General features: G+C 58.2%; 50 protein-coding genes and 1 pseudogene (1 of these 51 running past the window's edge). 35 read left to right on the forward strand and 16 right to left on the reverse strand.

The window, feature by feature from the left end; translation table 11 throughout:
• From WA922_RS09995 to dnaE, 4 genes and pseudogenes are all read left to right on the forward strand, one after another.
• Positions 1-161, forward strand: a pseudogene (locus tag WA922_RS09995) (glutathione peroxidase); the annotation flags it as partial.
• Between the two features lie 52 nt (positions 162-213).
• Entirely contained in the window at positions 214-555 is a 342-nt protein-coding gene (locus WA922_RS10000) for a hypothetical protein (RefSeq protein WP_424771556.1), read from the forward strand.
• A 345-nt stretch (positions 556-900) separates the two neighbouring features.
• Positions 901-1,314, forward strand: a complete 414-nt coding sequence (locus WA922_RS10005; protein ID WP_424771557.1) for a hypothetical protein — start codon at positions 901-903, stop codon at positions 1,312-1,314.
• Between the two features lie 121 nt (positions 1,315-1,435).
• A complete protein-coding gene (gene dnaE, locus WA922_RS10010; protein ID WP_424771558.1) occupies positions 1,436-4,909 on the forward strand; it encodes a DNA polymerase III subunit alpha in 3,474 nt (1,157 codons plus the stop codon).
• Here the strand turns inward: dnaE and WA922_RS10015 are convergent.
• On the reverse strand, positions 4,906-5,310 hold the full coding sequence (locus WA922_RS10015; RefSeq protein ID WP_424771559.1) for a hypothetical protein: 405 nt from the start codon (positions 5,308-5,310) through the stop codon (positions 4,906-4,908). The two genes, dnaE and WA922_RS10015, sit on opposite strands and share 4 nt — an antisense overlap.
• A gap of 83 nt (positions 5,311-5,393) precedes the next feature.
• Between WA922_RS10015 and WA922_RS10020 the strand changes: the two genes are divergently transcribed.
• Together WA922_RS10020 and WA922_RS10025 are read left to right on the forward strand one after the other, a co-directional pair.
• Positions 5,394-7,013: a long-chain fatty acid--CoA ligase gene (locus tag WA922_RS10020; protein ID WP_424771560.1), complete on the forward strand. Its 1,620-nt coding sequence runs from the start codon at positions 5,394-5,396 to the stop codon at positions 7,011-7,013.
• A complete protein-coding gene (locus tag WA922_RS10025) occupies positions 7,010-7,444 on the forward strand; it encodes a DUF1330 domain-containing protein (RefSeq protein ID WP_424771781.1) in 435 nt (144 codons plus the stop codon). Before WA922_RS10020 ends, WA922_RS10025 begins: the two co-directional genes overlap by 4 nt.
• Here the strand turns inward: WA922_RS10025 and WA922_RS10030 are convergent, their stop codons facing one another.
• Genes WA922_RS10030 through WA922_RS10045 form a run of 4 tightly spaced genes read right to left on the reverse strand, consistent with a single transcriptional unit; the run spans position 7,445 to position 11,052 of the window.
• Positions 7,445-7,873: a YqaA family protein gene (locus WA922_RS10030; protein ID WP_424771561.1), complete on the reverse strand. Its 429-nt coding sequence runs from the start codon at positions 7,871-7,873 to the stop codon at positions 7,445-7,447.
• Positions 7,874-7,910: 37 nt separating this feature from the next.
• Positions 7,911-8,438, reverse strand: a complete 528-nt coding sequence (gene moaB, locus WA922_RS10035; protein WP_424771562.1) for a molybdenum cofactor biosynthesis protein B — start codon at positions 8,436-8,438, stop codon at positions 7,911-7,913.
• A 5-nt stretch (positions 8,439-8,443) separates the two neighbouring features.
• Positions 8,444-10,216, reverse strand: coding sequence for a lytic transglycosylase domain-containing protein (locus tag WA922_RS10040; protein WP_424771782.1), 1,773 nt, complete (start codon positions 10,214-10,216; stop codon positions 8,444-8,446).
• A gap of 23 nt (positions 10,217-10,239) precedes the next feature.
• A complete protein-coding gene (locus tag WA922_RS10045) occupies positions 10,240-11,052 on the reverse strand; it encodes a hypothetical protein (RefSeq protein ID WP_424771563.1) in 813 nt (270 codons plus the stop codon).
• A gap of 85 nt (positions 11,053-11,137) precedes the next feature.
• On the opposite strand from WA922_RS10045, the gene WA922_RS10050 reads away from it, so the two are divergent.
• From WA922_RS10050 to WA922_RS10075, 6 genes are all read left to right on the forward strand, one after another.
• Positions 11,138-12,808, forward strand: a complete 1,671-nt coding sequence (locus WA922_RS10050; protein ID WP_424771564.1) for an electron transfer flavoprotein-ubiquinone oxidoreductase — start codon at positions 11,138-11,140, stop codon at positions 12,806-12,808.
• Between the two features lie 342 nt (positions 12,809-13,150).
• Positions 13,151-13,963, forward strand: coding sequence for a 4-(cytidine 5'-diphospho)-2-C-methyl-D-erythritol kinase (locus tag WA922_RS10055; RefSeq protein ID WP_424771565.1), 813 nt, complete (start codon positions 13,151-13,153; stop codon positions 13,961-13,963).
• A gap of 12 nt (positions 13,964-13,975) precedes the next feature.
• On the forward strand, positions 13,976-14,707 hold the full coding sequence (locus WA922_RS10060) for an N-formylglutamate amidohydrolase (RefSeq protein ID WP_424771566.1): 732 nt from the start codon (positions 13,976-13,978) through the stop codon (positions 14,705-14,707).
• Between the two features lie 77 nt (positions 14,708-14,784).
• Complete coding sequence (gene ilvD, locus WA922_RS10065) at positions 14,785-16,506, forward strand: dihydroxy-acid dehydratase (RefSeq protein WP_424771567.1); 1,722 nt, start codon at positions 14,785-14,787, stop codon at positions 16,504-16,506.
• Entirely contained in the window at positions 16,493-16,936 is a 444-nt protein-coding gene (locus tag WA922_RS10070) for a hypothetical protein (protein ID WP_424771568.1), read from the forward strand. The genes ilvD and WA922_RS10070 overlap by 14 nt, the downstream gene beginning before the upstream one ends.
• A 63-nt stretch (positions 16,937-16,999) precedes the next feature.
• Complete coding sequence (locus WA922_RS10075) at positions 17,000-18,214, forward strand: class I SAM-dependent RNA methyltransferase (protein ID WP_424771569.1); 1,215 nt, start codon at positions 17,000-17,002, stop codon at positions 18,212-18,214.
• 43 nt (positions 18,215-18,257) lie between these two features.
• On the opposite strand, the gene WA922_RS10080 is transcribed toward WA922_RS10075, so the two are convergent.
• The 4 genes from WA922_RS10080 to WA922_RS10095 form a co-directional block, all read right to left on the reverse strand.
• A complete protein-coding gene (locus WA922_RS10080) occupies positions 18,258-19,046 on the reverse strand; it encodes a hydrolase 1, exosortase A system-associated (protein WP_424771570.1) in 789 nt (262 codons plus the stop codon).
• Positions 19,043-19,729, reverse strand: a complete 687-nt coding sequence (locus WA922_RS10085) for a hypothetical protein (RefSeq protein ID WP_424771571.1) — start codon at positions 19,727-19,729, stop codon at positions 19,043-19,045. The genes WA922_RS10080 and WA922_RS10085 overlap by 4 nt, the downstream gene beginning before the upstream one ends.
• Before the next feature lie 3 nt (positions 19,730-19,732).
• Complete coding sequence (locus WA922_RS10090; protein ID WP_424771572.1) at positions 19,733-20,098, reverse strand: phosphopantetheine-binding protein; 366 nt, start codon at positions 20,096-20,098, stop codon at positions 19,733-19,735.
• Positions 20,099-20,181: 83 nt separating this feature from the next.
• Complete coding sequence (locus tag WA922_RS10095) at positions 20,182-21,120, reverse strand: GNAT family N-acetyltransferase (protein ID WP_424771573.1); 939 nt, start codon at positions 21,118-21,120, stop codon at positions 20,182-20,184.
• Between the two features lie 73 nt (positions 21,121-21,193).
• Here WA922_RS10095 and WA922_RS10100 point away from each other — a divergent pair, with 73 nt between their 5' ends.
• The 13 genes from WA922_RS10100 to WA922_RS10160 all read left to right on the forward strand — a co-directional run bounded on the left by WA922_RS10100 (position 21,194) and on the right by WA922_RS10160 (position 38,188).
• Positions 21,194-22,756: an acyl-CoA ligase (AMP-forming), exosortase A system-associated gene (locus WA922_RS10100; protein WP_424771574.1), complete on the forward strand. Its 1,563-nt coding sequence runs from the start codon at positions 21,194-21,196 to the stop codon at positions 22,754-22,756.
• Positions 22,753-23,985, forward strand: a complete 1,233-nt coding sequence (locus WA922_RS10105; protein ID WP_424771575.1) for a pyridoxal-dependent decarboxylase, exosortase A system-associated — start codon at positions 22,753-22,755, stop codon at positions 23,983-23,985. The genes WA922_RS10100 and WA922_RS10105 overlap by 4 nt, the downstream gene beginning before the upstream one ends.
• A 203-nt stretch (positions 23,986-24,188) precedes the next feature.
• The gene (locus WA922_RS10110) at positions 24,189-24,833 is read left to right on the forward strand and encodes an XrtA/PEP-CTERM system exopolysaccharide export protein (RefSeq protein WP_424771576.1); all 645 of its coding nucleotides are present in this window, start codon (positions 24,189-24,191) and stop codon (positions 24,831-24,833) included.
• A 16-nt stretch (positions 24,834-24,849) separates the two neighbouring features.
• Positions 24,850-26,370, forward strand: coding sequence for an XrtA system polysaccharide chain length determinant (locus WA922_RS10115; protein WP_424771577.1), 1,521 nt, complete (start codon positions 24,850-24,852; stop codon positions 26,368-26,370).
• A 10-nt stretch (positions 26,371-26,380) separates the two neighbouring features.
• Positions 26,381-27,508, forward strand: a complete 1,128-nt coding sequence (locus WA922_RS10120; protein ID WP_424771578.1) for a capsular biosynthesis protein — start codon at positions 26,381-26,383, stop codon at positions 27,506-27,508.
• Between the two features lie 6 nt (positions 27,509-27,514).
• Positions 27,515-29,209: a preprotein translocase subunit YajC gene (locus WA922_RS10125; RefSeq protein WP_424771579.1), complete on the forward strand. Its 1,695-nt coding sequence runs from the start codon at positions 27,515-27,517 to the stop codon at positions 29,207-29,209.
• 18 nt (positions 29,210-29,227) lie between these two features.
• A complete protein-coding gene (locus WA922_RS10130) occupies positions 29,228-30,376 on the forward strand; it encodes an XrtA/PEP-CTERM system-associated ATPase (protein ID WP_424771580.1) in 1,149 nt (382 codons plus the stop codon).
• 11 nt (positions 30,377-30,387) lie between these two features.
• Positions 30,388-31,311, forward strand: coding sequence for an XrtA system polysaccharide deacetylase (locus WA922_RS10135; protein WP_424771581.1), 924 nt, complete (start codon positions 30,388-30,390; stop codon positions 31,309-31,311).
• A complete protein-coding gene (locus WA922_RS10140) occupies positions 31,308-32,372 on the forward strand; it encodes a FemAB family XrtA/PEP-CTERM system-associated protein (RefSeq protein WP_424771582.1) in 1,065 nt (354 codons plus the stop codon). The genes WA922_RS10135 and WA922_RS10140 overlap by 4 nt, the downstream gene beginning before the upstream one ends.
• Positions 32,369-33,604 (forward strand): TIGR03087 family PEP-CTERM/XrtA system glycosyltransferase, encoded by a 1,236-nt coding sequence (locus WA922_RS10145; protein ID WP_424771583.1) that lies wholly within the window; start codon positions 32,369-32,371, stop codon positions 33,602-33,604. The genes WA922_RS10140 and WA922_RS10145 overlap by 4 nt, the downstream gene beginning before the upstream one ends.
• On the forward strand, positions 33,594-35,156 hold the full coding sequence (xrtA, locus tag WA922_RS10150; protein WP_424771584.1) for an exosortase A: 1,563 nt from the start codon (positions 33,594-33,596) through the stop codon (positions 35,154-35,156). The genes WA922_RS10145 and xrtA overlap by 11 nt, the downstream gene beginning before the upstream one ends.
• A 10-nt stretch (positions 35,157-35,166) precedes the next feature.
• Positions 35,167-37,065, forward strand: a complete 1,899-nt coding sequence (locus WA922_RS10155) for an XrtA/PEP-CTERM system amidotransferase (RefSeq protein ID WP_424771585.1) — start codon at positions 35,167-35,169, stop codon at positions 37,063-37,065.
• 157 nt (positions 37,066-37,222) lie between these two features.
• Positions 37,223-38,188, forward strand: coding sequence for a crotonase/enoyl-CoA hydratase family protein (locus WA922_RS10160; RefSeq protein ID WP_424771586.1), 966 nt, complete (start codon positions 37,223-37,225; stop codon positions 38,186-38,188).
• An 11-nt stretch (positions 38,189-38,199) separates the two neighbouring features.
• Here the strand turns inward: WA922_RS10160 and zapE are convergent, their stop codons facing one another.
• From zapE to WA922_RS10175, 3 genes are read right to left on the reverse strand one after another with little or no spacing between them, the layout of a single operon-like run.
• Positions 38,200-39,330 carry a cell division protein ZapE gene (gene zapE / locus WA922_RS10165; protein WP_424771587.1) on the reverse strand — a complete coding sequence of 377 codons (1,131 nt, stop codon included), beginning with the start codon at positions 39,328-39,330 and terminating at the stop codon, positions 38,200-38,202.
• Positions 39,327-39,785 (reverse strand): PaaI family thioesterase, encoded by a 459-nt coding sequence (locus tag WA922_RS10170; protein WP_424771588.1) that lies wholly within the window; start codon positions 39,783-39,785, stop codon positions 39,327-39,329. The genes zapE and WA922_RS10170 overlap by 4 nt, the downstream gene beginning before the upstream one ends.
• 21 nt (positions 39,786-39,806) lie before the next feature.
• Positions 39,807-40,589, reverse strand: a complete 783-nt coding sequence (locus WA922_RS10175; protein WP_424771589.1) for a succinate dehydrogenase iron-sulfur subunit — start codon at positions 40,587-40,589, stop codon at positions 39,807-39,809.
• 189 nt (positions 40,590-40,778) lie between these two features.
• On the opposite strand from WA922_RS10175, the gene WA922_RS10180 reads away from it, so the two are divergent.
• Positions 40,779-41,519 (forward strand): SDR family NAD(P)-dependent oxidoreductase, encoded by a 741-nt coding sequence (locus WA922_RS10180; RefSeq protein WP_424771590.1) that lies wholly within the window; start codon positions 40,779-40,781, stop codon positions 41,517-41,519.
• A 52-nt stretch (positions 41,520-41,571) separates the two neighbouring features.
• On the opposite strand, the gene WA922_RS10185 is transcribed toward WA922_RS10180, so the two are convergent.
• Positions 41,572-42,591, reverse strand: a complete 1,020-nt coding sequence (locus WA922_RS10185) for a glycosyltransferase family 2 protein (RefSeq protein WP_424771591.1) — start codon at positions 42,589-42,591, stop codon at positions 41,572-41,574.
• Positions 42,592-42,636: 45 nt separating this feature from the next.
• Positions 42,637-43,803 carry a hypothetical protein gene (locus WA922_RS10190; RefSeq protein ID WP_424771592.1) on the reverse strand — a complete coding sequence of 389 codons (1,167 nt, stop codon included), beginning with the start codon at positions 43,801-43,803 and terminating at the stop codon, positions 42,637-42,639.
• Positions 43,804-44,022: 219 nt separating this feature from the next.
• Here WA922_RS10190 and WA922_RS10195 point away from each other — a divergent pair, with 219 nt between their 5' ends.
• Entirely contained in the window at positions 44,023-45,351 is a 1,329-nt protein-coding gene (locus WA922_RS10195) for a lipopolysaccharide biosynthesis protein (RefSeq protein ID WP_424771593.1), read from the forward strand.
• Positions 45,348-46,139, forward strand: coding sequence for a nucleotidyltransferase family protein (locus tag WA922_RS10200; RefSeq protein ID WP_424771594.1), 792 nt, complete (start codon positions 45,348-45,350; stop codon positions 46,137-46,139). The genes WA922_RS10195 and WA922_RS10200 overlap by 4 nt, the downstream gene beginning before the upstream one ends.
• 166 nt (positions 46,140-46,305) lie before the next feature.
• Here WA922_RS10200 and WA922_RS10205 read toward each other — a convergent pair whose 3' ends face one another.
• Entirely contained in the window at positions 46,306-47,199 is an 894-nt protein-coding gene (locus tag WA922_RS10205; RefSeq protein WP_424771595.1) for a haloalkane dehalogenase, read from the reverse strand.
• A 60-nt stretch (positions 47,200-47,259) separates the two neighbouring features.
• Between WA922_RS10205 and WA922_RS10210 the strand changes: the two genes are divergently transcribed.
• Positions 47,260-47,892: a class I SAM-dependent methyltransferase gene (locus WA922_RS10210; RefSeq protein WP_424771596.1), complete on the forward strand. Its 633-nt coding sequence runs from the start codon at positions 47,260-47,262 to the stop codon at positions 47,890-47,892.
• 101 nt (positions 47,893-47,993) lie between these two features.
• Here WA922_RS10210 and WA922_RS10215 read toward each other — a convergent pair whose 3' ends face one another.
• Entirely contained in the window at positions 47,994-50,768 is a 2,775-nt protein-coding gene (locus WA922_RS10215; protein ID WP_424771597.1) for an Rne/Rng family ribonuclease, read from the reverse strand.
• A gap of 473 nt (positions 50,769-51,241) precedes the next feature.
• Here WA922_RS10215 and WA922_RS10220 point away from each other — a divergent pair, with 473 nt between their 5' ends.
• The 6 genes from WA922_RS10220 to fabB form a co-directional block, all read left to right on the forward strand.
• Positions 51,242-52,111, forward strand: a complete 870-nt coding sequence (locus WA922_RS10220; protein ID WP_424771598.1) for an N-acetylmuramoyl-L-alanine amidase family protein — start codon at positions 51,242-51,244, stop codon at positions 52,109-52,111.
• A gap of 85 nt (positions 52,112-52,196) precedes the next feature.
• Complete coding sequence (locus WA922_RS10225; protein WP_424771599.1) at positions 52,197-54,704, forward strand: penicillin-binding protein 1A; 2,508 nt, start codon at positions 52,197-52,199, stop codon at positions 54,702-54,704.
• Positions 54,705-54,794: 90 nt separating this feature from the next.
• A complete protein-coding gene (gene prfB, locus WA922_RS10230; RefSeq protein ID WP_424771600.1) occupies positions 54,795-55,922 on the forward strand; it encodes a peptide chain release factor 2 in 1,128 nt (375 codons plus the stop codon).
• Positions 55,923-56,050: 128 nt separating this feature from the next.
• Positions 56,051-56,782, forward strand: a complete 732-nt coding sequence (locus tag WA922_RS10235) for a class I SAM-dependent methyltransferase (RefSeq protein ID WP_424771783.1) — start codon at positions 56,051-56,053, stop codon at positions 56,780-56,782.
• Positions 56,783-56,900: 118 nt separating this feature from the next.
• Positions 56,901-57,410 carry a bifunctional 3-hydroxydecanoyl-ACP dehydratase/trans-2-decenoyl-ACP isomerase gene (fabA, locus tag WA922_RS10240; protein WP_424771601.1) on the forward strand — a complete coding sequence of 170 codons (510 nt, stop codon included), beginning with the start codon at positions 56,901-56,903 and terminating at the stop codon, positions 57,408-57,410.
• 27 nt (positions 57,411-57,437) lie between these two features.
• Positions 57,438-57,671: the 5' portion of a beta-ketoacyl-ACP synthase I gene (gene fabB, locus WA922_RS10245; RefSeq protein ID WP_424771602.1), read on the forward strand. Its footprint extends 996 nt past the window's final position; 234 of the gene's 1,230 nt are visible here — the first part of the coding sequence; it begins with the start codon at positions 57,438-57,440; its stop codon lies beyond the right edge, outside the window.

Genomic DNA, 57,671 nt, shown 5'->3' on the forward strand with positions numbered 1-57,671 from the left:
ATGATTGGATGAAGGCGGAGGCACCCGGCCTGATGGGCAGCAAAGCGGTCAAATGGAATTTCACCAAATTCCTGATCGGCCGCGACGGCAAAGTCATCCGCCGTTATGCCCCGCAAGATACGCCCGCCAAAATCGAGAAGGATATTGCCGCGCTGCTGTAACATTCGGTTTTTCATGCCGAATGACAGACCAGAGTTTCAAAAGGGGGGCATTATGCTCGAATCGTTCAATAGCTGGTTTCTGTCCCTCGGTGCGGAGTACGGCGTCAATCCGTATATCTTCGGCGCGATATATATTGGCGCGATCCCGTTTTTTCTGCTCTCGATCGGCTGGCTGGTGCGCAACGCCCGGCAGGGTAAATCGACCGTTCTGCCGACCATGAGCGCGGGCTTCTTCTTCGTCTCCGCATACCTCTATCTGGCAATTGTAGGTAATAATATCCCGGTGTGGGTGTGGATCTTCCTCGGCGTGCTGATTGTGTACGGCGCCTATTCCAGCATCCGCGACACCCGCAAGAAAATCGCTGCTGCGAAAGCGGCAGAGGGGCGGGAGTGACTGTGAGCCGTACCGTCCCATTCGCGATTAGCTTGACACTTGCTTGACACAATTGACACTGTGTCAAGTTGTTGGAATTTAGGTAAGATATTGATTTAATTTCGTATTTTGACAATTGAGCAGATTGACACTTTCAATATAGCCCCCGCCCCTATGGGTACACCGGTTCCGGGGACCGTCGATGAAAGCGGAAATTGGAACCAACGGCTGACGACGTCAACAAGCATTACGCGCATAACGCGTACAATACATGTAGGAAATGTCTTGTTTTGGTGCTGGTGAACACTCTACCAAGAGTAAGTTAAGGGCTTAAGATTGATATGATATAATAATCTGGAGAAAACCGTGTTCGAAGCGTTTGTATTGCTTGCTACGATTTCGTCGCCTGATTTCACTTTGACACACCCAGCAAGAGGGGCGTTCGAAGCGGATATTTTCGCGATTAACGCCGAGCAGACCACAGACCAAACTCTGGAGCTTTTGATCGCTGAAGAGAAGGCTGATCTGCAAAATACTGTCGCCGAGGTTCCAATTGGCGAAGACGATGAATTGACCGTGACGACACTACGCGACACAGAGGGCTCACCGATAGCTGCGTATTTTTATCGGTTAGATATGCCTGAAACCGATAGAAGCTGGGTCTGCCGGATCCGCTTCAGCCGTGAAGGAGGGCCGGGATTGGCGCGTTCTGCGCGGTGGTGCCTAAGCTTTATTGGCGGCGCTGAATATCGTCCCACCGTTCAGCTGCGCCCAAATTAGCTCGCAATGTAATGGTCCAATGCTGGACCGCCCCAACGCATAACCCAATCCCGCACCACCCCCTTTAAAACCTGTGGAAGCCGCGCTTCACATTTGATCCGTCCATCCGCATATTCGGCGCATGCCATTTGCTCCCTTCGTTCCGCTGCGTGTTCTCTCGTCCTATTCCATGCTGGATGCGGCGATTGATCCCAAGCAGATTGCGAAATTGGCGAAGGAGCGCGGCTTTCCCTCCATCGCCATTTGTGATCGTAACGGGCTGTATGGCGCGGTCATGTTTGCGGGGGCGTGTTTTGATGAAGGCATTCAGCCGATTATCGGTACGCTACTGGGCATTGCCCGCGATAAGGAAGGCAAGCAGGTCGATTATCTGCCGCTCTATGCGCAGGATGAGCGCGGCTATGAAAACCTCTGCCATCTGGTCAGCAAGGCGCATCTGGACCGCCCGCTGGAATTTGAACCGCATGTGCGGCTGTCCAATCTGGAAGGCTATTCGGACGGTTTGATTGCGCTGACGGGGGCGGGCGATGGCGCTTTGTCGCGCTTGCTGGGCGAGGGGCAGGCCGATCATGGCGCCGCCTATCTGGACCGCTTGCAGGCTTTGTTCCCCGACCGGCTTTATGTTGAACTGGCGCGCGGCAATGCCGCTGTGCAGGATGCCGCCGAGGCCGCTCTGATCGATATTGCCTATGCACGCGACTTGCCGCTCGTGGCCACGAACCCCGCACATTTTGCCGAACCGCATATGAATTCTGCGCATGATGCGATGCTGTGTATCGCCAATTCATCGCATATCGAGGCGGAGGACCGCCCGCGCTCCAACAAAGAGGCCTACGTCAAATCGTACCAGATGATGGAGGAACTGTTCGGCGACATTCCAGAGGCGCTCGCCAATACTCTCACCATTGCGCAAAGATGCGCCTATGCGCCGCCCTATCGCGATCCGATCTTGCCCAGTCTGGCGGGCGATCTGGAAGGCGAGGCCAGGGCGCTGGCGGATGATTCGCGGGCGGGGCTGGAGGCTCGGCTGGAGCCTTACGGGCCGATGGATGATGCAGAGCGGCAGGCCTATTTCGACCGGCTCGATTTCGAGATTGAAGTCATCGTCAAAATGGGGTTCCCCGGTTACTTCCTGATCGTTGCCGATTTTATCAAATGGGCCAAGGATAATGGTATACCGGTCGGCCCGGGGCGGGGGTCCGGTGCGGGATCGGTCGTGGCATGGGCGCTGACCATTACCGATCTTGACCCGCTGAAACTCGGCCTGCTGTTTGAGCGTTTCCTGAACCCCGAACGGGTGTCGATGCCCGATTTCGATATTGATTTCTGCGAAACGCGGCGCGGTGAAGTGATCCGTTATGTCCAGCAGAAATATGGTGAGGATCATGTCGCGCAGATTATCACTTTCGGTAAGCTGAAAGCGCGCGCGGTGTTGCGCGATTGTGGCCGGATACTACAGATGAGTTACAGCCAGGTGGACCGGCTGTGCAAAATGGTGCCGAACCACCCGACCGATCCGTGGACGTTGCCTCGCGCGCTGAACGGAGCGGCGGATTTCAAGCGCGAATACCAGAACGACAATGAAGTGAAGCGGCTGATTGATCTGGCGATGAAGCTGGAGGGGTTTCCGCGTAACAGCTCCACCCATGCTGCCGGGGTGGTGATTGGCGACCGGCCTTTGGCGCAACTGGTTCCGCTCTACCGCGATCCCAGATCCGATATGCCGGTGACGCAGTTTGACATGAAGCATGTTGAATCAAGCGGCCTGGTTAAGTTCGATTTTCTTGGTTTGAAGACGCTGTCGGTCCTGCGCAAAGCGACCGATCTGATGGAAAAACGCGGGATTACGATTGATCTGGCGACGCTCGCCTGGGATGATCCCGCAGTGTTTGATCTGCTCAAAGCGGGTAATACGGTGGGCGTGTTTCAGCTGGAATCAGAGGGGATGCGGCGCACTCTGACCGCCGTAAAGCCTACCAAATTTGAAGATATTATTGCTCTCGTCTCGCTCTATCGCCCCGGGCCGATGGACAATATTCCGCTGTTTGGAAAACGCAAATCGGGCGAAGTCGCGATTGAATATCCGCACCCGAAACTGGAAGGGATATTGGCCGAGACATACGGAATTTTTGTCTATCAGGAACAGGTGATGCAGGCAGCGCAGATCCTCGCCGGATATTCGCTCGGCGATGCCGATCTGCTCCGCCGCGCAATGGGCAAGAAAGTTCAGGCTGAAATGGATGCGCAGCGTCAGCGTTTTGTTGACGGGTGCATGGAACATTCCGCCATTGAACCGGGCGCGGCCAATGAATTGTTCGATTTGATCGACAAATTTGCAGGGTACGGCTTCAACAAATCGCACGCGGCGGCCTATGCCCTGCTGGCCTATCAAACGGCCTGGTTGAAAGCGCATTATCCCGAAGAATTCTATGCCGCGTCAATGTGCTTTGACATGCATCAATCGGAAAAACTGGCACTGTTTGTCGATGATGCGCGCCGCCACGGGATCGAAATTGCACCGCCCGATCTCAATACCTCCGAAGCGGAATATACGGTCGAGCAAACTGATGAAGGCTATGCCGTGCGCTATGCGCTTGCGGGGATCCGTAACGTTGGTGAGAAAGCGATGGATGCCATCGTGCGTGAACGGCAAGCGAACGGACCTTTTGCCAAGCTGAAAGACCTGTTCGAACGCCTGCCGCCCGGTTCGATGAGCCGCCGCCAGTTGGAAGGGCTGATCTGTGCTGGCGCGCTTGACCGGTTTGAACCCAATCGCGGGATGCTGTTCGCCAATGTCGATCTACTGCTTGGCACGGCAGACGCGGCGATCCGTGAGCGGGAAAGCGGGCAGGCCGGTCTGTTTGCCGGTGATGACACTGCCCATGATGATCTGCGTTTGAAACCAGCCGATGACTGGCCGCGCCCCGAACGTATGGCGAAAGAACGTGAGAATTTCGGCTTCTATTTCTCTGCCCATCCGGTGCAGCAGCATTGGGCGGTTGCCTCTGCCAATGGCGCGCGGACCTATCAAAGTCTGATGGAAGCTGGCGCGCCGCCGGGCGGGCGGCAGCAAGCGGTCATGGCCGCGATGGTCGAAAGCGTGAACAAGGGTAAAACGCGGCGCGGCAAAGACTTTATCCGTGCCGACTTCTCCGATGCCACGGGGCAGTTCAGCGCCGCCTGTTTCGAGGAGGCACTGGTGGAGAATTTCCAGAAATGGGCAGCCGACAGCACCTGCATCCTGCTCAATGTCGAACTCGATTCGCCTAGCCCGGATGAACCGCCGCGCGTGACGATTCGCGGCGGGCGGCCATTGGCTGACATTTCCGGCAGCTCGCGCATGGTGCTCAATCTGGAGCTGAGTGATGCGGCGGCTCTGCATGATCTCAAGCTGGAACTGGGACCAGGAACGCCGGGTCACGGCGAAGTGCTGGTGAAGCTGAAAACCGGCACCGAAACGGAACCGCTGATGCGGTTGGGCCGTGATTATGCGCTGGATGGCGAATTGGCAGAGCGATTGGCATTGATTGAGGGCGTGGCGAAAGTGGCACTGACCACGCGGCGCGGCGCATCACATCTTCGCCTGGTTGCCTAGGCGTTGCTATCGTGTTTGGTTGCTGCGCCGGGAGGTGCTGCATCGGGGAGTGCTGCATCGGGGAGTGCTGCATCGGGCACACTGGCGAATATTGACGTGTAACGTGCGGCGAGCAGGATCAGCGTCGGCAGAATCATCGTATTGACCGTGTCCTTGATGGTACCCCAAATCCAGATAACGCCGTCATCCGCCAGCATGTTTTGCATATCGACATATTCATTGATGCATTGACACAGCAGGACCAGGGCCCACGGTTTCACACTGCGGGCTCTCCATCTGAATATCCAGCATGCACCCAGAAAAATGATCAGCGCGGCATAGATGTGCAACGCATCACGCGATAGATCGGCAAGCGTGGCCAATGCAGTTTTCGTATCCTGCCATTCGATAGTATCGATCATGTCCGTGCTCTGACCCCGATTGCTTTGGCTGGCAAGCATAGGCATGAAGGGGGCAACATAAAACGCAAGTGGAGAGAATGCTGATGAGTAGTAAAGCTTTGGGCGCGATGCAGGACTGGACCATGCGCGTGACGCACGTAATCGACCATGCCGCGCGCGAAGCCGGTGACAGAGAGATCGTCTCGCGCTGGGCAGATGGCAGTGAAACCCGCACCAACTGGGCAGGCATTCGCCGGGACGCGTTGAAAATGGCGCAGGCCTTGCGGGCGCTTGGCCTCTCCAAAGGCGATAAAGTCGCCAGCCTCGCGATGAACCATTCGCGCCATCTGGTCAGCTGGTACGGTGTTGCCGGGATGGGCGGAGTGTTGCACACGATTAACCCGCGGCTGTTTGAAGATCAGCTGGAATATATTGCCAATCATGCGGAGGACAAGGCGCTCATCTATGATGCTGCGTTTCAGCCCATCGTCGACAAAATGAAAAGCAAATGGACCACGATCGAGCATTATATCTGTTACGATCCGGCGGAGGGTTTCAGCGGGACCGGGTTCGAGGACTGGATCGGCGCACAGGACGGCAATTTCGATTGGGCTACCGGTGACGAGCGCGACCCGTGCATGATCTGTTACACCAGCGGCACTACGGGCAATCCCAAGGGTGTTCAGTATGAGCACCGCTCGACCGTACTCCACGCGGTATCTGGCCTTCAGCCATCGACATTCAATTTCAGTGCATCCAGTGTCATGCTGCCGGTTGTGCCGATGTTCCATGCGGCCAGTTGGGGTTTGCCCTATGCAGGCGCGATGGCGGGCATCAAATTCGTTTTCTCCGCTGTCAATGATCCCGCTGTTCTGCATGAGCTGATGGAGCGCGAAGGCGTGACCGACAGCGCGGGCGTGCCAACGGTGTGGCTTGCCCATTTCCAATATTGCGATGCGCAGGGCATTGATCTGCCCAAATTGAAAGCAGCAACGATTGGCGGGTCCGCCGCGCCGAAATTCATGATCAAGCGGTTGCTGGAAAACGGCACGCGCGTCCAGCACGCCTGGGGCATGACCGAAACCAGCCCCATCGGTACGGTTGGCGGGCCCACGCATGACTGGGATGATCTGACGCTGGAGCAGCGGGTCGATAAATGCGCGATGCAGGGGCGCCCGATCTTCGGGGTGGAACTGCGCACGGTTGATCTCGATGATATGCGCACCGAACTGCCGCGCGATGGCGAGGCATCGGGCGCGCTGCAGATTCGCGGGCCGTGGATTATCAAACGCTATTACAAAGCCGAAGAAGACTGCGCCGATGAAAATGGCTGGTTCGATACCGGTGATGTCGGCATCATTCATCCCGATGGCACATTGCAGCTGACGGACAGGACCAAGGATGTGATCAAATCGGGCGGTGAATGGATCAGCTCGGTCGAGCTCGAAAATGCCGCAATGGGCCATGCCGAAGTGGCCGAAGCTGCCTGTGTCGGAATGCCGCACCCCAAATGGGATGAACGCCCGGTTTTGTTCGTTGTGCGTAAAGAAGGGTCCAATGTGACGGCGGACGATATCAACGCGCATCTGGCACCGATGATCGCCAAATGGTGGATGCCCGATGCGATCGAGTTTGTGGATGATATTCCGCACACCGCCACCGGCAAAATCAGCAAAAAGGATCTGCGCGAACGGTTCTCTGATTACATATTGGTGGCCGGATAGTGGTGCATTATATCGACCCGAGTCCGGCCAATTTCCAGGCATTCAAGGACCTGCCGCGCGGCGAGCCTGTGCATATGCTCAACCTGCTGCAATTCGCCGATGTCGCGAACTATCCAGAGGGGCATGAGCACGCCGGTAAGGGCTGGAGCGGGCGGCGCGCTTATGAGGAATATGGCAAGACCAGCGGGCCGATTTTCGAACGTGTCGGCGGCAGCATTGTCTGGCGCGGCGCGTTCCAGACGATGTTGACCGGCCCCGATGCGAAACAATGGCATAGCGGGTTTGTGGCGCATTACCCCAATGCAGGTGCGTTCTTTGAAATGATCAAGGATGCTGATTATCAGCGCGCCGTGGTCAACCGCGCCGCCGCATTGGTGGATAGCCGCCTGATGCGTTTTGAACCCGGTGAAGCGGGTGGCGCGTTCGGGTAGTCAGAACCATGCCAGGCTCACCGCTGCCAGCGCCAGATACCGTCCGGCTTTGGCGGCTGTAACCAGCACCAGAAACGATGGCAATGGCGCGCGCATAACGCCTGCGATCATGGTCAGCGGGTCACCGATAATCGGCACCCAGCTGGCCAGAAGCGACCACCGGCCATAGCGGCTGTACCACCTCTGCGCCCGCGCCAGCTGCTCGCCTGAACTGGGGAACCAGCGTGCGTTTTTGTAACGCAGCAGATGGCGCCCCAGATACCAGTTGATCACCGATCCCAGGACATTGCCCGCTGTCGCGGCCATGATCAGCATCGCGGCGGAGTGATCGCCCGTGATCAGCAATGCAGCAAGCACCGCTTCTGATCCCAAGGGCAATATCGTCGCCGCGATCAGGGCGGTGAAGAACAGCGTGAGATAGGCAGTCATGCCGTGATTGTGGCCAAGGCATGGGCGCGAACGCCGGTCACACCTCGCGCAGTCTCGGCATGAGATCGACGAAGTTGCATGGCCGGTTACGGCTGTCCAGCTGTTCCGCCAGAATTCCATCCCATCCGTCTTTCACCGCGCCATTTGAACCGGGCAGGGCAAAAATATAGGTGCCGCGAGCCACCACGGCGCAGGCGCGGCTTTGTACGGTGCTGGTCCCGATACTGTTCAGGCTGAGATAACGGAAGACTTCGCCAAAGCCGGGAATGTCTTTGTCCTTCACCATATCGAGTGCCTCGGGCGTCACATCGCGGCCCGTCAAGCCGGTCCCGCCGGTGGTGATAATTGCATCGATGCGGTCGCTGTCGATCCATGCGGTGAGCTGCCGTGCCACCAGAGCGGCATCATCTTTGACAATCATCCGCTCGGCCAGAATATGGCCCGCATCTGTCAGCCGTGCCGCCAGAATATCACCCGAAGTGTCATCCTCGGCCGTGCGCGTATCGGACACGGTGAGGACAGCAATATGGACCGGTGTGAATGCGAGGCTGTCATCAATCGCCAAGGTTATCAGTCTATCGCGCTGACGCGCAGGGTCCTGCCGCTCAGTTCGGGAAAGCCAGGCCATTGGCCCTGCGCCAGCGCAATCCGGCTTTCCGATGCACCGCCCGCCTGGCGTTCATACATCCAGTAATTGCGCATGACGATGGCGACATAACCGCGCGTTTCCCAATATGGGATGCTTTCCATATATAACAGCGCGTCGCCCTGATCCTTGATTTCGCTGTTCCACCGTGCTGTCGGCGTCAGGCCAGCATTGTATGCAGCCATGATCTTGGGCAATTTGCCTTCGGTTGCTCGGCTATCGCGCAGCATGTTGAGGTGTTCCTGGCCAAATGCCAGATTGATTTCCGGTTTGGACAGATCGCGCGCTGTGCCGCGAATACCCAGCCTGTCCCGGTGGTCAATCGCGGCGGCGGGCATGATTTGCATCAATCCGCGCGCCCCGGCCGGACTGACCACCGCAGCGCGGAAATTGGATTCCTGCAATGTATGGGCAAAAGCCAGCGCCGGGTCCACTTTCCAGCCATTGACCGGCTGCCATCGCGGCGCGGGGAAGCGCAGGGCAGGTTCAGACTGCGCCCCACGCGGAGCGTTATGCGCCATCCATAATTGCGTCGATGGAACGCCCAGTTCACGCGCGAGCCGTGACAGCGCGTTATATTGCGACGCGTCACCGATCCGTGCCTGATGGCGCAGCACTTCGTCCGCCAGATTGTCCTGACCGATTTCGGCCAGGGCCACGGCGGTCCGCACATTCTCCTCGCCGCGCAGACTGTTCCAGTCGGTCAGATCGAAATCGGCGCTGGAATGGGTTTGCGGCAGCGATTGCCCCAACTGCTCGCGGGCAAGCATCCCGTATAATGTTTCATCCAGCAGTGCGGCAGCGCGCAATTGTTCGGACGCACGTTCGGGTGCGCGGCACCGGATATAGGACCGGCTGGCCCAATACCGCGCGGCGGCAGTCAGTTCATTGTTGATGGAGCCCATCGCGGCCTGCTCAAAATACACAGCAGCACTGCCGCAATCCTGCATCCGCCATGCGGCCAAACCGGCGACCCAATTGCCCTCCGCAACCCAGCCCCCCGTTCCTTCATTAACGGTCTGCGCAACGGCAAAAGCGGCAGGATCATTATTTTCGATGTAATAGCTGAATGCGACCCGCTGGCGCCACTCTGCGCGCGATGCGCTGCTCAGGCTGGCATCAATACCGTCAAGCAATTGGCGTGCGCCGTCAGGATCATCATTCTTGATCCGGTCCAAAATTGCCGATCTCACCGCGTCGGGCATGGTACCGTCACGGACCGTGGACGGGCGGATCCGCTTGGAGGTGTAGGGCTGGGTTACAAACGTCTGTTCTGCTGGCAGCGGATAGGTGACATTTACTCCGCGCCGCTCGCCAAGGCGGATAAGCTGTTCGGCCTGCGGCAATGTGCGGCCGGCGACAAGCCATCGCTGGATATCTTCACTGTCAATACGCGGACTGTTGGCGTGCAGATAATATTCAGCGCGGGCGACCTGATGCAGCGGTCCATCGCTGCGCTCTGCCAGCATGGCATCGACCCGGGGCCAGTTTTCATCTTCGATCGCGGCGAAAAGAGCTGTGTAATACTGGTTGTCACTGCGGCTGAGCAGCGAAGGCACCGTGTTACGTTCCGCGCGGGCACGGAAATACTCTGCGGCGCTGCTATTGCTTATGGCGGGGTTGGCTGAGGCCGGGGCGGCGAAGCCGACAGCGGCGGAAACCATGCCAGCCACAGCAACCGTCAAAGCCGCGCGCATTCGGTGCATCTTTTTCAAACTCACTATTGTGTCCATTCGAGCCAGCGTTGCCAGAATTTTTGCCGCCGCCCCGCTGATCGCAGTAACTCGGCAAGTGACCCGGCACCCATTGCGGGAATACTTTCACCGTCATGGTTAACATTTTGTAAAATTGCAGTGCCTTGCGCCGTATCGTTCCCCAAAAGCGGCGGAATGTTACGCCCGAAGGTCACAATCCGTTTCGGTGCCGCCAGTCTGACATGGTGGAGCAGCACATCGCCAATGCCCGCTGCCGACAGCGCGGCCCAATCGGGCATCGGCGTATGGCGGCGCAGCACCGACGCAGTATATACAGCATCATCGGCGGTACCTGCTGCACGCATCATGCCCGTCAGCAACTGGCCGTGCCGGCCGCTTAGTAAAGTGGCGGTGTCGCTTTCTTCGGGATCCGCCACGATAACCATCAGGCTGCAGCCCGCATTTCCGGTTGGCCCGACGACCGGAAAAGCGCCGCCATCATCTATTGACGGATCGCTGAGCCACCATTGCTGAAACGCGGCGAGATCGCTTGGCCAGGAATCTGTGTTGCCGCCGATTTTCTGTGGCGGCGATTTTACCGGGCGCTGGGCCAGAGGACGGACCGGAGCCAGGGGCGTTGCGGACGTGCTGCCATATGTTGAGGGTGCAGCACTGGCGCTATCGGCTGGCACGGGCGTATCGGCCAGCCAATCCGTAGCGTCATCGGCGAAATCGTGATCGACACCGGCCTCTTTCCACCAGGCCACAGCCGCCGCGAATTCCTCGGCAAGCGTATGCTCTGGAGGATGCCGGGAGGCGGGGTTTTCAGGCGTGGTCATTATGGCAGAGGTCTTGACCTGATGCGCGTGATTATTCAAGGGTTTCCGCGATATTCCAATGCTGTTTACCTGAAGGACAAACTCGATGAGCGCCGAACCCCAAGCCGATCCGATAGAGCGTGAATCGATGCCATGCGATGTGGTGATTGTGGGCGGCGGTGTGGCAGGTCTCGCCGCCGCTATCCGCCTGAAGCAGATCAATGATGATCTGGAAGTGGTCGTCCTTGAAAAAGGCTCAGAAATTGGCGCGCATATCCTGTCGGGCGCGGTGGTTGATCCCAAATCGCTCGACGAGCTGATCCCTGAATGGCGCGATATGGATTGTCCGATGGCGGAAACGCCGGTGACGGATAATTTGCACTGGATCCTGTCTAAAGGCAAAAAATACGCAATGCCGCATCTGGCGCTGCCGCCATTGATGTCCAATAAGGGATGCTACACCGGATCGCTTGGCAATCTCACTCGCTGGCTTGGCGAACAGGCCGAAGGGATGGGCGTGATGGTCTTCCCCGGCTTTCCCGCTGCCAAGGTCATGTTCGATGATGCGGGCGCGGTCAAAGGCGTGATTACCCAGGATATGGGCGTTGCCGAAGACGGTTCACGCAAGCCGGATTTCCAGCCGGGCATGGAAATCGAGGCGAAATATACCCTGTTTGCAGAGGGTGTTCGCGGCAATCTGACCAAGGAAATGAAAGCGCGCTTCGATCTGGAGGCGGATTGTCAGCCGCAGGTTTACGGCCTTGGTATCAAGGAATTGTGGGACATTGACCCCGATAAGCACATTCCGGGCCGCGTCATCCACACGCAGGGTTGGCCGTTGTCCGAAAGCGATAGCTGGGGCGGCGGATTCCTCTATCATCAGGCGAACGGCCAGGTTGCGCTCGGTTTCGTGACGGGTCTTGATTACGAAAATCCTTACCTATCCCCATATCAGGAGTTTCAACGCTGGAAAACGCATCCCGCGATCAGGGAATATCTCGAGGGCGGCAAGCGTGTCGCCTATGGCGCGCGCGCGATTAATGAAGGTGGCTGGCAATCTGTGCCCAAGCTGGCATTCCCCGGCGGCGCGCTGATCGGTTGTGCGGCCGGTTTCGTCAATGTTCCGCGTATCAAAGGCAGTCACACAGCAATGAAAAGCGGCATGCTGGCTGCAGAAGCCGCCGCCGCCGCAATCGCGGCCGGGCACGAGCAGACCGAACTGACCGATTACGAAGCCAACCTGCGCGAAAGCTGGATCGCCAAGGAGCTCAAAATGGTTCAGAACGCTCAGCCCGCGGTTGCCAAATTTGGCGGCGATTTCGGCACAGTGATCGCCGGGGTCGATATGTGGATGCGCCAATTGCGGATCGGTCTGCCGATTTCGATGAAGCATGAGCCCGATTACACCCATACCGGCCGCGCTGATCTGTTCCGCCCGATCGAGTATCCCAAGCCCGATGGCGTGATCACATTCGACCGTCTGACGTCTGTGGCGTTCAGCTATACCAATCATGCGGAGGACCAGCCGGTTCATCTGAAAGTCAAAGATTGGGACTTGCAAAAGCAAAGCGAGCTGGGTGTCTATGGCGGCCCGTCAACCCGCTATTGCCCCGCAGGTGTCTATGAATGGCTGATCGAGGACGGGCAGGAGCCAAAGTTTCAAATCAACGCGCAAAACTGCGTTCACTGCAAAACCTGCGATATCAAGGACCCGAACCAGAACATCAACTGGACCACGCCCGAAGGCGGCGGCGGACCGAATTATCCGAATATGTGATGCGGGTTCACAATGCGATGGCGCAGGGTGATTTCACTTGCCAAGAGAAGCATCACTGCGACCGGGCTTTTGCTTCCTTGGCTGCAAGTTCAGGATTCATAAAAATCTGACGGATCGGGCCTGCAACAAATCCAATGGTCGCCCGCCTCCTGTTCGTGATAGTCCAACGCGTACTTCTAAAGACGGAAAAGTTCATCATTGCCAGCGACCACTCGCGGGGGAGTTCTGCCATCCTCAGATATCTGCTCATGGTACTCTGTGAAATCCTCACAGCCCTCATAGCTGTTTCTGATATCCACTCAATTGCAGACATACCGAGAAAGCCCCGCTAACACTACGCGCGTGGCTATCACCGAAACCGCCTACGCCAAAATCAACCTCGCGCTGCATGTCCGCGCGCGGCGCGATGATGGCTATCATGAGCTGGAAACGCTGTTCGCTTTTGTCGATCAGGGGGATGTTCTCAGCGCCACATCTGCCGAACTGGACCAGATTAGAACTGTTGGCGAGTTTGGCGGGCAACTGACTGATCCGCTTGATAATATCGTTGCCAAGGCATTGACCGCGCTACCCCGCCCTCAGGGTCTTAGCATTCTGATGGAAAAGAACCTGCCTGTCGCGGCGGGACTGGGTGGCGGATCGGCGGATGCGGGGGCGGTGTTCCGGATCGTGCGCGAAATGCAAGGACTGCCCGATGACTGGCCGCAGCGCGCGGCAAAGCTTGGCGCGGATGTTCCCGCCTGTGTGGAAAGCCTGACCTGCATCGGGCGCGGAACGGGTACGGAGCTGGAGAATATTGACAGCGATCTGACCGGTACGCCGGTGTTGCTGGTGAATCCGCGCATGGCTTTATCGACCGGCCCTGTTTTTACCGCCTGGGACGGGCAGGATCGCGGGCCGATGCCCACCGGTTCGGTATCCGAAATCGCGTTGTCTGGCCGCAATGATCTGGAAGGCCCCGCAATCGGCCTGTGCCCGGCAATTGCGGATATATTGGCGGCGCTGCGCGAAACCGACGCTTTCCTCAGCCGCATGTCCGGCTCCGGCGCGACGTGTTTTGCGCTATATCGCAGTCATGACGCCATGCGCGAAGCCGCAGAAACGTTGGGTTCTGACTATCCCGACTGGTGGCAGATGCGCGGCATATTGAGATAGGAAACGCCAATTATGATGATGGATGATCTGCCGTATCGCCAAGTCGGTGAGGCGCGAAAGAGCGGTATCGTGTGTGTTGCCGATCACGCATCCAATTATGTGCCTGACGATGTGCCGCTCGGCATTCCGGCGGCTTTGCAGGACAATCATATCGCGGTCGATATTGGCACAGCGGGTATCGCCGACCGGATGGCACGGCGGTACGGTATCGCGGCGCACATCGCCACCGTCAGCCGCCTGGTGTGCGATTTGCACCGGACGGAAGATGCCGACGGTGTCGTCCCCACCAACAGTGACGGGCATCTTATTCCCGGCAATATCGGCGCGAATATAGAGGATCGTCTGGCGCGGTTCCACCGGCCCTATCATGCAGCAATGGCGGACTGGCTTGACGCGGCTGACCCGGAACTTATCGTGGCTTTGCATAGTTTTACACCGGTACTTGAAAGCAAAGTCGAGGATCGTCCGTGGGACGCGGCATTGTTGTATAATCAGGATGATCGCGCGGCGCGCCACGCGATCCGCCTGTTCGCTGAGGAAGGGCTGAATGTCGGCGATAACCAGCCATATTCGGGCAAACTGCTCAACGCGACAATGGACCGCCATGCAGAGGCGCATGGCCGCGCCTATCTGACCATCGAAATCCGGCAGGATTTGATCGCCACCAGGGCCGAGCAAGCCCGCTGGGCGGCGCTGGTAACCGATGTTGCCAACCGCACCGCATTGGCGCTGAAGGGGAGCTAAGCGCCGCTAAAGATGGGTTGGTCTTGTAAATCTGGCATATCCCAGCAAAAGCGGACCTCTGACGGAGGATTACCAGCGTGACACACACATTCGACAAAACCAGCCTGCCCAGCCGCCATGTTTCGGTTGGCCCTGAGCGCGCGCCGCACCGATCCTATTATTATGCGATGGGCATGACCGAGGAGGAGATTAATCAGCCATTTGTCGCGGTTGCCTCTGCCGGGAATGACAGCGCGCCGTGCAATACCGCGCTTGATGCGCAGGCCAATATTTGCCGCGACGGTGTGATTGCAGCGGGCGGCACTCCGCGCCGGTTCAATACGATTACCGTCACAGACGGCATTGCGATGGGCCATCAGGGCATGAAAAGTTCGCTCGTCAGCCGCGAAGTGATCGCAGATTCGGTTGAGCTTTCGGTGCGCGGCCACTGCTATGATGCGCTGATCGGGTTTGCGGGGTGCGACAAAAGTCTGCCCGGCATGATGATGTCGATGGTGCGGCTGAATGTCCCCTCTATATTCGTCTATGGCGGATCGATCCTGCCGGGCCGGTTCCAAGATAAAGACGTGACCGTGGTCGATGTGTTTGAAGCCGTTGGCCAGTTTTCTGCTGGCAATTGTCCGCTGAAAGATCTGACCGCTCTGGAAAAGGTTGCATGCCCCGGTCACGGTGCGTGCGGCGGGCAGTTTACCGCCAATACGATGGCCTGTGTGGGCGAGGCGATTGGACTTTCGCTGCCCAATTCCAACATGGCCCCTGCGCCGTACCGATCGCGTGAGGAGGTCGCGACCGGGGCGGGCAGACAGATCATGTATCTGCTCGAACACAATATCCGCCCGCGCGATATCTGTACCAGGGCGGCGTTTGAGAATGCCGCACGCGTGGTGGCGGCCACTGGCGGATCGACCAACGCGGCGCTGCATCTGCCCGCAATGGCCAGCGAATGCGGGATAGATTTTGACCTGTTCGATGTCGCAGAGATATTCAAATCAACGCCTTACATTGCAGACCTGAAACCCGGCGGCCAATATGTTGCGCGCGATATGCATGATGCTGGCGGCGTCTATATGGTAATGAAAACCCTGCTCGATGGCGGTTTTCTCGATCCTGAACCCATGACCGTGACGGGCAAGACACTGGGCGAGAATATCGCGGAAATCACCTGGAACCCGGATCAGAATGTTATTTATGACGTCAAGACGCCGATCACGCCAACCGGCGGGGTGGTGGGTTTGAAAGGTTCTCTCGCACCCGATGGCGCGATTGTGAAAGTTGCGGGCATGGCGCGGCTGGAATTTACCGGCCCTGCGCAAGTGTTTGATTGCGAGGAAGACGCCTTCGCAGCGGTGGGCAAAAAAGAAATCCGCGAAGGTAGCGTGGTCGTGATCCGGTATGAAGGGCCCAAAGGCGGGCCCGGTATGCGCGAAATGCTATCTACCACGGCCGCGCTTTACGGGCAGGGTATGGGGGAAAAGGTCGCACTGATCACTGATGGGCGCTTTTCGGGTGCGACGCGCGGCTTCTGCATCGGCCATGTCGGGCCCGAAGCTGCCGATGGCGGGCCTATCGGGCTGGTCGAGGATGGCGATATCATTGCCATTGATGCGGTTGCCGGTACGATTGACCTTCACGTCGATGATAAGGTTTTGGCCGCGCGCCGTGCCAAATGGGAACCGCGTGAAAATGATTATCAATCGGGCGCATTATGGCGCTATGCCCAGAATGTTGGTCCTGCCAGCAAGGGCGCGCTGACCCATCCCGGCGCAAAAGCAGAAAAGCACATCTATGCGGATATCTAGCCATCTTATTGCAACCGCTGTTCTGACCGGCGCTCTGGCCGCCTGTTCGGGTCCGCCGCCGGAACAACCCCAGGCCGAAGAAGGATCCGACGCCATCGAATGCGCATTGGGAGAGGGGAGCGAATTTGGCGCGGATTGCCTGGTTGAACGCAGCGAGGTGGACGGCCAGAAAGTGTTGACCATTCGCCATCCCGATGGCGGTTTTCGCCGGTTCGAACAATTGACGGACGGGCGCGGTCTGGCCGAAATGGATGGTGCCGACACGGTCAGCAGGTCCTTGGAAGATGGTACTTTGCTGATCAGTATCGGCCCTGACAGGTACCGCTTCCCCGCCGCCGTAAAAGCCGATCCGGCGCCGGCGCAGACAGCATCAGAGACACCCGAACCTGCGCCCGAAGAAATTGCTGCTCCCGCCGCTCCGACCGGGTAAGACCAGTTAGCGGGGCGATCATTGCCCTTGCCCGGCACGCGCTTGACGCTTACCGGCGGCGGCATGAGCACAGCATCTGAGATAGTTCGTATCGCCGCCAAGGGTGACGGCATCACAGCCGATGGCCGCCACGTCGCAGGCGCAGTGCCTGGTGACAGCGTGCTCGCCGATGGCACATTGCGCCGCGGACCGCATTATGTCGATGCGCCGTGCCGACACTTTGGCCGTTGCGGTGGCTGCCAGTTACAGCATGCCGATGAGGCCTCGCTATCGCAGTTCGTGACATCGCGCGTCGCCAACGCGGCGGAGGGGCAGGGGCTCCGCGTGGGGGACATGCTGCCCACCTATCTTTCCCCGCCGCGTAGCCGTCGCCGCGCGACATTGCATGCGATCAATAGCGGGGGCGGTCCGCTGATCGGGTTCCGGGCGGCTGGATCGCACACGATCATTGGTTTGGCACAATGCCATGTCCTGCGGCCGGAATTATTTACCGTCATTACGGCCCTGCGGCAATTGCTCGCTAAGAGACGGGGCAAATATGCGGTTGATATCGAGCTGACGCTGGTCGATCAGGGCGTTGATTGTTCACTGAAAAACCTGGCCATTGAGGGGTTGGAGCAGACCGAGGGTATTCTCGATTTCGCCCGCGAGCAGCGATTGGCCCGGCTCACTCTGGATCAGGGGTATGGCCCGGAAACCTTGTGGGAGCCCGAGCCTGCCGCGATCACGCTGTCTGGTATTCCGGTGCCGTTTCCCAGCGGAGCGTTTTTACAAGCCACTGCCGATGGCGAGGCGGTGCTGGTGCAGGATACGCGCGATTGGCTGGCGGGCGCAGCAACCGTGGCGGATCTGTTTTCTGGCCTGGGTACATTCGCCTTCGCGCTGGCGGGCCAGACCAAAGTACTGGCAGCAGAGGCATCGCGCGATGCCCATCTGGCATGCAAATTGGCAGCCGGAATTTATCGCAAACCTGTCCATTCAATTCACCGGGACCTGTTTCGGGGTCCGCTGCAATTGGATGAGCTTAATAAATTCAGCGCGATACTGCTCGATCCGCCGCGCGCCGGTGCCCGCGATCAAGTGGGTCTGATGGCGCAAAGCACGGTGGAAAAACTGGTCTATATCAGCTGCAACCCATCCAGCTGGGCGCGCGATGCGAAAACTTTGTCCGAAGGCGGATACCGGTTGGAAAAACTGCGCGCTGTCGGCCAATTCCGTTGGTCAACGCATGTCGAATTGTCCAGCCTGTTTGTCCGCGATGATGCAGGCAGCGTGTAGGGTCAACACCCGTATATTCTGCGGGGCGTGGTCGATAGACCCCTTAAGTTTTCAAGACTTCTAAAATTTGCTGTTCAAGCCATTGTTTTGCATGGGGTTCGACATAGGCGTGGCTGGCCCCGTCACAGCGGTAAATGCGCGGATCATGCGCCATCCAGTTGCTTTCAAACGCCTGCGCTGTGCGGTCACGCGCGGCGAGCAGAAAGCGGATAGGCCCGTTGAAACCCTCAATCCCGGCGGCCATATTGCGGGCGAGCGGAGTAATGTCCTGATTGCTGGCGGCGGCCTGGCGCAATCCCGATACCAGTTTGCGCATATCGACCCCGCCGGTCACCAGGCGGAGCAGCTCTTTGGGATTTTTTAGCTTTTCCGCGTAGCGCGAACGAATGGCGGTGGGCGGCGGTGCGCCAGACGCATCATCCTCAATTGTCCACGGATTGGACAGGATCAGCCCGTCCAATCCGCGCCCCTGTGACAGCATGAGCGCACTGGCAGCATCGCAATTGCCAAACCCGAAGACCTGCTGCATCTGCGGTGCCAGCGCGCGAAAGGCCGCTACTGCCGCAGCGATATCCTTACCGCTGTTGCGGAAGCCGCGATTTTCGCCGTCACTATCCCCGATACCGCGCCGGTCAAACCGGAACACGGGAAAACCTGCTGCCGCGATATTTGCAGCCAGCCGGGACTGCCCGGAAAACGTACCCGAGCGGATTTCGTTGCCGCCGCTAACAATTAGCAGGCCGGTTTTGCCCGGCGCATTGTCTCGCGCGGTATCCAGCGTGCCAGCCAGCGGCAACCCCTGGCATTCAAATGTGAGCGGCATCCGGCTCATTGGTCACTCAGCCCGATAGCGATCATCGCCGCGAGCGCATCGGCCTGTTCGGGATCCTCATCCGGTTCAGCGCGCATCCACAGCCCCGCTCCGCCAACCATGCCCTGCTCAATATCGAGCAAACGGCCGCTGACAGGTGTCCTGGAACCGGCCAGCGATGTGAAGAGCTGCGGCCCGATGTGCCATCCGGCAAGCTCTATGCCCGATGCCCGGCCTGATGCCTCCAGATCGGCGCTGGTTTCCTCGATGCCAGCCTCGCGCGCGGCAATCATGCGGGCGCGGATCATGGACCGAATGAGGCTGCTGCCGCCGGTCGGGGCGTAGCGCCAGCCGGGGAGATCATCAGGGGCCAGCAAAGCGCCAGAGCGGATTGTCAAAAGATGGGTTGCCTTGAAAAATAGAGCGGCGGTTTCGACGGCAAACCGCCAATCCTCCAGCGTCTGCTCAGCCAATGGTTCCAGACTGTCATTACAGCCGGGCAAGTCCGGCAGGATGCAATCTATGCCTGACAAATCAAGCCGGTGCATGATTTCCACCGTCTGGCGGCGCATCTTGTTCGCTTCATCAAACAGACTTGGCAATATCAGGATACGGTGCGCCCGGCCGTCATCAAATGTCAGCGCGGCCTCTTCACATCTACCGCCGCCGGGTAATGGCGCAGTCCAATGGGTGAAACTGCGCATGGCTCAGCCGGTGACGGCTTTGGCCTCGGCAAACGCCAACAGACCACCAAACGTTTCGAGCATTTCCCCGTCCACATCATCATCATCGATGATAATATCCATCCGGTCTTCCATTTCGGTCAGCAAACCGGCGACCGCCATCGAATCCAGTTCCGGCAAATGTCCGAACAGCCCGGTATCGCTGTCAAATGTTTCGACGTCATTGCTGTCTAGGCCCAGCACATCACACAGGATCGCGCGCAGCTGTGTATCAATGACATGCCGCGATGGGGCCAGACTTGGCGATGTGGAACCAGACGCTTCTGCATCTGCATCATCATCCGGTTTCGGTGCGTTGTGAGTGCTGTTGGTCACGCGGTCCCCGTCCATTTGCATCCATTCCCTGAATTCGCGGCCATTAGGCTCGGCGAGCCCCTTAGCTTTACGGCGGAAATCGTGCAACCCGGCTGGTGTCAGCCGCCCAGGCCGGGCAGTGCGCGCTTCGCCAGTGCGGGCCAGGCTTTGGGCTGGCGCGGATCAAGGCAGTCTAAGCGGTATCGCGGGCGGTCCATTTCCATCCAGTCGCGTTTATACGCATCGTCGCCAGTGCCGAAATCGACCAGAGTGACACGGTCTGTATCAATGACATGCTTGAAGAGAGCCGCGGTAAGAGTGGTCCCTGCCGATAGCTGCTTATGCTCTTCCAGATGGGCGAGTTTGTGGATGTAGGCGGTGCCGTTTTCGACAGTCCAGAACTGCGCCGCCACCGGCAGCGCGCCGTTAAGGGCAACGGCCAGACGGATACGTCCTGCTGCGCCTTCCTGCCGGGCGAAAGCGCGCAGCATTGCTGTATCGCCTTCCTTGGGTTTCCAGCTGTGCCGGTAAATCTCTTCATAAGCGGCCCACGCTTCCGCATCGAAATGGTCATGCAGCGTGACATCCACTTTCTTGGCTTTGCGCTTCAAAGTGGTGCGCATCCGGCCCGATCGGCTCGCCCAATAGGTATCAAAACTGCGATTATTCACTTCCAGAACATGATTGTGATCGCACGCCTCGCGCGTGACTGACCATCCGCCACTGGTAAAGGCCGTCTCCAGCATGGTCGCGGCGCCATGTTCGTCAGGCACCGGCCAAACCGTAACGCGGTGAGTCTGCGTCCGCAATGCGCTGGCGACCGCCCGCAACAGTTCCGCATCGAGCGAGCCAGCCGGTTCCCAGGTGAAATTATACCAATTGGCCAGCGGTTCCAGGCGGCCATTGGCGCGCATCAGGGGCAGGGCGGCACTGCGCGAACCATCATGAGCTGCAGCGATCAGCGGCACCGCGCCTGACTGAACCAGCAGCTCGGCCCATTCAGCGCGGCCAAACGGCCCCGATTTCGCCGGGGTGCAGGGGGAGAGTTTTTTACTCATTCCTTGCAAGACATTAACTGTGTCGTGATAGCTGACGCTGACCAACGGTTAAATTTCCTTCTGCGGAGCCTGAATGCCCGAATCACCTGACCCGAAGCCAAAGCCGCTCGATCATCTGCCTCGGTGCGGTGCGGATGAAAGCCCGGCATTGGTGCTGCGTGATCACACGCTTAGCTACAAGGACTTAAAGGACCGTGTCGCTCGTCTTAGTGGCTGGTTAAGGCATCGGCTGCCGCAGACCGGCGCGCGCGTGGCGACATGGGCGGCCAAGACCGAGCTGGCCTGTCTGATGCCGCTAGCTGCTGCGCGGGCGGGGCTGGTGCATGTGCCGATCAATCCGCTGCTCAAACACGGCCAGGTGGCGCATATTCTGGCCGATAGCGGGGCGAAAATGCTGCTCGGCACCAAAGCGCGTCTGGCGACCCTGGAAGAAGGTGACGTGCCAGCGGATGCCGTGTGCATTGACGAACTGGACGTTCTGGCGGAGCTGGACGCGGTGACCAATCTGCTTGGGCCATCGGCTCACAATCCTGATGATCTGTGCGCCATTCTATATACCAGCGGTTCGACCGGCCGCCCGAAAGGCGTTATGCTGAGCCACGCCAACCTCTGGCTTGGCGCGGTCAGTGTGGCGCATTATCTGGGTGTGCAGCATGATGATGTAACGCTCGGCGTGTTGCCATTGTCATTTGATTACGGTCAGAATCAATTGCTCAGCACCTGGTATGCAGGCGGTTCGGTGGTGCCACTGGATTATCTCTTCGCCAGAGATGTCGTGCGGGCCTGCGCGAAATATGGCGTAACCACTCTGGCTGCGGTGCCGCCCTTATGGGTGCAATTGACCGAACTTGACTGGCCCGGGGAATCGGTCACCCCGATCCGGCGCCTGACCAATAGCGGCGGCGCGCTAACCAGCGATATGGTCGCTGATTTAGGCAGAATTTTCCCGCAGGCGCGGCTGTTCCCGATGTACGGCCTGACAGAGGCGTTTCGCTCGACCTATCTCAAGCCCGAACTGGCCGATGCGCACCCCACATCAATGGGCAGTGCAATTCCGTTTGCCGAGATACTGGTGATTGATGATGATGGCGGCGTGGCTGCGCCTGACACGGAGGGCGAGCTGGTACATTGCGGGCCGCTGGTGGCGCAAGGTTATTGGCAGGACGAAGCGCGTACTGCAGAACGGTTCAAAGCTGCTCCGCCATCGTCGGAATATGGCGGGGTGGCGGTCTGGTCTGGTGACCGGGTCAAGCGGGACGCGAGCGGGCTGCTGTATTTTGTCGGGCGACGCGATTCGATGATCAAGAGCGCAGGTAACCGGATCAGCCCCAATGACATTGAAGAGGCAGCGCGTGCGACCGGGTTGGTGGCAGAGGCGGTGGCTTTGGGAATCCCCGATGCGCGCCTTGGCCACGCCATCCATCTGGTCGCTAGAGCGGCGGCGGACAGCGCGGATGCGGCCACGCAGGTGCCCAGAGCCCTGGCGAAAGAATTGCCCAATTTCATGCAGCCGCACGCCATCCATTGGCGCGATAGTTTGCCGGTCAATCCCAACGGTAAACTGGACCGCGGCGCCATTCTGGCGGAGATTACCGCTCTGGTCGAACAGCGCGCAGCACAGGATGACACTCCATGAAAGCCAAACCTCTCGGCCCGATCCCTGCCGGTTATGATGTAAAGGATGGTGAGCTTGCAATTGGCGGCATGACCGCGCGTGCACTGGTGGCCAAGGCCGGACGGACACCGGTGTTTGTGTATTCGCGCGAGCATCTGACGCAGCGTGCGGCTGATTTGCGAGCCGCATTACCCGCTAATATTCACTTGAATTACGCGATCAAGGCCAATCCCTTCGCGCCATTATTGCAGCATATGGCGCAGCTGGTGGATGGGTTTGATATTGCATCCGCTGGCGAACTGGTCATGGCGCAGGATGCCGGGCTTGATCCGGAACAGATCAGCTTTGCGGGGCCTGGCAAACGCGATGCGGAGCTGGAAGCGGCGATTGCTGCAGGCGTAACGCTCAATCTTGAATCGGAGAATGAGGCGCAGCGCGCGCTGGCAATTGGCGCGCGGCTGGGCATTGCGCCGCGATTGGCGATTCGGGTTAATCCGGATTTTGAACTGCGTGGTTCGGGCATGAAAATGGGCGGCGGGGCCAAACCTTTCGGGATTGATCAGCACCGCGTGCCTGCCTTGGCCAGGCAAATACTGGCATCTGATGCACAGTGGTGCGGCCTGCATATCTTCACCGGCAGTCAGGCGCTGGGCGCAGAGGCGCTGATAGAAGCACAGGGCAATGTACTTGATCTGGCCGATCAGCTTTCGGATCAGATCGGTGCGCCTTTGCCTAAACTGAATATGGGTGGCGGCTTTGGCATACCATATTTTCACGGTGACGAGCCCGTGGATACGCGCGCCATCGGGGCAGCTTTGCAGACACGCATGGATGCTTTGCCAGCGAATCTGGCTGACACATATTTCTGTATAGAGCTGGGCCGGCACTTGGTGGGCGAGGCCGGGGTATATCTGGCCGAGATCATCGACCGCAAGGAAAGCCACGGCGTGGTGTACTTGGTGACCGATGGCGGCCTGCATCACCAATTGGCGGCATCGGGCAATTTCGGGACTGTCGTGCGCCGCAACTATCCCTCTGCAATCGCGACCAGATTTGACGCGGAGCCGGAGGAGATTGCCAATATTGTCGGCTGTCTATGCACCCCGCTGGACCGGCTTGCGGATAATGGCGCGTTCCCGCGTGCCGATGTCGGCGATCTCGTGGCAGTCTTTTGCGCAGGTGCTTACGGGGCGACATCGTCTCCGGCAAATTTTCTCGGCCACGGTCCGGCAGCCGAAATACTGGTTTAAGGTCCCGTTTACCTATTGGACCCAGGCCGTCCCGCTTTGGGACTATGCCATACTAAACGCCCGTAAACGCAAAAAGGCTAACGGTATGTTCACCCTTTTTAGCGAGAAAGCATCCCAGATAACGGGTGTGTAGAACCGGGTAGCTCCCGATCTGCGCCATTTCACCCGTCACCAAAGCCCGTAACCGGGAAGGATGCGCATAGATGTTTAGTAACCGTTTTCCAAAATTGCTCGCAGGCAGCGCGCTGGCCGCGCTCGCGCTGTCAGGCTGCGCGTCTGGCGGTAGCAATACGCTCCCGCCGGCGACATTCGTGTCGATGCAGGAGGGGCCAAGCGAGGAATATCTTATCGGCCCGCTGGACGAGCTGACCATTCATGTATGGCGCAACCCGGAACTGGGCGCGGACAAAATTCAGGTCCGCCCTGATGGCCGGATCACGACGCCGCTGATTACCGACATGCCCGCGGTGGGCAAGACGCCGTCCATGCTGGCCCAGGATATCCGCCTGCAGCTCTCGCAATATATTGAAGAGCCGCTGGTATCGGTGATTGTCAACAAATCAGAAGGCGCCATCAGCCAGCAGATCCGTATTATCGGTGCGACCAGCAAGCCAGCCTCGCTGCCCTACCGCGCGAATATGACCGTGCTGGACGCGATGATCGCGGTGGGTGGTCTCTCTGAATTTGCCTCGGGCAACCGGTCCAAGCTGGTCCGCTTCAACCCGGCCACCGGCCGCCAGGAAGAATACAAGCTGCGTCTCAACGATCTGCTCCGCAAGGGCGATGTTAAGGCCAATGTGCTGCTGCGCCCGGGTGATGTGATCATCATCCCGGAAAGCATGTTCTAAGAGATCGGCCCGATAGATGAACGAAGTCTTTGAAGATTTACGCGCCGCACTATTTTCTGTGTGGCAACGCCGATGGCTCGCGCTGGCGGTGGCTTGGGGCGTGTGCCTGCTCGGCTGGCTGGTGGTCGCGATGATCCCGAATCAATATGAATCCGAAGCGCGTATCTATGTGCAGTTGGACGATGCTCTGGCTGATCAGTTGAAGATCCCAGGCAGCACCGAACGCGAAATCACCCGGATTCGCCAGACGCTGTCCAGTTCGGTGAATCTGGAAAAAGTGATCCGTTCCACGCGCCTTGGTGAAGATGTCACCACGCAGCGCGATATGGAAAACGCGATTGAAAACCTGACCGAGAAAGTCACGGTCAAAAGCGAAGAGGACAACCTGTTTGAACTGAAAGCGGAAATCGGCCGCGGTGATCTGTCCGACGGCGAAAACGCCCAATTGGCGCAAAGCGTTGTCCAGAAGCTCATCGATATTTTCCGGGAAGAAAATCTGGCTGGCAATCGCGGCAACATTGCCGAAACCATCGTGTTTCTTGACCAGCAATTGGAAGAGCGGAAGCTGGAACTGGAAGCTGCCGAGCAGCGCCGTCTGGCATTCGAAGCGGAAAACCCCGATTTGATCGGCGGCACCTCCACACTCTCCACCCGGATGGGAATATTGCGTAAGGATATGCGCGATGTCGATGCCGATCTGGCCGCAGCGCAAAGCGCCCTTGCAGCCATTAATGGCCAATTGGCGGGGACACCGCGCACCATCGTAACCGCTGGTCCGCAAGGCGGTGCGCGTGCTGCACTGGCCGAGGCGCAAGGACAATTGGCCAGTCTGCAAGCGCGCGGTCTGACCGCAAGCCACCCGGATGTGATTGCGCTCAACAAACAGATCGCTTCGCTGCGCACTCTCGCGGCGAATGAAAATCCGAATAGTGTCGGCTCCACCAATCCCGCTTACAGCTCGTTAATCGCGATCAAGGCGGAACGGCAGGCCAATGTCCAGGCGCTATCGTCGCGCAAGGCTGCGCTCAATTCCGAGCTGTCTTCTCTTCTGGCGAGCCAATCGACAGAGCCAGCCGCTGCCGCAGAAGCCAACCGGATCAGCCGCGATTATGAAGTGCTCAAAGACAAATATGACGAGCTTCTTCAAGACCGCGAGGAGATGAAACTGCGCGGCAATCTGGAATCGGAGCGCAGCTCGTTCAAATTTGAAGTAATCGACCCGCCCACCACACCGCGCAGTCCATCGGCCCCGAACCGGCCATTGCTGCTGATCGGTGTCCTGCTTGCCGGATTGGCAGCGGGTGTCGGTGCGGCCTTTGCCATCGGTCAATTGCGTTCGACATTTGCCACAACCGCCAAGCTGGAGCGGTCGCTTGATCTACCGGTTCTGGGTTCGATTTCACAAACCATGACCGATGCCGCCCGCGATCTGCGGACCAAACGGATGCGGTATTTTATCGCCGGATCATCTGCCCTTGGCGGATTGTGCGTTGTGCTTCTGGTCGTTGAATTCGTCCAGCGCGGCATGGTGGCTTGAGGAGATAGCTATGACAGAACATCGCAACATTCCTCTGCCTGAAGACGGTAAGGAAAATAAGGAAAGCTCACTATTCGAACGTGCAAGCGGTGCGTTTGGGTTCGACCCGTTCAAGGCTGCGCCAATTAAAGGCACGCTTCCCGAACGCGAAATGAAGCGGGCAAAAGCGCGCAAGAAAGCCGATCAGGACAAGCAGGACGAGCTGGCTGCCCGCACTGCAGCGGCGGACATCGTAGAGCCTGACACTGCGCCTGCGGAGCAGCAAGAAGACGCCGCTCCGAAAGCCAGGACACCAGCCGTTCCGGCAGAGTATGAACCCGCGCCGGAACCGGAAACGGCCAGAGCCAATCTGCCCGTTGCGCGCGCCTCGGCTGATCTCGTGGTCGACCAGGATATTGGCGCGATCGCCCTGTCGGGCAAGAAATTCCAGATCGACCGGGATCATTTGCGCGATAAGGGAATGATCGTCCCAGAGGCAGCGACAACCGCGCTCATCGAAGAATTCCGTATCGTCAAACGGCACATATTGAGCGCGGCGAGGGAACGCGGAACCGCGCAATCGCGCCGTGTTCTGGTCTGTTCGCCGCATCCAGGCGAAGGCAAGACTTTCTGTTCGACCAATCTGGCCATTGCGATTGCGGCGGAGCGGGATAGCGAAGTTTTGCTGATCGATGCCGATTTTGCCAAACCGTCGGTTCTGTCCACATTGGGTCTGCCCAAGGGGCCGGGCTTTATGGATTGTCTGGCGGACCATTCGATCAAGCCCGAAGAGCTCGTGATCGGAACAGACATCCCAGGATTGTGGGTTCTTCCCGCTGGCAATCAAACCAATTCCGACAGTGAATATCTGGCAGCGGACCGGACAGCAGAAGTGCTGAACCGGTTCACGATGGGCGCGCCCAACCGGATGGTCATTTTCGATACACCTCCCGCGCTGGCGGCGTCTCCTGCAGCCGAGCTTGCCCAACATGTTGGACAGGCCGTGCTGGTCGCCCGTGCGGATAAAACCGGACAATCTGCTTTGGAGGATGCCTGTCAGCTCCTCTCGGCTTGTCCAGACATCAAGCTGCTCCTTAACGCGGCGCAGTTCAGCCCAAGTGGCCGAAAGTTCGGCTCTTACTATGGATATGGGGAATAACCCGCCATGACTAAATATACTATTCTGGCGCTCGGCGCTGTTGCATCATTTGGCTTGTCCGCGCCCGTTACCGGGCAGGATTTCGGCGGCGGTTCCGGAGGCAATTTCGGAGACGAAGTGACCGGCGGTGAAAGCGGCGACGGCAGCAGCGAGCAAGGCCGCGCCAATCGCGTGCAAGTGAGCCCTTATATCGAAGTGTCGCAGATCGCGGTGGCGGAACTGTCGCCCGGTGATGATGTGGTCACGTACACGCAAGTCGCCGCGGGCGTCGATGCCTCTGTCACTGGCCGTAACAATGGCGGCTCGGTGTCTTTGCGGTATGAACGCAATATCGGCTACGGCGATGAGGCGCTGGACAGCGACACCGTGACCGGCATCGCACGCGGTTATGCGTCTGTCGTGCCGGGCACTCTGACTGTTGATGCAGGCGGCCTTGCCGCGCGCACACGGGTTGACGGCAATGGCGGTGCAACATTCAACGCGCTGAACGGGGACAACACCGAAACCCGGACCTATTCCGCCTATGCCGGGCCGACGCTTAGCACGGAAGCCGGACCGGTCAATATCGATGCGAATTACCGTGTCGGTTATACACGTATCGAACAGCCTGATGCGATCGTAACCGCTCCGGGTGCAGCAGCGATTGACGTGTTTGATGACAGCATCAATCAGAGCGCAGCCTTGCGTTTGGAAACACCTGCTGGCCGCGCTTTGCCGGTTGGTGTGGGCGTGGAAGCAGGCTGGGACCAGGAAGATGTTTCCAATCTCGATCAGCGCGTGCGTGACGCTTATGTACGTGCCGATGTGACCGTTCCGGTCACGCGCTCGCTCGCGGTGGTGGGGGGCATCGGCTACGAAGATGTCGAAGTATCCAGCCGCGATGCGGTGCTCGATGTCAATGGCAATCCGGTGACCGGCGATGATGGCCGTCTGGTGACGGACACATCGCAGCCGCGCCAATTGGCCTATGATGTTTCCGGCCTGATCTGGGATGTTGGCGTCGCCTGGCGGCCAAGCGCGCGGACATCGTTGGAGGCGACGATAGGCCGCCGGTACGATTCGACCACCTATTACGGTAATTTTGCCTGGGCACCGAACAGCCGCAGCTCGGTCAACGTCAATGCCTATGACACTGTGACCGGATTCGGTTCGCAGCTTAACAATGCGCTGGCCAATCTGCCAACGCAGTTTGCCGCAAACCGCAATCCATTGACCGGTGACTTTAACGGCTGCGTCAATGGACAAGACGGCGCGGCCTGCCTTGGCGGCGCGTTCAGCTCCATCCGTTCCTCTGTCTTCCGTTCACGCGGGGTCGGGGCCAGCTATCAAACCACCGTGGCCGGTCTGACTGCCGGGGTCGCGCTGGGATATGACAACCGCCGCTTCATCGCCGGCGCGGGCACAGCTCTTGCTGCTGCCAATGGCGTTACGGATGAAAGCTATTACGGTACGTTCTTCCTGCAAGGCGAGATCGACCGCAATTCCAGCTTCTCCACCAACGCCTATGCCAGCCTGATCGAGAGCGATTTCGATCTGGCGGGTGATGTGTTGGCCGTGGGTGCATCGGCTGCATATCGCCGCAATCTGACATCGCGTCTCTCCGCACGGGCCGCCGTTGCGGTTGACCGGATCGACAGCGACGCAGCCACTGAAGACTTCACCACAGCATCGGCCCTGCTTGGCCTGCGCTACGATTTCTGATCCGGGGGACCAACCAGAATGTTTGATGATTTTTATGGCTTAACTGGGCGGCCGTTCCAGCTAACCCCCGATCCGAATTTCTATTTTGAGAGTGCGACCCACCGTAAGGCGTTGTCCTATCTCGGATATGGTATGGCGCAAAGCGAAGGCTTTATTGTCATCACCGGTGAGGTGGGTGCGGGTAAATCCACGCTTGCGGCGCATTTGATGCAGAAGATCGACCGCGATCAGATGACGGTGGGCCAAGTGGTCACTAGCAATCTGGACGGTGATGAACTGGTCCATATTGTCGCGCAGAGTTTCGGGCTGGAAGTCGCGGGCCATGACAAGGCCACCGCATTGGGGGCGATTGAAAACTTCCTGCATGAGGAAGCCCGCGAGGGCCGCCGAACTTTGCTGGTGGTGGACGAATCGCAGAATCTCTCGGTCGAGGCTCTGGAAGAGCTGCGCATGCTGTCCAATTTCCAACTGGGCTCGCATCCTTTGCTGCAACTGCTGTTGCTGGGTCAGCCGGAATTCAAAAAGGTGTTGGCCGAGCACACAGAACTGGAGCAATTGCGCCAGCGCGTAATTGCCGCGCATCATCTGGATTCAATGGAACCGGGCGAGCTGGAGCCATATATCAAGCACCGTCTGGAATGTGTCGGGTGGACCGGCAATCCTGATTTCGATCAGCGCGTCTTCGCCGGTCTGTACGAAGCCACTGGCGGTATCCCGCGCCGGGTTAACCAGGTGGTGACACGCTTGCTGTTGCTGGGCGCTGTCGAACAGCGCACCCGCATTGACAATGCGATGCTGTCTGCCGTCCTCAAGGAAATGACGGGGGACAATACGTTTCCCGAAGCGGCCCCGAAACCGATGCAGAAGCTGGCCCCGGCCCCTGCGCCCGGTCCGGTTAAGCATGTCCAGGCGCCGGCTGCGCCATCCGCAGATGTCGCCAGAATGCTGGCGCAACGCGATTCGCAGATCGTTGAATTGCAGCAAGCCGTGGTGGAACTTTCGCGCAAGGTAGAGGCTGATACTGGCAGACAATTGCCAGACCATATCGCACAGCAGATAACCGCAATGGACAACCGGCTGTCCGAACAGGAACGGATGGTACGCCATATGCTGACGATGCTGATCGAATGGGTCGAAACCGGCAATGCGCCGCGTGCTGTTGCGTAAGGAACGGCCCCGTGGAACATTCTGACATACAGGCAGCGCCCATCGTAAACGGCCTTTCGGTTGACGTGGAGGATTGGTTTCAGGTTGGCGCATTTGAAGATGTGATTGACCGGAGCGACTGGGATAATCTCGCTCTGCGCGTAGAAGATAATGTCGCGCGCATTCTTGATCTGTTTGATGAAGCGGGTGTGAAAGCCACCTTCTTCACGCTCGGCTGGGTTGCAGAGCGCGCTGCCCCGACAATGCGCCGCATTGCGCAAGCGGGCCATGAAATTGCGAGCCACGGATATGATCATGCCCGCATATTCACTTTGGACCGGAAAGAATTTGCCGCCGACATTCTAAGAACGCGTAAAATCCTGGAAGACACAACGGGCCAGCGCGTATCCGGCTATCGTGCGCCCAGCTTCTCCATCGATCAGCGCACGCCGTGGGCCTATGAAGAGCTGGCGGCGCAGGACTACGCCTATTCCTCCAGCGTCGCGCCGATTTTGCATGATCATTACGGCTGGCGCGATGCTCCGCGGTTTGCGTTCAAGCCCCTGCCAGCTTCGAACCTGATCGAGATTCCGGTCACGACAGCGATACTGCGCGGTAAGCGCGTCGCTGCGGGCGGGGGCGGGTTTTTCCGCGTGCTGCCCTATGCATTCTCGCGTTGGGCCATTCGTCAGGTCAACCGCGAAGAGCAGCGTCCGGCCATTTTCTACTTCCATCCGTGGGAAATTGATGCCGATCAACCGCGCGTGCCCGGTGCGCCGGTTAAATCGCGGCTGCGCCATTATACCAATCTTGACAAGATGGCGCCCAAGCTCACGAAACTGGCAAGCGATTTTTCGTGGGGCCGGATGGACCTGCTGGCATTTCGTGAAGCCGCTCTGGCGACCGATCTGGATAGCAATCTATATGCCCGCTCGGTCCACAGCGAGCCCGCATGAATGCGCCGTTCCCTTTGAGCAGCGAAAGCCTGTCTTTGGCTGATCTGCGCGATCCGGGCGAAGTTGCGCGGATAGAGGGTTTTGTTGCGCAAATGCGCGGCAGCCCGTTCCATCGACCTGCATGGCTGCATGCCATTGCTCGCGGAACCGGGCAGAAAGCCACCGGCATCGTCGCCGAGAGACGCGGGCAACTGACCGGCTGGCTGCCGCTGACCGAAGCGCATTCGCCGCTGTTTGGCCGCGCATTGGTTTCGAGCGGGTTTGCTGTTGATGGCGGGCCGTTGTCCGATACGCCCGATACCGCTATAAGCCTGTGCCGGATGGCGCAGGAATTGGCGCTGCGTTCATCATGCGCCAGCATCGAGCTGCGCGGCGGCCATGCGCCTGGCGACTGGAATAGCCGCGACGATACGCATTGCGGGTTTGTTACAGACCTCGCTGAAGATGATGCGCAGCAATTGCTCGCAGTGCCGCGCAAACAGCGCGCCGAAATCCGCAAAGGTCTGAAAAATGACTTGAAAGTCACTGTCGGTACGCTCGAACGGGACCGGGCTGCGCATTACGCAGTCTATGCGGAAAGCGTACGCAATCTGGGTACGCCTGTGTTTCCGCGCAGCCTGTTCAGCGCAGTGTTATGCGTGTTCGGCAAACAGGCCGACATACTCTCCATATGGGACGGCGATACACCTGTTGCCAGTGTCTTGTCGCTCTATGACCAGAACACCGTCTACCCCTATTGGGGCGGCGGGACATTCGCGGCACGGCACCTGCGCGCCAATGAACGGATGTATTATGAATTGATGTGCCACGCGCGAGGGCGCGGGATGGACCGGTTTGATTTTGGCCGTTCGAAAACCGGCAGCGGCCCTTATTCCTTCAAGAAAAACTGGGGCTTTGAACCTGAAGCTTTGATCTATTCAAGCTGGACTGCGCCGGGCCAGCACGCGCGCGATGTGAGCCCGGATAGTGAAGCCTATTCGGCCAAAATCGCGTTGTGGAAGAAGCTGCCACTGTCGGTCGCCAACAGAATTGGGCCGATGATTGCCAAGGGATTGGCATGATGGGGGACATTCTGTTCCTGGCTCACCGGATGCCTTTTCCGCCTGATCGCGGTGATAAGATCCGCTCCCACCATCTGCTTCGCGCACTGATGCGCCTGGCACCCGTCCATGCTGCATGTTTCGGCGATACCGATGCAGATTTTACGCATGAGGATGAACTGGCATCGGTCACCGCTTCGCATTGTCTGGTCCGCCGGTCAAAATCGATGGTCCGCGCCGGTATGGAAGCCCTGGCCAGCGGGAAGCCGGTGAGTTTGACCGCCTTCGCCCACGACGCCATCCATGATTGGGTTGAGCGTACCCTTCGCGCTCATTCCATCCAGACGATTGTCGTTTTCTCCGGCCAGATGGGCCAATATGTGCCCGCATCTTTCGAAGGCCGCGTCGTCATCGATTTATGCGATGTCGATTCTGCCAAGTTTGAAGCCTATGCGATAGATGGTTCTGGCCCGCGCAGCTGGATTGATGCGCGCGAGGGAAGACTGCTGGCCAAGGTTGAGCAGAGTTTATCAGAGCGCGCTGACGCCACGGTGCTGATCAGCGAAGCGGAGGCGGCGTTGTTCCGTTCGCGGCTGGATGATGCGCAGCGGCATCATATCACCGCAGTGCGCAACGGAATTGATTCGGGCTATTTTAATCCTGCGTCCGTGAAGCCGCAGCCTGAACTGGCCGCTTCACCGGGGCCGAATATCGTCTTTACCGGGCAAATGGATTACCCGCCCAATGTGGCTGCGGCCATGCGCGCGATCGACCGGATAGTGCCCGCTATACGCGCCTCGCACCCGAATGCGACAATCCATCTTGTGGGCCGTGCGCCGATTGCCAAATTGACCCTTCGCGATGGACAGCCAGGTATCCGCGTGTGGGGCGAAGTGCCCGACATGCGGCCGTTCCTGGCGGCAGCCGATATCGTGCTTGCACCACTGGAAATTGCGCGCGGGATCCAGAACAAGGTGCTCGAGGCGATGGCGATGGCGCGGCCCGTTGTCCTGTCGGCGGAGGCGGCGACCGGTATTGACGCGGTAGATGGCGAACATTTCGCCGTTGGCAGCGATGACCGTGCTCTCATCCGTAAAACTCTCGCATTGCTGGACGATGGGCCGGCGGCATTGCAGATGGCCGCTGCCGCAAGGCGCTATGTCACGGCCCAGCAAGGGTGGGATGCGATGCTCGCGCCATTGGCTGGACTGTGCGGATATGCACCCAATACGGGCCGCCGCAATGCCGCGTAATATCGCTATCCAAACATGGAATATCGGCAGCTGGCACACGGCATTGCCGGCGCGCTGGCGCACGCCCTTGCTCTGCCTTGCAGCTGTCTGGACGGCTCTATTGATCCTGACCGCTGGCGACTGGTGGGTGATGGCGGATAAATGGTGGAACGTGTCCACTTACAATCACATTCTTTTCGTACCGTTTATCGTCGGATGGATGGTTCACGCACGTAAGGATGATCTGTCCCAACTGGTGCCCCAGGCATGGTGGCCCGGGCTTGTTGCACTGGGCGGGGCACTGTTTCTGTGGTTGCTGGGGTCACTGGCCGGAGTGAACACCGTAAGCCAGCTGGGCGCAGTGGCCGCGTTACAGTCCGCAGTGGTGCTAGTGCTGGGCCCGCGCATCGCGGCGGCCAATCTGTTTCCGCTCGCCTATATGCTGTTCCTTGTGCCATTTGGTGATGAGCTGGTTCCCGCATTGCAGATGATCACGGCAAAGCTGGTGATTGCCCTGACGCAATGGAGCGCCATTCCCGCGATTATCGACGGCGTTTTTATCGATACACCTGCCGGGCTGTTTGAAGTCGCGGAAGCCTGCTCCGGCGTGAAATTTCTGATCGCGATGGTCGCGCTGGGCACGCTCATATCCTATAGCTGCTTCAGCAACTGGAAACGCCGCATTGTGTTTATGGGCGTGGCGACCGCTTTGCCCATTCTGGCCAATGGGGTGCGTGCCTGGGGCACCATCTATATTGCCCAGTCACAAGGTATCGCCTTTGCCGAAGGGTTTGATCATGTGGTATATGGCTGGGTATTCTTTGCCGTGGTCGTTGCCGCATTGCTGGCGGTGTTCTGGCCTTTCTTTGACCGTGATCCTGATGATCTGGGCGATGATTTTCCCAACATCGAACACTATGCCTGGTTCAGGCGGCTGCAATCCTGGACAATCACGCCCAGGGCTGCGGTAGGCGGGGCAGCTCTGCTGGTTGCGCTGATTGCGGCATGGAACATTTTCGCATCCAGGGTGGAAGCCGATTTGCCGGCATCAATTGCGCTGCCAGAGGTGCAGGGCTGGTCGCAGGTTCCATATACGCCCGATGTTCCCTGGGCACCGAAAGCCTCCGGCGCCGATCATCGCCTGCTCGGGCGGTATCAAAATGCTGCTGGCGAACATGTCGATATATTTATCGGGCTTTATTCCGCCCAGGAAGATGGGCGGGAGGCGAGCGCAAATGGCGAAGGCGCGCTGACTGCTGACACACCGTGGCGCTGGCTCGCGCCAGCAGCATCGTCGGCGCAGTTCAAGGGTGACTATCTGCTCGCCTATGGCCAATTGAAACGGCGCGTTGAAACATCCTATCATACAGGCGATCTCACCTCCGGAAGGGCGGTCGATCTCAAGCTTGCGAATATGCGTGACCGGTTGATGCTGCACGCCAGCCCGACAATGCTGTTCATTGCCTCATCCGAAGAGATAAACGGGCAAGTGCCCGCAGACGTGATTGCCGATTTCCGTCAATCCATCGGCGATGAGGGCGAATGGATGGACCGCATCGCCGGTCTTCGGTAGAGCCCGCAAAATGTGCGGAATTGCCGGTATCTTTCATTGCGGAACACCCAAACCGGTTGATCCGGCGCGGGTCGTCAAAATGTGCGATGCCATTGCGCATCGCGGCCCCGATGGTGCGGGCGTATGGACTGACTCCGGTATCGGTCTGGGGCACCGCCGCCTGTCCATTATCGATCTCGAAGGCTCCCCGCAGCCGATGCATTCTGCCGATGGCAATGCGGTAATCGTATTCAATGGTGAAATTTACAATTTTCGGGAACTGCGCCGCGAATTGGCGGCGCAGGGCGCTGTGTTCCGCACGGATGGCGACACCGAAGTTATTTTGGCTGCGTGGCAGCGGTGGGGTATCGATTGTCTCGACCGGCTCAACGGCATGTTCGCGTTCGCGCTTTATGACCGGCAGACCCGGGATCTGTTTCTTGCGCGCGACCGGTTGGGTGTGAAGCCGTTATTTATGGCCGAACTCAGCGATGGCAGCGTGGCTTTTGCTTCAGAACTGAAAGGCCTGCTTGCGCATCCATTATTACGGCGCAAGGCCGATCCGCTCGCGGTCGAAGATTACATGACGTGGGGTTACGTCCCCGATCACCGTTCCATCCTGAAAGGGGTTGAAAAATTGCCTGCCGGGCATTTCCGCTTGCTCAAACATGGCGCTCCGCCTGCTGCGCCGCGCCAATGGTGGGATGTTGATTTTTCTGGCCGCAAAAAAGGATCGATGGCTGATCTGTCAGCCGAGTTGCTGCACCACATGCGTGAAGGGGTCGCCTCGCGTATGGATGCCGATGTGCCCTTGGGCGCATTTCTTTCCGGCGGAGTGGATTCCTCCAGCGTCGTGGCATTGATGTCCGAGGCGAGCCGCGATCCGGTGACCACATGCTCGATCGGATTCGATGTCGCGGCTCTCGATGAAACCGGATATGCCGACAGTATCGCACAGCGATTTGCGACCAATCACCACAGCCGTATGGTCGCGCCGGATGATTTTCAATCGATTGACCGGCTGGCGGGTATATATGACGAGCCATTCGCGGACGCATCGGCCCTGCCAACTTTACGGGTGTGCGAGCTGGCGCGTGAGCACGTGACAGTTGCCCTGTCAGGCGACGGGGCTGACGAGGCATTTGCCGGATATCGCCGCCAGGTCTTCCACGCCCGTGAGGAGCAGGCACGTGCCATTGTGCCTGCGGGCTTGCGCGCAACGCTGTTTGGCGGGCTTGGCGCGATATGGCCAAAGGCGGATTGGGCACCGCGCCCTCTGCGGGCGAAATCGACATTACTGTCGCTCGCGGAAGACGGCGCAGCCGGGTATGCCCGCAGCCTGTCGGTCATCCCGCCGGAATTGCGTACCCAAATCTTCAGCGACCCGATGCATCGTGAATTGGCCGGTTACCAGGCCGAACAGCCGCTGATTGCGCTGATGCGCAATGCGCCTGCGCAAACCGGCCTGGACCGGGCGCAATATGCCGATCTGAAGTTTTGGTTGCAGGGTGACATATTGACCAAAGTTGACCGTGCCAGCATGGCGGTCGGGCTGGAGGCGCGCGAGCCTCTGCTTGATCACCGCCTGATAGAATTTGCCGCCGCACTGCCGCACAAGGCCAGAATTAAAGGAGCCCAGGGCAAGTGGCTGCTCAAGAATACAATGGAGCGGTATTTACCCAGCGACATTCTTTACCGGCCAAAGCAAGGCTTCGTAACGCCGATTTCACAGTGGTTTCGCGGCCCGCTGGCGGATCAGGCACGCGCCATATCAGCCAGTTCCGGACTTGCCCGGACGGGATGGTTCAATCCCCGCATTCTCTCCCGTCTGGCGGAAGATCACATTTCCGGCCAATCGGATCACGGACGGGTATTGTGGCAATTGATGATGCTGGACAAATCCATCCGGCATCTGGGTATTGAAGGATAAACAGCGCGCCGCACTGGGCCATGCACTATCCCTTTTCCGTCGCTGGAATGGCGCTCATCTGACTTTCACCATTATTCATTTGCCAAGGAAGCGGGGCCTGACTAGCCTTGGCAGCCAGCTTACCGATAATGCCCGGGGGGGGTCGCAAATGGATCGGATGACGGCAAGATTACCGCAGCTTGACGGTGAAATGATGGTTGCTGGACAAAACGCAGCATCATCAAAAGCGGGCGGTGACCGCGCTCTCATCGCGGACCCCGCTGGTCCTTCGACACCCGAGCTTACCACACCTGCATCGCTGCTTGCCCTGAAGGAACTGGATGTAGTGTATCAGGGCGATACGCAGACGCTGTGGTCCTACATGCGGCCAGCAGGACGGCCCAGCTTTACCCACGCCATGCTGTCCGACTTTGAACATTGGCAATCGCTTATCATGCAGCATTTTGGGCCGGGCAGGATTCCTTTGAAATTCCTGGTATTGGGCAGCAGAGCGCCGGGTGTGTTCTGTTTTGGCGGCGATCTGGCTCTGTTCCATGAATTGATCCAGGATCGCGACCGGTCCGGCCTTGAACGCTATGGCCACCGGTGCTGCGCGATCCTTCACCGCAATATGCAAACGCTCAATATGCCTGTGCTGACCATCGGATTGGTCGAAGGCTCGGCGCTGGGCGGCGGCTTTGAGGCCTTGCTCTCGTTTGATTATATTGTTGCAGAGCGTGACGCGACATTCGGATTGCCCGAGATTATGTTCGGTCTGTTTCCCGGAATGGGCGCGCATGCATTCCTGTCGCGCAAACTCGGCAGTGCGATGGCTGACCGGCTGATCGTGTCAAACAAGACGTACTCCGCCGAAGAAATGCATGAACTTGGTCTGGTGCATCACCTTGCGGAGAAAGGCGAGGGCCAGAGTGTATGCCGTGACTTTATCAAAAAGGCCGGACGGCGCCATGCGGGCATGGTGAATGCGCGTAAAGCGATGAAAGTGTCCTGGGGGCTGGAGCTGGAAGAACTCAACCGGATTACCGAATTATGGGCAGACGCTGCGTTGCAACTGAGCGAGCGTGATTTGAAAGTCATGGCGCGGCTTGCATCGGCACAGCAACGCCTGGCGGATGCCGCCTAGCAGCGTGCGCGTCAGGCCTGGTTCCTGTCAGCCAGACCGTGGCCCAGCGCCATATATTCGTCGCTTTGCATTTCCATCAACCGGCTGACGGTCCGCTCAAATTCAAAACTGCCATCGCCCGATTGATAGAGCCTGTCCGGGTCTTCGGCCGCCGTGACAAACAGCTTCACACGGTATTCGTATAGCGCATCGATCAAAGTGACAAAGCGCGCGGCCTCGTTACGGTCATCGGGCCCCATCACCGGTATGCCGACTATAATGACCGAATGATACGCCCTTGCGATAGCGAGATAATCACTTGCCCCGCGCGCATCCCGGCATAACCGGCTGAAGCTGAATACCGCCACACCTTTCAAGGCCCGAGGGACGTGCAACTCGCGTCCAACGCCAAGGTCCAGCTGTCCTGAAGGGACGTTTTGCGCATCATCGGGTGAATAGTCGGTCAGACGGAAAAACGCCTCACGTACCTGTGCGGTGGCTGCATCGCCCAGCGGTGTATGCCAGCTATCGATACCGGCCAGCCGTTCGAGCCGGTAATCGACCGGGCCATTGAGCGGTATCACGTCGAGCCTGTTGGCGATCAATTCGATAAAGGGCAGGAAATGTTCGCGGTTCAATCCGTCTTTATACAAATCTGCAGGCGGACGGTTCGATGTGGTGACGATGGTAACCCCTTCATCAACAATCAGTGCCCTGAACAGCCGGCTCATGATCATCGCGTCGGCGGAATTGTTGACCACCATTTCATCAAAGGCGAGGCAGCGGACATTGCTGGCGATTGTGGCTGCCACCGATGGGATGGGATCACCACGTTCTTTCTGGCGCTCGTCGCGCAGCAGGCTGTGCACTTCGAGCATGAAGGCATGGAAATGCACGCGCCGCTTTTCGGCAATCGCCAGCGTCTCGTGGAACAGATCCATCAGCATGGACTTGCCGCGGCCGACACCGCCCCACAAATACACCCCGCGCGGAGGCGGAGGAGCTTTGCCAAACAGTTTACCCAAAAACCCATTGGGGGTCTGCGCAGCCAATTCGTGACGCAATTGGGCCAGGCGCCGTGCTGCTGTCTGCTGCGCTGGATCGGCCCGTAATTCGCCTGCTGCAACGAGCTGTTCATACCGCGATACCGGCGAGGTGTTCATCGTTTTGATGAAGCCTTGCGGACCAGCCCGGAAAATGCGGCAACCAGATGGTCGCCTTGCACTACATCGCCGCGCAGAAACATTAGCCGGCCCGTTTCGCGCATCACCTCTACCACCGCATCGAGCGGTTCGGCGGGTTTACCGGCGCCGATGAATTGCGTGGAAAGTTCCAGGGTCACGGCCCTTCCGGCCTCGCTTTTGCGCAGGACGTGCATGGCACAGAACAGCGAAATATCGATCAGGGACAGCGTCACCGCACCGTGGATCATGTCCTGTAGATTGGTATGGCGATGTTCCGGCATCATCCGCAAGCGACATTTATCGCCTTCCTGCCGGACCATTAACGGGCCCATAACCTGCATGTTGAAGCGCGAATTGTCGGTCATATCCCACGTGAACCAACCGGGCTGGTTGGGGACCGGCTGATAGGTGAAAAAATCAGGCGGGGCGCGCATGAGGGCCAGCCAGCCGCGGTCCTAAATCGTCCGCTCGGCCATCATTTTCTTGGTCTCTGCAATTGCCTTGGCCGGGCTCAGACCTTTCGGGCAGACATTCGCGCAGTTCATGATCGTGTGGCAACGATAGAGGCGGAAGGGATCCTCCAGCTCATTCAGCCGGTCACCGGTCATTTCATCACGGCTATCAGCAAGCCAGCGATAGGCCTGAAGCAAAATAGCAGGGCCAAGAAACTTGTCGCTGTTCCACCAGTACGATGGGCAACTGCTGGAGCAACAGGCGCATAAAATACACTCATACAGACCATCAAGCTGCTCGCGCTGTTCGGGTGACTGCAGACGTTCCTTGCCGCTGGGGGTCGGCGTAACTGTCTGCAACCAGGGGCGGATCGAAGCATATTGGGCGTAAAAATGGGTGAAGTCAGGCACCAGATCCTTGATCACTTCCATATGCGGCAGCGGCGTAATGCGGATCTCGCCCGACATGTCTTCAATCGCCGATGTGCAGGCAAGACCGTTCTTGCCGTTCATGTTCATTGCACAGGAACCGCAAATGCCCTCTCGGCAAGACCTGCGAAATGTCAGTGTTGGATCAATTTCGTTCTTGATCTTGAACAGGGCATCCAGAACCATTGGGCCGCACTGGTCCAGATCAATATCAAATGTGTCGTAACGCGGGTTATCCCCGGTGTCGGGATCATAGCGGTAAATCTTGAACGATTTCACCCGGCCCGTAGTATTGGCGGCATGTTTGCGACCTGCGCCATTGATCTTTGAATTTTTCGGGAGAGTGAAAGTCGCCATTGCCGTATTGATCCTGTTACTCTGAACGCCCTATCTAACGGTTCCTGCCACGAGAGCAAGACAGCGATTGTTGAAGAGTTCGCCAGGGCTGTTGCCGCCCGTGCATGAGAAGGTCCGCGCAGCTTCAGCATCCCGGCCCGGCGCGGGCGAAACCGGGAACAGAGTGCATGTCTGAGGCGTCTTGCCCGTATGGATAAGGGTTCACCACAGCAATCGGCGATCAGCACCGCCGCAATATTCGGGGCCAGCGGCGGCATCGGGCGCGCTCTCGCCGAAACGCTCCGTCAGCGCGGTGTGCATGTTTGGGCGGGTTCACGCAGCACCCCTGATACCAAGCTATCCGGGGCGGCTGCTTTCCGCTTTGATCTGACTGATGAAAACAGCATCAAAGCAGCGGCCGGTCAGATGCGCGACAATCCGCCGCAACTGGTGATTGCGGCGACCGGTATTCTCACTCTGGCTGACGGGACCGGGCCGGAACGGTCATATCGCAAGCTTGATCCGCAAACAATGATGGAAGTGATACAGCTCAACACTGTAGGTCCGGCGATTATCGCCAAACACATGCTGCCGCTGTTGCCCCGTAATAGCCGCAGTATCTTTGCGGCCCTCTCCGCCAGAGTGGGATCAATTACCGATAATGGGCTTGGCGGATGGCATTCCTATCGCGCGTCCAAAGCTGCGCTCAACATGTTGCTGAAGAATTTCGCCATAGAATTGGGCCGTACGCATAAACAGGCGATCATTGCCGGGCTGCATCCCGGAACGGTAGACAGCGAATTATCGCGCCCGTTTCAAAGCAATCTGCCTGATGGACAGCTTAGCCGTCCGGGTGACGCTGCCAGTCAACTGCTTGATGTGCTGGATGGGCTTACCCCAGCGGATAGCGGCCGGATTTTTGCATATGACGGACAGAGGATTGCGCCGTGACGCCTCGTGACTGCTGCGGTGCCGTTCATCAATACATTGCTGAACCGCTGGTCTAGCCGCCTTCTCTGCGCAGCATGGCATACGCGATCAGTTTCCCGCGTTTGATATAGGCGGCCAATATCGTAGGGAAGGGTAATGGCGAGGCGCCTTCCATGATGCTGCGAAACTGCTCGATCAAAATGGACGTATCTTGCACATCACAGCCCGACGGCCCGGCCTTGCGAATGCGGCCGGCAATCTTGCAGAATTCCATCGCAATAAAATGACTGACTGCGAACCGCGTTTCGCTGAATGGCTGGTGTTTTTCGGCTTTGGCCAATGCCGCACCAAAACCGTCCAGGGCATGGGCAAGATCGAGATGCTTATCGACACGGAAACTGCCAGGCGTTCGGGTAATCCCGGCGAGAATGCTGCCGGGCCTGATCCTGTACTGAATGAGTGCGCGGCTGAGATGGTAATAGGTTTGCGCAGACAAAATCAGATACGGCATCGTGCCGATATCTTCAAACACCTTGCCGTCGGGAAAACGTAAACCGCCATTCCACAATCCGCGCTTGCTGATCCTGAGCCACGCATAGATTTTGCGCGATTCCAGTATTTTTGCCAGGAATATGTCAGGATCGGTTAAAACTGTTTCGCGGCGCCCTGTAAAGGCCCGCTTATACATGCGCCGTTTGCGGTAATCACCGCCAATAATATCGGGATTGTACAGCGCGGCCACGCGAGCGATGGCGGATATTGCGCCGGGCAGAATCGTGTCATCAGAATCAAGGAACCAGAGATACTCACCTCGCGCGGCATCGATCATCCTGTTCCGGGTCGCTGACAGCCCGCTATTGGAGGCATTATTCAGGACTGTCAGACGTGCCGGATACCGCGCAAGATAGTGTTGCGCGATTGCGTGCGTTCTATCGGTGGATGCATCATCACAGACAATGATCTCCACATCCGGGCCCGCCTGTTCCAATACGGAATCGAGGCATTCTTCGAGATATAGCTCCACATTATACGCAGGGATAAGAATACTGAGCCACGGTGTATCGCGGGTAAGCCCGGCTTTCGGCAATGTCATAGAATATCCAGTATTAGCGTAAGGCGGCGATGACGTTTTGCGTGTTTACATCAGTTCTGCAAGGACCGCGGCAGCCCGGTCAACCGAAGGCTGATCGCTTTTGTAATCGATCGTGTAGGAAAACAACCGATCCTGCGTTGCGCGATATCTCTCGGCAATCTGCGGCAAATCGGGCAATAGCGAAAGCAGTTCGGGCACCGATTGGACCACCGGACCGTTTTGCCAAAATGCGCGATTGGCGTGCTCATCGGGAAACGCACGGGAATGCGTATCAATGAAAAATGCCGGGCGGGGATGCAAAAGAAATTCATATATCTGGCTCGACATATCGCCAATATAGGCGTCAGCTGCCAGCGTATATGTCATGTCGAACAAGGCAGGACTATCAATATCGACCAGAATATTGGGCGCTGCCAAAGCAGCAGAGGGAATGTCCGGCCGAATACGCGCGGTCCGATATTCGAGCGAAATGTGTAATTTCTTGCGAAACAGCATGACATGCGGCGCAAAAATGAGATTGTAACGGTCTGGCATCGCGGCGAAGCTGTTCAATAATTGGGGGCCGCATTCGTACCATGATGAAAGCGTGGGGTCGAAATGCGGATTATAGACAAATGTTGGCCGGTCATTGTCAAACAGGGGCGCTTGCTGATCGAGGCGCAACGTATCGAATTTGGGATATCCGATAAGGTGGCATCGATCGGCCGAGGACAATCCGCGCGCCGTCATTTCATCGACAAGCTTTTGCCCGCTCAACAGCATATGGTCGAATTGTGACAAGGCAGGGTGATAGGCCACATTGCGGTCGCCCGATCCATGCGGAACATATATAAACTGCGGTGCCCGCGCGCCCATAGTGCTGACGAGCCGCCGCTTCAGCCTCAGACAGGTCCGTTCGGTCGAAACGATAGCATCCACCGATTGGAAGATATCCTGATTGCAGCGAAGGCGGGTCAGGCGTTTTGCCGGGAATAGCGCATTCGGCGCGGCAAGGGCGATGCCGAGTAATGGCGACAAAGACAGATCTGCCCACTCGATATATTGCTGTGCGTCAGCCGATATCAGCGCGCGAACCTGCGTCTCAATCTCTGGCGATCCGGTGGCCGCGACACACTGACAATGCGCGTATTTGCCAGCCAAAGCGGCCATAATGCCCGCAATATGTGCGGCCTGATGCGCTGCATCGTGGTTGAAAAGAAACATGATACGCATGGAGCAAGCTTTCAAATTCCATAACACGCAGCGGGTGGATCTAGTGCGGCCTACCCGTTTACCGGCCTCCACGTAAGCGTGAAAATGGCCGCAATTTGCCGGAACAATCCAGTCGGCATCAGAGGGGAGAGCAGCACCCTTGAGCCCAGGTGCTGGAACGCAGTCCTGCGATGAAAATCGCCCTTGTCGCGCTGCATGTTCTGTACCATGAGGCCGGTGATGTCAGATGGACAGACCTATAGCGCGCAATACACCTTACGGCGCATTGTCCAAAATGCCGGATGGCTGCTTGGCGGGAAAGGCTTTGGCGCGGTTAGCAGCCTGATATATCTGGCCATTCTATCGCGGTCCTTGGGGGTCAAGGATTTTGGGCACTTCGCTTTGATATTCGGTATAGCCCAGGCCATGGTTGCGGTCGCTGGTTTCCAGACCTGGCAGACAATCGTCCGCTTTGGTGCGCCGCATATCGCGCGAGGCGATTGGGCTGCATTCGGCCGAATTTCTGTGGCGGGGGCTATGATCGACGCTGTCGGAGCAACCACGGGCTGCGTGCTGGCCACGGTGACCATCATCGGGTTTGGCGATGCGCTGGAACTGAACCCGGACTATAAGAATATCGCGCTTGCGTTCATCTGCGCGACCTTATGGGCGAGAGTATCCGCCCCATACGGGGTTATCCGCGCGCTGGACCGGTTTGAACTGTCAGTATTGGTTGGATCGATAACCCCCGCGCTACGGCTGCTGGCTGCCATCCTGATCTGGCTGACCGAACCCACCGTTGCGCGGTTCCTGTTCGCCTGGGCCGCGATAGAGTTTCTGACGGCGTTTTCCATGTGGTTCGCCGCATGGCGGCTTCGACCGGATATCATCCGCTTTTCAATGGCCTTGCAGTGGCGCCAATTATTGGCCGAAAATCCCAGCCTGCTGAAATTTGTCGGTGTCACCTATTGCAGCACGTCAATACAGGCGGTGGTTCAGCAGGGTCCTTTGCTGGCCGTAGGGTATTTCTTTGGTACCAGTGCCGCCGGGGTATACCGGATCGCTGACCAACTCGCCAAAGGTTTGGGCAAACTCGCCGTGCTGATGTCCGATGCGATCTACCCCGAAGTGAACCGCCAGCTTCACACAGCGCCCGCTGCCGAATTTAGCCGCACTATCGCTAAAGTCAGTCTGGTGGTTGTCGCTATGGCCCTGTCCGTTGGCGCGCTGGCCGCATTTATGGGGTCGGATATACTGGTCCTGATTGCCGGAGAGGCATTCTCCAGCGGCGGGATAATACTGGTTCCGCTGGTTATTGCCGGATCGTTGGAATTGGCAAGCGTTGCCTATGAGCCGGCTTTGCATTCTCTGGGCAAGGCGCATTATCAATTGTGGGTCAGGCTGGTCGCTGCGGCAGCCCTGATCGGTACGGTTCTGATGATAGCCGACACGCAATCTCTGGCAGTTGCCTGGAGCGTCACTGCGGTTCAGGCGCTGGAATATCTTCTTCTTTCGGCGCTGATTTTCGGCTTGCTCAAGCGGCTTGATCGCCGCCCTGCGCGGCAATGAGTTTTTCTGCGCTCATATTGGCAGGATCGCGGGCGGGCGAGCAGGGCGCGGAGATATTCGGCGGAGCGGCGCACAAGGCCTTGATCGTGATAGATGGTCAGTCTCTGCTGGAACGGGTTTTCGCTGCGCTGAAACAGGCGGGGGCAACGCGCATTCTGATATCGTGTGATGAAGGGCCGGTGGCCGAATGCGCACGGCTTCTGGGCGGCGAGATTATCGCGCCCCGATCAGGGCCGAGCGGCAGCGTGCTGGCGGGATTTGAATACGCCGGACCGCCGCTGCTGGTAACGACTGCCGATCATGCTCTGCTTCGTGCCGACTGGGTTCGCGAAATAATAGGCCAGACACCGGCAAGCGCCGACATCGGCATCATGCTGGCCAAGCGGGAGGCTGTGGAGATGGCACTGCCGGGCAGCAAACGCACATATTTGCGGTTTGCCGATGGGCACTGGTCTGGCTGTAATCTGTTCTATCTCCGCCGCGCCAACGCGCAGGCTGCGATTGCCCTGTGGCAGCAGATTGAAGCAGACCGGAAGCGGCCACTCAGGATAGTCAGGCGGCTGGGTTTGGGTACCTTGCTAAGCTATCTGATTGGCCGGTTGACGCTCCAACAAGGTCTGACGACATTGGGCGCGCGGGTCGCAGTCGTGCCGGCCGTGATCGCCGCGAGCAATGGTTTGGCGGCGGTCGATGTCGACACGCCGCAGGATCTGGCTGACGTGAAGGCGCTGCTTGCGCAGGTGAAGGGTCAGGACCGGTCAATCGCGCGAGGCGCGGCGTCAAAATAACGAAGATATCGGGGATATCGGGCCAAAACGCTCGCGGGGACGGGTGGGAGCACCAAAGGCAGTTCTGCCAGGGATCGACGACACTCTGACATCACGGCGGGATTGGATCCGTGCTTCACACCGCGCTTATCGGGGCGGATAGATCCCATCCTCCCTGGGGCTCGCCTCATACCCCGGCAAACTTCGCTGTATCCAAAATCGCGCCGACGAAGCCTTCGGGATCATCTTCCTGAATAAAGTGTCCGCCGCTTAGCGTGCGGTGCAATTCATGTTTGGCTCCGGGCACGCGGTCTCGAAATGGTGCATCACCGCCTTTGGTAATCGGGTCACGGTCGCTGAAGCAGCAGGTGAATGGTTTTTCGAATGTCTCTAGCACCTTCCAAGCTGCCAATTGCGCAGGCACTTCAACATTATCCCCAAGCGGAACCAGCGCGGGGAATATCCGCGACCCGGCCTTGCTGGCGCGGGTATCATAAGGGGCATTATAGGCGGCCACTACGCTATCATCCAAGGCCGTTCTGGTCGCTTTCTGGATGATGCCGCCGATCGGGAAAACAGGGCTGAGCCTGGCAAATGTGCGCCATTTGGCAAAAGCGGGTGGCGGGTCCTGACCAGCGGGAAGGCCCCCGTTGGACAGAATGACGGCGGCGAATTTGTCAGGCATTGCGGTGACTAGCCGCAAGCCGATCAACGATCCCCAATCCTGGCAGGCCAGCACCACCTGATGAAGTCCCATTGCCTCAAACCATTCACGCATCCACGCAATATGCTGTGCATAGCTGAAATCGCCTTTTGACGTTGGTTTGTCCGATTTGCCAAAACCGATCAAATCGGGGGCGAGCACGCGGTACCCCGCATTGACCACCGGCCCGATCATTTTGCGGTAGAGGAAGCTCCAGCTCGGCTCGCCATGCATCATCAGCACCGGAATACCGCCCGGCGGCCCTTCGTCAATATAGTGAAGCCGCAAACCATCTTGCAAAATATGATATCGCGGATCGAACGGATATTCTGGTATATTGGCAAAACACGCATCGGGTGTGCGGTGAAACTTGATCATAGAATTCTTCTCTCCGGCGCGTATCATGCCGCCGGATAGGGTGAATGGGAAGGGCAAATTGTGGCACTGCAAAACTGGTGGAATACCCACGGTGTCCCGCGCTTGATAAAGCTGGCATGCGGAGCGCCGCCAATCATGGAGTTACGGGCGAAGATCGTTCCGCTCGCGCGCGGAGATGTGTTTGAGATTGGCTGCGGCGGCGGCATCAATCAGCGGTTTTACAGCCCTGCCGCGATCACTCGCTATGCAGGAATCGACCCCGGCGGCAAGCTGCTCGACTATGCGCGCGCCGCAGCCCGGCAACATGGCTGGGATGCGGATATAAAAGACGGTATCGGGGAGGATATACCCTTCGAGGATAGCAGTTTTGACACGGTCGTCTGTACATACACCATGTGTTCGGTCCACGATCAGGCGAGAGTCGTGCGCGAGATGCGGCGTATTCTGAGGCCGGGCGGCAAGCTGTTATTCCTGGAGCATGGCCGTGCGCCCGATGCCAATGTCGCCAAGTGGCAAGACCGGATCGAACCGGTCTGGAAGCCCTTGGCGGGCGGATGCCATTTGACCCGCCCGATTACTTCGGCGGTGCGCGACGGTGGCTTCGTGGTGGAGCCTATGGGTGAGCGTTATGCGCCCGGCACACCAAAGCCCGTTGGCTGGATGGAATGGGGTGTGGGCATCAAAGCAGAGTAGGCCTGCCCCGCGCACCCGCGCGCCGCTCCGCAAACTGGCTTGCGGGCGCGCAGGCGCGCGGATGAGGGAACGGGCAGGATAGCGCGGCATGCCTGCGGCGGTTAATCGCCAAAAGTGCGCTGCCACCAACCGCCGCGTTTCTTCGCAGGCTTTTTATCACCAGCGGCTTTGCCATCGCTCGCGCTGGGATCGTCGCTTACCGCCTGTTTGTCAGCTGTGGCTGTTTTTGCCTTTGGCGCGGCTCGAGCGGGTTTAGCCTCAGTCTCAGTCTCAGCCTTAGTCTCAGGCGCAGCTTTGGTTTCTGGCTTGCTTGCTGACTCTGCCGGTGCTTCATCCCCCTTTTTGCGCCGGGTACGCCGCGGCTTGGGCTTTTGCTCTGTATTATCAGTCTTCGCCGCATCTGCATCTGCACGTGCAGCTTCCATCTCCGCTTTGGTACGGCGTTTCCGCTTGGGTTTTGCCGGGGTTTCCTGATCCGACGTGCCGGCCGGTTCCTCTTTCGCCTTTGGCGGTGCTTTCTTGCGCGGTTTACGCTTCGGTTTTTGCTGTGCAGCAACCGCTTCGGCAGTTTCGGGGGAATTATCCGGCCCTGCCACAACGCTCATGTCTTCTTTGACCTGTTCGGATACATCCGACAAATTGCGGGCATCTTCGGCGGAAACGGTATCGCCGTTGCGCCCTTTGCCGCCTCTGCGCCCGCGCCCGCCGCGGCGGCGGCGTTTACGTTTCGGATTGCCGTCTTCGTCGCGTTCCGGCTCAGCGTGGTCGCTGCCTGATGGCTTCGCGTCAGAACTGTCTGTATCATCATCGTCGCCATGACCGCCATTGCCGTCACCATCGGAATTGCGATTGCGACCACGGCCGCCGCGGCGGCGGCGTTTCTTGCGCGGGTGATCCTCATCTTCGGAGGATTCGTCGTTCTCCGGCAGATCATCATCATCATCATCTTCATCATCGACAATCGGATCAAATTTGGGTGGTTCCGAAGGACGCGGACCGGAACTCGTCACGGTCATCTTCGCACCTTCATCCTCGCCTTCCGGCAGCACCTCGACCGAAACGCTGTAACGGCTTTCGATTTCGGTCAGATCCGCCCGTTTGGAATTGAGCAGATACACCGCAGCTTCGGTACTGGCGGAGAGAGAAATTACCGAACCTTTGCCCTTGGCCGCTTCGTCTTCAATCAGACGCAGAGCTGACAAGCCTGCGCTGGATGCGGTTCTGACCAGGCCGGTACCATCGCAATGCGGACATTCGCGGGTGGAAGCTTCCAGAACCCCGGTCCGCAAGCGTTGGCGGCTCATTTCCATCAGGCCAAAGCCGGATATCCGCCCGACTTGAATGCGGGCACGGTCGTTTTTGAGCGAATCCTTCATCGCCCGCTCAACTTTGCGGATGTTGGAATTATACTCCATATCGATAAAGTCGATCACGACCAGACCGGCCATATCGCGCAGACGCAATTGACGGGCAATCTCGCGCGCCGCCTCGATATTCGTCGCAGTCGCGGTTTGCTCGATGCCGTGCTCTTTTGTCGAGCGGCCAGAGTTGATGTCGATTGAAACCAGGGCTTCGGTCGGGTTGATCACCAGATAGCCGCCCGATTTCAGCTGCACGACAGGGTCATACATTGCGCGCAACTGGTCTTCTGCACCGTAACGCTGGAACAGCGGCACCGGATCGGAATAGGCTTTCACCCGCCGTGCGTGGCTGGGCATCAGCATTTTCATGAAGCCTTTTGCGAGTTTGTATCCCGCTTCACCTTCAACGATGACCTCTTCGATCTCGCGGTTGTAAATATCGCGGATCGCACGTTTGATCAGATCGCTGTCGGAATGGATCAGTGCAGGCGCGCTTGAACCGAGCGTCTTTCCGCGAATATCATCCCATAGCCGGGCGAGATAATCGAAGTCGCGTTTGATCTCGGTCTTGGTCCGGCTGATGCCAGCGGTGCGGACGATGAGGCCCATACTTTTGGGCAAATTGAGATCGCCGACAATCTGTTTCAGTCGTTTACGGTCCTGGCCGCTTGAAATTTTACGGCTGATGCCGCCACCGTGGCTGCTATTGGGCATCAATACGGTATAGCGGCCAGCCAGGCTGAGATAGGTGGTCAGAGCCGCGCCCTTATTGCCGCGTTCTTCTTTGACGACCTGGACAAGCAACACTTGTCGGCGCTGAATGACGTCCTGAATTTTGTAGCGACGGCGCAAAGCCATCCGCTTGGCACGGACCTCATCCACTTCCTTTGCGCGGCTGCGGCCTTTGCCGCCGCTCTGGCGGCGCCCGCCCTTGCCGGTGCGCCCGTTACGGCCCCGGCGTCCGCGCGCGCGTTTACCTTTGGACGTGTCATCGCCATCATCGTCGCTGTCGTCATCATCATCATCGTCGTCATCATCGTCGCCATCGACATGGCCCTCTTCGATGGTCGCGACTTTGTCCTTTTCTGACGTGTCGATTTCTTCCATGCCATCTTCGGCAAGGTCTTCGGCTAACCCTTCGGAGGATTCCTCATCGGCGTCATATTCATTGCCGGGAACATTGCCGTCTTCCTCTTCCTCGGCCCGCAAACGAGCCTCTTCCGCGGCGGCTTCGGCTTCTTCAGCCAGCAGCGCCTCGCGATCCTCTTTCGGGATCTGATAATAATCGGGGTGAATTTCGTTGAACGCGAGAAAGCCGTGACGATTGCCGCCGAAATCCACAAATGCCGCCTGCAGGGACGGTTCGACTCTGGTTACTTTGGCCAGATAAATATTGCCTTTGATCTGTTTGTGTTCTTCAGATTCAAAGTCGAATTCCTCAATCCGGTTTCCTTTGAGTACCGCCACTCGGGTTTCTTCCGAGTGACGCGCATCGATAAGCATGCGCGTTGCCATTGAATTTTCTCCAAACGTAACCGGGCGGGGGATGACCGCAGCCAGAGCCGGGGCTTTCGCTCGCTGATGGGTTACGCATTTTTGTGTGATAGCCGCCTGCCATATGGGCAATCCCGGCAATGTCGGACCGGCAGCGGCGCAAACTTAAACATTGCGCGCCGTGCCGGGGTGATGTGTATGCCGTAACGAAACTGCGCGCTATGTGCGCTGCCCGGTCCGCCCACGTTACGACCTGGCCTGGCGGCCATGTCGTCGGGGTCGGGGAGAGGCTTCTCATTACTGCATCAACCTGTCGAATACCTGCATAGAATATGCCGGTGCTGGCGAAATGGCTTGGCAATGATGAGGAGTGATTATGCAATCGCTCCATCCATCTAACAAGCCTCATTTCGATGAAAAGTAATTAGCACTGTACGTTTCTTTCCGCAACCATATTGCGCAAGTCGTGCAGAACACCCTAACACAGCCGCGCAATGTCGTTACGCATCCAACTCTGGTTGATATTTCTTGCCCCGATCCTGCTGATCGCGGGGCTGTTTGCGTTTGGTCTGACTATTCCGGTCCCGCATCTGGGCCGTGATTATGTGATCCGGCTGATCCTGCCCGATGCCGGCCAGCCGGTTGATTTGCCCGAGGTACTCGGCCCGCAAGACAAGACGCGCCCTCTTGTCGTGATCGACGCCGGGCATGGCGGCAAGGATCCTGGTGCAAGCGGCGGGGGACGGCGCGAGAAAGACATTGTCCTTGGACTGGCCATCGCGCTGCGCGATGAATTGCTGGAGCAAGGCGGTGTCCGCGTGGCGCTGACCCGCGATGACGATAGATTTCTCATATTGGAGGAACGCCCCGCCATCGCCCGCCGTCTGGATGCAGATCTGTTTATTTCGATTCACGCAGATTCCGCTGGCGAAATAAGCGGGGTGAGAGGCGCGAGTATATACACTCTGTCTGACGAAGCATCGAGCGAGGCGGCGGCGCGTTTTGCGGCGCGTGAAAATGCGGCAGACGGGGTGAACGGCGCAGTCCTTTCGGGCAAGAGCGAGGACGTCAGCACTATCCTCGTTGAGCTGTCCCAGCGCAAAGTTCAGGAAAACTCGGCTGAATTCGCGCGTTTGATCACACGCGAAGGGCGCGGCGTATTGCGGTTTCATCCGCAACAGCGCCGCGCGGCTGAATTGGCAGTATTGCGGGCACCTGATGTTCCTGCGGTATTGTATGAATCGGGTTATATCACCAATCCGCAGGACGCCGCCCGGCTGGCGTCGGAAGAAGGGCAGGCTGAATTTGCCGATGTTATCGCGCGGGCTATCCGGATTTATTTCGCGCGGCAGACACGCGGTTGAAGCCGCCATTATTGTCAAGATTGGAAAAGCGCGGTTAAACGCTCTGGCAACACAGTGATTGCCCGTGCTAAGGCGGCGAGTAATTATGGCTGAGACATCGAAATTTGAATCGCTGAGTTACCGGATCCGCCGCGATGCAACCGGCATTGCCGCTTGGTTTGGCAGTCATTGGCGCGACCGGCGCTGGTTTCGCTGGGGCGCTATCGGGCTCTGCGTTCTGGTCGCACTCTGGCTGATTTCCTGGGCGGCATTGGCCCGCTCACTGCCCGATGCCGAGACGTTGCTCGAATATGAGCCGCCGCTGCCCACTGTGGTACGCGGAATAGAGGGCGAGATCGTCCACTCCTACGCACGCGACCGCAGGGTTCAGTTGCAATATAGCGATTTTCCCGAGCAATTGATCGACGCCTATCTGGCGGCAGAGGACAAAACCTTCTTCACGCATGGCGGCATTGATGCAGGCGGTTTGGCTGGGGCTGTCATTGATTATGCCAGCAAAATCGGATCGGATGAGCGCGCCGTCGGTGGGTCCACCATCACCCAGCAGGTCGCCAAGAATATTCTGCTTACGAATGAATATTCGATCACCCGTAAGGTGAAGGAAATGATGCTCGCTCGCCGGATAGAGGGGGTTTTGACCAAACAGGAAATTCTTGAGCTGTATCTGAATGAGATTCCGCTGGGGCGGCGCAGTTTCGGAGTGCAAGCAGCCGCGCGCGCCTATTTCGACAAGGATGTCGCTGATCTGGAATTGCAGGAAATGGCGTTCCTCGCGATCCTGCCCAAGGCACCGGAAGTGTATGGCCGATCGCAAAATGCCCAACGTGCGATTGAGCGCCGGAATTTCGTGCTCGATAAAATGGTCGAGAATGAATTTATCGGCGTGTCTGAAGCGGCTGTGGCAAAATCCCTGCCTCTGGGGCTGTCAACGCAGAGTATGTTATCCCGCCGCGTCGATGCAGGCTATTTTCTGGAAGAGGTGCGCCGCGAGTTGCTCGACAAATTTGGCGAGACTGCCGATGACAGCAAGAACAGCGTCTATGCTGGCGGCCTATGGGTGCGCACTTCGCTCGATCCAGAAATGCAGGATGCGGCCCGCAATGCGCTACGCCGCGGCATGATGCGTTATCACGGCAGCAACGGATGGCGCGGTCCGATTGCAACAATTGATTTTGATGACGGAGCCTGGGACCTGCAACTGGCCAGTTCCAATCTGGGCATCAATTACGAAGGCTGGCGGGTCGGTGTGGTGACCCGGCGCGAAGGAGGTTCTGCAACGATCGGATTTTCTGATGGCGAAGAATTCCCACTAACCAATCTGCCCAATGCACTCAAGGCCGGTGATGTGATCGCCTCTGTTAAAACTGGCAACCGGTATAGCGTGCGGACTTTGCCGGAAGCATCCGGCGGCTTCGTCGCGCAAGATCCGCAAACCGGCCGCGTGCTGGCAATGCAAGGCGGCTTTGACGCGCGCCTGGGGTCATTCAACCGCGCTACGCAGGCCAATCGCCAGCCAGGATCAACCATCAAGCCGTTCGTATATGCCACCGGGCTGGATAACGGCATGACTCCAGCAACCGAAATCGAAAATGGCACTTACTGTTACTATCAGGGCTCGCGTTACGGCGAGAAATGCTTTCGCGGGGGCCGCGGCGGAAGCTATCCGATGCGGTACGGCCTGGAGCAATCACAGAACATTATGACTGTCCAGATTGCGATGGAGTCGGGCATGCCCAACGTTATCAAGACAATCGAACAAATGGGCATCGGCAGTTACGATCCATTCCCTGCCTTTGCGCTGGGGGCGGGGGAGACCACGGTTATGAAAATGGTCAATGCCTATTCGGCACTGGCCAATCATGGGCGATTAAACGCTGCGACATTAATAGATTATGTTCAGGATCGCCGGGGTAAAGTAATTTACCGCGCGGACAAGCGCGCGTGTGAAGGGTGCAATATGGCCAAATGGGATGGGCAGCCCATGCCGCGTATTGCGCCCGGCGGAGAGCAAGCAATGGATGCGCGGACAGCCTTCCAGACTGTCCACATGTTGGAAGGGGTCATCCAGCGCGGCACCGGCACGGTTCTGCGCAGTCTGGATTTGCCCATGTTCGGCAAAACCGGCACCACGACCGGGCCCAAAGATGTATGGTTTGTTGGCGGAACGCCCGATGTGATTGCAGGGGCGTATATCGGTTTCGACACGCCGCGAAACATGGGCGGGTACGCCCAGGGCGGCACGATTGCCGCCCCGATCATCAAGCAATTTTTTCAGGAGACCAAAGCCAAGCAAAGCGGCGATCCGTTTGTTGCACCAAAAGGCGTGCGAATGGTGCGGGTTGACCGAGCATCGGGCAAGCGCGTATTTGATGCCTGGCCTGGCAAAGACCCCAAAGCATCGGTTATATGGGAAGCCTTCAAGCCGGATACAGAGCCGCCCCGCAAAACTGCGCGTGATGAAATCGAGGCGAAGCGTAAGGAAATACTGGCGCTGATCCGGCGGGGATCATCGGCCCGTGCGCAAACATCTACGGTTGTTGAAACCGAACAACCGCCTGATGACTTTGTTGAGGAGCAGGGCGGTCTGTATTAGCCTGCCGGTATCGCGCCCGCGCGGATTTGAGAACTTACACTGTCATGTTCAGCTTCGCTGAAATGGCAGCCAGCATTCGGAGAATAGCCTATGCGTGCCGAGGGGCAGGCCAATATCGAACGGATCGAGGCGGCACTGCAACTGGTGCGTCAATCCTTGGACTGGGACCGCGCCTTGCGCCGCCTGGATGAGCTGAACGCACGTGTTGAGGATCCGACTTTGTGGGATGATCCCAAAGACGCGGAAAAAATCATGCGCGAGCGGCGCATGCTGGAAAGCTCGGTTGGTACGGTTAATGAGATATCGGCCGAAATGGCCGATGCGGTTGAATTTATCGAAATGGGCGAAGCAGAGGGCGATACCGATATCGTCGATGATGGTCACGCCAGTCTGGCCAAGCTGGCCGATCGCGCGGATGCCGACAAGGTTCAGGCGCTGCTGGCAGGGGAGGCCGATGGTTTCGACACCTATATCGAGATTCATGCAGGCGCGGGCGGCACGGAAAGTCAGGACTGGGCCGAAATGCTCCAGCGCATGTATTCACGCTGGGCCGAGCAGCGCGGCTACAAGGTGGAAATGGTGGATTACCATGCCGGCGATCAGGCGGGCATCAAATCGGCAACGCTGATGGTAAAAGGCGAGAACGCCTATGGCTACGCAAAAACGGAGAGCGGTGTTCACCGGCTGGTGCGAATCAGCCCGTATGACAGCGCGGCGAAACGTCACACCAGCTTCAGCTCGGTATGGGTATACCCCGTCATTGATGATGATTTCGAAGTGGATATTAACGAAAATGATCTGAAGATCGATACCTACCGCGCATCAGGTGCAGGCGGCCAGCACGTCAACACGACAGATTCGGCCGTCCGGATCACCCACCAGCCTACCGGGATTGTGGTCGCCAGCCAGAATGACCGCAGCCAGCACAAAAACCGTGCAACCGCCATGAATATGCTCAAGGCGCGGCTGTATGAGAAAGAAATGGCAGAACGCGAAGCGGCGGCAGGTTCGGAATATGATTCCAAAACTGACATCGGCTGGGGCCATCAGATCCGGTCCTATGTGCTGCAACCCTATCAGATGGTCAAAGATCTGCGCACCGGTGTCACCTCGACAGCGCCGGATGCCGTCCTTGATGGCGCATTGGATGTGTTTATTTCAGCGGCTCTTGCCCAGCGGGTTACGGGCGAAGCGGTGGATGTTGAGGATGTCGAGTAAAGCCAGCATGGCTATACAGAAGTGTGTCAGCGATCCTGTCTGCATCTTTTATCTGACGGCAAGCTGTGCTTAAGCGCATCATGCTCGCTGCTCAAAAACCCGTATTCTGCGTGATGATGGCATGTGCGATGCTTGCGGTTAGCGGCTGCAAACCTGCGGATTCCAGCAGGCCGGACACGGCGCTGGAGTTTCCGCTGCCCGACCGGCCGGTTTCTGACCTGGGCAGCAACGAATTTTCCACAGAAACCGCCCGCGACCAGCGCGGCGAAGCTGAAAAAGTGATGGATCTGGCGCAAATAGCCCCGGGGATGACAGTCGCTGACATTGGCGCTGGCGAAGGGTACTATACCGTCCGCCTGGCCGAGCGGGTCGGCGATACCGGGCGCGTATTGGCGCAGGATATTGATCAGGACGCACTGGAACGGCTGGGCAACCGGGTCGAGAAAGAGCGTTTCGATAATGTCTCGATAAAGCTTGGCGCAAGCGACGATCCGCGTTTGCCGCAAAACAGTTTTGACCGTGTTTTTCTTGTGCATATGTATCATGAAGTGCGCGAACCCTATGCGTTTCTCTGGCGCTTATGGCCTGCCTTGCGCGATGGCGGTGAAGTGATCGTGGTGGATGTAGACCGCCCGACAGATCAGCACGGGATTGATCCGTTGCTGCTGAGCTGCGAATTTCGTCAAGTGGGGTTCGAATTGGTCACGTTCAAAGATTCCCCTGAATTGGCAGGGTATTATGCGCAGTTCAAAGCGGCTGCCACCCGACCGGAGCCCGCGCAGATACGGCCGTGTCGCGGCAATGCGGGCAAGACATCATCAAGCGCGGCCGTGAGCCGGACCCGCAACGCGGCTGGCTGAGGTCTGCATCGCGATCTGTGAAATACGCAATCGAAATTGGACCCAGCCGTCCTATCAATTCTGCCGACTGCTATGTATGGCACGACACGAGAGACAAAATTTAGGGGTACGCTAAGGCATGACAGAGTTTCCAACCAGCTTTGACCGCGACGATTTGCTGAAATGCGCGCGCGGCGAATTATTTGGCCCCGGCAACGCCCAATTGCCGGAACCACCCATGCTGATGATGGACCGAATTACTGATATTTCTGCCGATGGCGGCTCAGATGGGAAGGGGCATGTGGTTGCAGAATTTGATATCAGACCTGACCTGTGGTTTTTTAATTGTCATTTTCCAGGCAATCCGATCATGCCCGGCTGTCTGGGGCTTGACGGTTTGTGGCAGCTCACCGGCTTCAATCTGGGCTGGCGCGGATGGCAGGGGCGCGGCTATGCGTTGGGCGCGGGCGAAGTCAAATTGACCGGGATGGTGCGGCCAGACCGCAAGATGCTAACCTATTATGTAGATTTTACAAAATCGGTGCAATCACGGCGTCTGACGATGGGCGTCGCCAATGGCCGGGTTGAGGCGGATGGCGAAGTTATTTATCAGGTAAAAGATATGAAAGTCGCATTGTCTGAGGCGTAAGCCTGGCAGAAGCGATAGGGGGAAAATATGCGCCGTGTAGTCATTACTGGATTGGGGATTGTCTCCTCGATTGGCAATAACAGCACTGAAGTGCTGGCGTCTTTGAAAGCGGGCAAGTCTGGTATCTCATTTAACCAGGATATGGCCGAGCACGGTTTCCGTTCGCAGGTTGCCGGCGCGGTAGATCTAGACTTGTCCGAGCATGTCGATAAGCGCACGCTACGCTTCATGGGGCCCGGGGCGGCGTATGCGCATATCGCG

It is taken from the genome of Pontixanthobacter sp. (assembly GCF_049682855.1).
Taxonomy (GTDB): Bacteria; Pseudomonadota; Alphaproteobacteria; order Sphingomonadales; family Sphingomonadaceae; genus Pontixanthobacter.

What these genes read in the sequence shown, in the direction of transcription:
- WA922_RS10115 (WP_424771577.1), top strand. Translation starts at nt 24,850, where the DNA reads ATGAACGAAGTCTTTGAAGATTTACGCGCCGCACTATTTTCTGTGTGG.
- WA922_RS10075 (WP_424771569.1), top strand. Translation starts at nt 17,000, where the DNA reads ATGAGCACAGCATCTGAGATAGTTCGTATCGCCGCCAAGGGTGACGGC.
- WA922_RS10045 (WP_424771563.1), bottom strand. Translation starts at nt 11,052, where the DNA reads ATGACCACGCCTGAAAACCCCGCCTCCCGGCATCCTCCAGAGCATACG.
- WA922_RS10145 (WP_424771583.1), top strand. Translation starts at nt 32,369, where the DNA reads ATGATGGGGGACATTCTGTTCCTGGCTCACCGGATGCCTTTTCCGCCT.
- WA922_RS10205 (WP_424771595.1), bottom strand. Translation starts at nt 47,199, where the DNA reads ATGATCAAGTTTCACCGCACACCCGATGCGTGTTTTGCCAATATACCA.
- dnaE (WP_424771558.1), top strand. Translation starts at nt 1,436, where the DNA reads ATGCCATTTGCTCCCTTCGTTCCGCTGCGTGTTCTCTCGTCCTATTCC.
- WA922_RS10060 (WP_424771566.1), top strand. Translation starts at nt 13,976, where the DNA reads ATGATGATGGATGATCTGCCGTATCGCCAAGTCGGTGAGGCGCGAAAG.
- WA922_RS10100 (WP_424771574.1), top strand. Translation starts at nt 21,194, where the DNA reads ATGCCCGAATCACCTGACCCGAAGCCAAAGCCGCTCGATCATCTGCCT.
- WA922_RS10000 (WP_424771556.1), top strand. Translation starts at nt 214, where the DNA reads ATGCTCGAATCGTTCAATAGCTGGTTTCTGTCCCTCGGTGCGGAGTAC.
- WA922_RS10125 (WP_424771579.1), top strand. Translation starts at nt 27,515, where the DNA reads ATGACTAAATATACTATTCTGGCGCTCGGCGCTGTTGCATCATTTGGC.
- WA922_RS10140 (WP_424771582.1), top strand. Translation starts at nt 31,308, where the DNA reads ATGAATGCGCCGTTCCCTTTGAGCAGCGAAAGCCTGTCTTTGGCTGAT.
- WA922_RS10050 (WP_424771564.1), top strand. Translation starts at nt 11,138, where the DNA reads ATGAGCGCCGAACCCCAAGCCGATCCGATAGAGCGTGAATCGATGCCA.
- WA922_RS10070 (WP_424771568.1), top strand. Translation starts at nt 16,493, where the DNA reads ATGCGGATATCTAGCCATCTTATTGCAACCGCTGTTCTGACCGGCGCT.
- WA922_RS10180 (WP_424771590.1), top strand. Translation starts at nt 40,779, where the DNA reads ATGGATAAGGGTTCACCACAGCAATCGGCGATCAGCACCGCCGCAATA.
- WA922_RS10030 (WP_424771561.1), bottom strand. Translation starts at nt 7,873, where the DNA reads ATGACTGCCTATCTCACGCTGTTCTTCACCGCCCTGATCGCGGCGACG.
- zapE (WP_424771587.1), bottom strand. Translation starts at nt 39,330, where the DNA reads ATGAACACCTCGCCGGTATCGCGGTATGAACAGCTCGTTGCAGCAGGC.
- WA922_RS10160 (WP_424771586.1), top strand. Translation starts at nt 37,223, where the DNA reads ATGACGGCAAGATTACCGCAGCTTGACGGTGAAATGATGGTTGCTGGA.
- WA922_RS10020 (WP_424771560.1), top strand. Translation starts at nt 5,394, where the DNA reads ATGAGTAGTAAAGCTTTGGGCGCGATGCAGGACTGGACCATGCGCGTG.
- WA922_RS10110 (WP_424771576.1), top strand. Translation starts at nt 24,189, where the DNA reads ATGTTTAGTAACCGTTTTCCAAAATTGCTCGCAGGCAGCGCGCTGGCC.
- WA922_RS10040 (WP_424771782.1), bottom strand. Translation starts at nt 10,216, where the DNA reads ATGCGCGCGGCTTTGACGGTTGCTGTGGCTGGCATGGTTTCCGCCGCT.
- prfB (WP_424771600.1), top strand. Translation starts at nt 54,795, where the DNA reads ATGCGTGCCGAGGGGCAGGCCAATATCGAACGGATCGAGGCGGCACTG.
- WA922_RS10085 (WP_424771571.1), bottom strand. Translation starts at nt 19,729, where the DNA reads ATGCGCAGTTTCACCCATTGGACTGCGCCATTACCCGGCGGCGGTAGA.
- WA922_RS10190 (WP_424771592.1), bottom strand. Translation starts at nt 43,803, where the DNA reads ATGCGTATCATGTTTCTTTTCAACCACGATGCAGCGCATCAGGCCGCA.
- WA922_RS10195 (WP_424771593.1), top strand. Translation starts at nt 44,023, where the DNA reads ATGTCAGATGGACAGACCTATAGCGCGCAATACACCTTACGGCGCATT.
- WA922_RS10225 (WP_424771599.1), top strand. Translation starts at nt 52,197, where the DNA reads ATGGCTGAGACATCGAAATTTGAATCGCTGAGTTACCGGATCCGCCGC.
- WA922_RS10215 (WP_424771597.1), bottom strand. Translation starts at nt 50,768, where the DNA reads ATGGCAACGCGCATGCTTATCGATGCGCGTCACTCGGAAGAAACCCGA.
- WA922_RS10185 (WP_424771591.1), bottom strand. Translation starts at nt 42,591, where the DNA reads ATGACATTGCCGAAAGCCGGGCTTACCCGCGATACACCGTGGCTCAGT.
- WA922_RS10155 (WP_424771585.1), top strand. Translation starts at nt 35,167, where the DNA reads ATGTGCGGAATTGCCGGTATCTTTCATTGCGGAACACCCAAACCGGTT.
- WA922_RS10200 (WP_424771594.1), top strand. Translation starts at nt 45,348, where the DNA reads ATGAGTTTTTCTGCGCTCATATTGGCAGGATCGCGGGCGGGCGAGCAG.
- WA922_RS10090 (WP_424771572.1), bottom strand. Translation starts at nt 20,098, where the DNA reads ATGGACGGGGACCGCGTGACCAACAGCACTCACAACGCACCGAAACCG.
- WA922_RS10175 (WP_424771589.1), bottom strand. Translation starts at nt 40,589, where the DNA reads ATGGCGACTTTCACTCTCCCGAAAAATTCAAAGATCAATGGCGCAGGT.
- fabA (WP_424771601.1), top strand. Translation starts at nt 56,901, where the DNA reads ATGACAGAGTTTCCAACCAGCTTTGACCGCGACGATTTGCTGAAATGC.
- WA922_RS10105 (WP_424771575.1), top strand. Translation starts at nt 22,753, where the DNA reads ATGAAAGCCAAACCTCTCGGCCCGATCCCTGCCGGTTATGATGTAAAG.
- WA922_RS10170 (WP_424771588.1), bottom strand. Translation starts at nt 39,785, where the DNA reads ATGCGCGCCCCGCCTGATTTTTTCACCTATCAGCCGGTCCCCAACCAG.
- WA922_RS10120 (WP_424771578.1), top strand. Translation starts at nt 26,381, where the DNA reads ATGACAGAACATCGCAACATTCCTCTGCCTGAAGACGGTAAGGAAAAT.
- WA922_RS10015 (WP_424771559.1), bottom strand. Translation starts at nt 5,310, where the DNA reads ATGATCGATACTATCGAATGGCAGGATACGAAAACTGCATTGGCCACG.
- WA922_RS10095 (WP_424771573.1), bottom strand. Translation starts at nt 21,120, where the DNA reads ATGAGTAAAAAACTCTCCCCCTGCACCCCGGCGAAATCGGGGCCGTTT.
- WA922_RS10220 (WP_424771598.1), top strand. Translation starts at nt 51,242, where the DNA reads ATGTCGTTACGCATCCAACTCTGGTTGATATTTCTTGCCCCGATCCTG.
- WA922_RS10080 (WP_424771570.1), bottom strand. Translation starts at nt 19,046, where the DNA reads ATGAGCCGGATGCCGCTCACATTTGAATGCCAGGGGTTGCCGCTGGCT.
- WA922_RS10235 (WP_424771783.1), top strand. Translation starts at nt 56,051, where the DNA reads ATGCTTGCGGTTAGCGGCTGCAAACCTGCGGATTCCAGCAGGCCGGAC.
- xrtA (WP_424771584.1), top strand. Translation starts at nt 33,594, where the DNA reads ATGCCGCGTAATATCGCTATCCAAACATGGAATATCGGCAGCTGGCAC.
- WA922_RS10130 (WP_424771580.1), top strand. Translation starts at nt 29,228, where the DNA reads ATGTTTGATGATTTTTATGGCTTAACTGGGCGGCCGTTCCAGCTAACC.